This window comes from Roseococcus microcysteis (assembly GCF_014764365.1).
GTDB lineage: Bacteria > Pseudomonadota > Alphaproteobacteria > Acetobacterales > Acetobacteraceae > Roseococcus > Roseococcus microcysteis.
The window spans coordinates 3,783,592-3,837,965 of record NZ_CP061718.1 but is presented as its reverse complement, the minus strand read 5'-3'; the positions used below and the strand labels follow the sequence as shown (position 1 = coordinate 3,837,965).

At 71.3% G+C, this 54,374-nt stretch carries 58 protein-coding genes, 1 tRNA gene and 1 pseudogene (1 of these 60 running past the window's edge); 13 read left to right on the top strand and 47 right to left on the bottom strand.

What is annotated here, in order from left to right; translation table 11 throughout:
- Positions 1–7: 7 nt before the first annotated feature.
- A complete protein-coding gene (locus ICW72_RS18590; protein WP_191084028.1) occupies positions 8–367 on the top strand; it encodes a hypothetical protein in 360 nt (119 codons plus the stop codon).
- 48 nt (positions 368–415) lie between these two features.
- Here the strand turns inward: ICW72_RS18590 and ICW72_RS18585 are convergent, their stop codons facing one another.
- The 24 genes from ICW72_RS18585 to ICW72_RS18470 form a co-directional block, all read right to left on the bottom strand.
- Positions 416–1,183 (bottom strand): heme ABC transporter ATP-binding protein, encoded by a 768-nt coding sequence (locus ICW72_RS18585; protein ID WP_191084027.1) that lies wholly within the window; start codon positions 1,181–1,183, stop codon positions 416–418.
- Complete coding sequence (locus ICW72_RS18580) at positions 1,180–2,247, bottom strand: FecCD family ABC transporter permease (RefSeq protein ID WP_191084026.1); 1,068 nt, start codon at positions 2,245–2,247, stop codon at positions 1,180–1,182. The genes ICW72_RS18585 and ICW72_RS18580 overlap by 4 nt, the downstream gene beginning before the upstream one ends.
- Positions 2,244–3,128, bottom strand: a complete 885-nt coding sequence (locus ICW72_RS18575) for a heme/hemin ABC transporter substrate-binding protein (RefSeq protein ID WP_191084025.1) — start codon at positions 3,126–3,128, stop codon at positions 2,244–2,246. Before ICW72_RS18575 ends, ICW72_RS18580 begins: the two co-directional genes overlap by 4 nt.
- Positions 3,125–4,162, bottom strand: coding sequence for a hemin-degrading factor (locus ICW72_RS18570; protein WP_191084024.1), 1,038 nt, complete (start codon positions 4,160–4,162; stop codon positions 3,125–3,127). The genes ICW72_RS18575 and ICW72_RS18570 overlap by 4 nt, the downstream gene beginning before the upstream one ends.
- Before the next feature lie 15 nt (positions 4,163–4,177).
- Positions 4,178–6,163, bottom strand: a complete 1,986-nt coding sequence (locus ICW72_RS18565; protein WP_191084023.1) for a TonB-dependent hemoglobin/transferrin/lactoferrin family receptor — start codon at positions 6,161–6,163, stop codon at positions 4,178–4,180.
- Positions 6,164–6,330: 167 nt separating this feature from the next.
- Positions 6,331–6,477, bottom strand: a complete 147-nt coding sequence (hemP, locus tag ICW72_RS18560) for a hemin uptake protein HemP (protein ID WP_191084022.1) — start codon at positions 6,475–6,477, stop codon at positions 6,331–6,333.
- 65 nt (positions 6,478–6,542) lie between these two features.
- Positions 6,543–7,523 carry an energy transducer TonB gene (locus ICW72_RS18555; protein WP_191084021.1) on the bottom strand — a complete coding sequence of 327 codons (981 nt, stop codon included), beginning with the start codon at positions 7,521–7,523 and terminating at the stop codon, positions 6,543–6,545.
- Positions 7,523–7,942 carry an ExbD/TolR family protein gene (locus ICW72_RS18550; protein WP_191084020.1) on the bottom strand — a complete coding sequence of 140 codons (420 nt, stop codon included), beginning with the start codon at positions 7,940–7,942 and terminating at the stop codon, positions 7,523–7,525. Before ICW72_RS18550 ends, ICW72_RS18555 begins: the two co-directional genes overlap by 1 nt.
- A 10-nt stretch (positions 7,943–7,952) precedes the next feature.
- A complete protein-coding gene (locus ICW72_RS18545) occupies positions 7,953–8,288 on the bottom strand; it encodes a MotA/TolQ/ExbB proton channel family protein (protein ID WP_191084019.1) in 336 nt (111 codons plus the stop codon).
- Between the two features lie 385 nt (positions 8,289–8,673).
- On the bottom strand, positions 8,674–10,320 hold the full coding sequence (locus ICW72_RS18540) for a complex I subunit 5 family protein (protein WP_191084018.1): 1,647 nt from the start codon (positions 10,318–10,320) through the stop codon (positions 8,674–8,676).
- A complete protein-coding gene (locus ICW72_RS18535; RefSeq protein WP_191084017.1) occupies positions 10,317–11,780 on the bottom strand; it encodes a complex I subunit 5 family protein in 1,464 nt (487 codons plus the stop codon). Before ICW72_RS18535 ends, ICW72_RS18540 begins: the two co-directional genes overlap by 4 nt.
- Positions 11,777–13,258: a complex I subunit 5 family protein gene (locus ICW72_RS18530; protein ID WP_191084016.1), complete on the bottom strand. Its 1,482-nt coding sequence runs from the start codon at positions 13,256–13,258 to the stop codon at positions 11,777–11,779. Before ICW72_RS18530 ends, ICW72_RS18535 begins: the two co-directional genes overlap by 4 nt.
- On the bottom strand, positions 13,255–13,572 hold the full coding sequence (locus tag ICW72_RS18525; RefSeq protein ID WP_191084015.1) for an NADH-quinone oxidoreductase subunit K: 318 nt from the start codon (positions 13,570–13,572) through the stop codon (positions 13,255–13,257). Before ICW72_RS18525 ends, ICW72_RS18530 begins: the two co-directional genes overlap by 4 nt.
- On the bottom strand, positions 13,569–14,489 hold the full coding sequence (locus tag ICW72_RS18520; RefSeq protein WP_191084014.1) for a hydrogenase subunit MbhD domain-containing protein: 921 nt from the start codon (positions 14,487–14,489) through the stop codon (positions 13,569–13,571). Before ICW72_RS18520 ends, ICW72_RS18525 begins: the two co-directional genes overlap by 4 nt.
- Positions 14,486–14,788, bottom strand: coding sequence for a monovalent cation/H(+) antiporter subunit G (locus tag ICW72_RS18515; protein WP_191084013.1), 303 nt, complete (start codon positions 14,786–14,788; stop codon positions 14,486–14,488). Before ICW72_RS18515 ends, ICW72_RS18520 begins: the two co-directional genes overlap by 4 nt.
- Positions 14,778–15,074, bottom strand: coding sequence for a monovalent cation/H+ antiporter complex subunit F (locus ICW72_RS18510; RefSeq protein ID WP_191084012.1), 297 nt, complete (start codon positions 15,072–15,074; stop codon positions 14,778–14,780). The genes ICW72_RS18515 and ICW72_RS18510 overlap by 11 nt, the downstream gene beginning before the upstream one ends.
- Positions 15,071–15,565, bottom strand: coding sequence for a Na+/H+ antiporter subunit E (locus tag ICW72_RS18505; protein ID WP_191084011.1), 495 nt, complete (start codon positions 15,563–15,565; stop codon positions 15,071–15,073). The genes ICW72_RS18510 and ICW72_RS18505 overlap by 4 nt, the downstream gene beginning before the upstream one ends.
- A gap of 65 nt (positions 15,566–15,630) precedes the next feature.
- A tRNA-Met gene (locus ICW72_RS18500) sits at positions 15,631–15,707 on the bottom strand.
- Between the two features lie 16 nt (positions 15,708–15,723).
- On the bottom strand, positions 15,724–16,806 hold the full coding sequence (gene mnmA, locus ICW72_RS18495) for a tRNA 2-thiouridine(34) synthase MnmA (protein WP_191084010.1): 1,083 nt from the start codon (positions 16,804–16,806) through the stop codon (positions 15,724–15,726).
- A 10-nt stretch (positions 16,807–16,816) separates the two neighbouring features.
- Complete coding sequence (gene tenA / locus ICW72_RS18490) at positions 16,817–17,509, bottom strand: thiaminase II (protein ID WP_191084009.1); 693 nt, start codon at positions 17,507–17,509, stop codon at positions 16,817–16,819.
- Position 17,510: 1 nt separating this feature from the next.
- On the bottom strand, positions 17,511–17,840 hold the full coding sequence (locus tag ICW72_RS18485; protein WP_191084008.1) for a ferredoxin family 2Fe-2S iron-sulfur cluster binding protein: 330 nt from the start codon (positions 17,838–17,840) through the stop codon (positions 17,511–17,513).
- A 9-nt stretch (positions 17,841–17,849) separates the two neighbouring features.
- Complete coding sequence (locus ICW72_RS18480; protein ID WP_191084007.1) at positions 17,850–19,022, bottom strand: cysteine desulfurase family protein; 1,173 nt, start codon at positions 19,020–19,022, stop codon at positions 17,850–17,852.
- A 5-nt stretch (positions 19,023–19,027) separates the two neighbouring features.
- A complete protein-coding gene (locus ICW72_RS18475) occupies positions 19,028–20,119 on the bottom strand; it encodes a cysteine desulfurase family protein (protein WP_191084006.1) in 1,092 nt (363 codons plus the stop codon).
- Between the two features lie 22 nt (positions 20,120–20,141).
- Positions 20,142–20,639, bottom strand: coding sequence for an Rrf2 family transcriptional regulator (locus tag ICW72_RS18470; RefSeq protein WP_191084005.1), 498 nt, complete (start codon positions 20,637–20,639; stop codon positions 20,142–20,144).
- A 484-nt stretch (positions 20,640–21,123) separates the two neighbouring features.
- Between ICW72_RS18470 and ICW72_RS18465 the strand changes: the two genes are divergently transcribed.
- Positions 21,124–21,792: an alpha/beta hydrolase gene (locus tag ICW72_RS18465; RefSeq protein WP_184385491.1), complete on the top strand. Its 669-nt coding sequence runs from the start codon at positions 21,124–21,126 to the stop codon at positions 21,790–21,792.
- A gap of 128 nt (positions 21,793–21,920) precedes the next feature.
- On the top strand, positions 21,921–24,002 hold the full coding sequence (locus tag ICW72_RS20835; protein WP_223880680.1) for a methyl-accepting chemotaxis protein: 2,082 nt from the start codon (positions 21,921–21,923) through the stop codon (positions 24,000–24,002).
- A 58-nt stretch (positions 24,003–24,060) separates the two neighbouring features.
- On the opposite strand, the gene ICW72_RS18455 is transcribed toward ICW72_RS20835, so the two are convergent.
- The 3 genes from ICW72_RS18455 to ICW72_RS18445 are packed head-to-tail and all read right to left on the bottom strand — an operon-like array spanning position 24,061 to position 27,055.
- Positions 24,061–25,221, bottom strand: a complete 1,161-nt coding sequence (locus tag ICW72_RS18455; RefSeq protein ID WP_191084004.1) for an alpha-hydroxy acid oxidase — start codon at positions 25,219–25,221, stop codon at positions 24,061–24,063.
- Positions 25,222–25,267: 46 nt separating this feature from the next.
- Entirely contained in the window at positions 25,268–26,152 is an 885-nt protein-coding gene (locus tag ICW72_RS18450) for a polysaccharide deacetylase family protein (RefSeq protein ID WP_191084003.1), read from the bottom strand.
- A gap of 3 nt (positions 26,153–26,155) precedes the next feature.
- Entirely contained in the window at positions 26,156–27,055 is a 900-nt protein-coding gene (locus tag ICW72_RS18445; RefSeq protein WP_191084002.1) for a polysaccharide deacetylase family protein, read from the bottom strand.
- Positions 27,056–27,172: 117 nt separating this feature from the next.
- Between ICW72_RS18445 and ICW72_RS18440 the strand changes: the two genes are divergently transcribed.
- Together ICW72_RS18440 and ICW72_RS18435 are read left to right on the top strand one after the other, a co-directional pair.
- Positions 27,173–28,435: an alpha/beta fold hydrolase gene (locus ICW72_RS18440; protein WP_191084001.1), complete on the top strand. Its 1,263-nt coding sequence runs from the start codon at positions 27,173–27,175 to the stop codon at positions 28,433–28,435.
- A 74-nt stretch (positions 28,436–28,509) separates the two neighbouring features.
- Entirely contained in the window at positions 28,510–29,046 is a 537-nt protein-coding gene (locus ICW72_RS18435) for a hypothetical protein (protein WP_191084000.1), read from the top strand.
- Here the strand turns inward: ICW72_RS18435 and ICW72_RS18430 are convergent.
- Positions 29,020–29,445: a hypothetical protein gene (locus tag ICW72_RS18430; RefSeq protein WP_191083999.1), complete on the bottom strand. Its 426-nt coding sequence runs from the start codon at positions 29,443–29,445 to the stop codon at positions 29,020–29,022. The genes ICW72_RS18435 and ICW72_RS18430 overlap by 27 nt on opposite strands.
- Before the next feature lie 247 nt (positions 29,446–29,692).
- On the opposite strand from ICW72_RS18430, the gene ICW72_RS18425 reads away from it, so the two are divergent.
- The gene (locus tag ICW72_RS18425) at positions 29,693–30,148 is read left to right on the top strand and encodes a MaoC family dehydratase (RefSeq protein WP_191083998.1); all 456 of its coding nucleotides are present in this window, start codon (positions 29,693–29,695) and stop codon (positions 30,146–30,148) included.
- Between the two features lie 41 nt (positions 30,149–30,189).
- On the opposite strand, the gene ICW72_RS18420 is transcribed toward ICW72_RS18425, so the two are convergent.
- The 9 genes from ICW72_RS18420 to ICW72_RS18380 form a co-directional block, all read right to left on the bottom strand.
- Positions 30,190–31,113, bottom strand: a complete 924-nt coding sequence (locus tag ICW72_RS18420; RefSeq protein WP_191083997.1) for a manganese catalase family protein — start codon at positions 31,111–31,113, stop codon at positions 30,190–30,192.
- A gap of 178 nt (positions 31,114–31,291) precedes the next feature.
- Positions 31,292–32,242, bottom strand: coding sequence for a tripartite tricarboxylate transporter substrate binding protein (locus ICW72_RS18415; protein WP_191083996.1), 951 nt, complete (start codon positions 32,240–32,242; stop codon positions 31,292–31,294).
- Between the two features lie 65 nt (positions 32,243–32,307).
- The gene (locus tag ICW72_RS18410) at positions 32,308–33,645 is read right to left on the bottom strand and encodes an LLM class flavin-dependent oxidoreductase (protein ID WP_191083995.1); all 1,338 of its coding nucleotides are present in this window, start codon (positions 33,643–33,645) and stop codon (positions 32,308–32,310) included.
- 24 nt (positions 33,646–33,669) lie between these two features.
- On the bottom strand, positions 33,670–34,515 hold the full coding sequence (locus ICW72_RS18405) for a CheR family methyltransferase (protein WP_191083994.1): 846 nt from the start codon (positions 34,513–34,515) through the stop codon (positions 33,670–33,672).
- The gene (locus tag ICW72_RS18400) at positions 34,512–35,603 is read right to left on the bottom strand and encodes a protein-glutamate methylesterase/protein-glutamine glutaminase (RefSeq protein ID WP_223880679.1); all 1,092 of its coding nucleotides are present in this window, start codon (positions 35,601–35,603) and stop codon (positions 34,512–34,514) included. The genes ICW72_RS18405 and ICW72_RS18400 overlap by 4 nt, the downstream gene beginning before the upstream one ends.
- Positions 35,600–35,977 carry a response regulator gene (locus tag ICW72_RS18395; RefSeq protein WP_191083993.1) on the bottom strand — a complete coding sequence of 126 codons (378 nt, stop codon included), beginning with the start codon at positions 35,975–35,977 and terminating at the stop codon, positions 35,600–35,602. The genes ICW72_RS18400 and ICW72_RS18395 overlap by 4 nt, the downstream gene beginning before the upstream one ends.
- Entirely contained in the window at positions 35,974–36,390 is a 417-nt protein-coding gene (locus tag ICW72_RS18390; RefSeq protein WP_223880678.1) for a chemotaxis protein CheW, read from the bottom strand. The genes ICW72_RS18395 and ICW72_RS18390 overlap by 4 nt, the downstream gene beginning before the upstream one ends.
- 97 nt (positions 36,391–36,487) lie before the next feature.
- Positions 36,488–39,055, bottom strand: coding sequence for a hybrid sensor histidine kinase/response regulator (locus ICW72_RS18385; protein WP_191083991.1), 2,568 nt, complete (start codon positions 39,053–39,055; stop codon positions 36,488–36,490).
- Between the two features lie 119 nt (positions 39,056–39,174).
- Entirely contained in the window at positions 39,175–39,798 is a 624-nt protein-coding gene (locus tag ICW72_RS18380; RefSeq protein WP_191083990.1) for a histidine phosphotransferase family protein, read from the bottom strand.
- A 306-nt stretch (positions 39,799–40,104) separates the two neighbouring features.
- Here ICW72_RS18380 and ICW72_RS18375 point away from each other — a divergent pair, with 306 nt between their 5' ends.
- The 7 genes from ICW72_RS18375 to ICW72_RS18345 all read left to right on the top strand — a co-directional run bounded on the left by ICW72_RS18375 (position 40,105) and on the right by ICW72_RS18345 (position 44,883).
- Positions 40,105–40,272, top strand: a complete 168-nt coding sequence (locus ICW72_RS18375) for a DUF3553 domain-containing protein (protein WP_223880677.1) — start codon at positions 40,105–40,107, stop codon at positions 40,270–40,272.
- Entirely contained in the window at positions 40,272–41,015 is a 744-nt protein-coding gene (locus ICW72_RS18370) for a sulfite exporter TauE/SafE family protein (RefSeq protein WP_191083989.1), read from the top strand. The genes ICW72_RS18375 and ICW72_RS18370 overlap by 1 nt, the downstream gene beginning before the upstream one ends.
- A gap of 142 nt (positions 41,016–41,157) precedes the next feature.
- Positions 41,158–42,150 carry a GTP 3',8-cyclase MoaA gene (gene moaA, locus ICW72_RS18365; protein WP_191083988.1) on the top strand — a complete coding sequence of 331 codons (993 nt, stop codon included), beginning with the start codon at positions 41,158–41,160 and terminating at the stop codon, positions 42,148–42,150.
- Positions 42,150–42,464: a hypothetical protein gene (locus ICW72_RS18360; protein WP_191083987.1), complete on the top strand. Its 315-nt coding sequence runs from the start codon at positions 42,150–42,152 to the stop codon at positions 42,462–42,464. The genes moaA and ICW72_RS18360 overlap by 1 nt, the downstream gene beginning before the upstream one ends.
- A gap of 51 nt (positions 42,465–42,515) precedes the next feature.
- Positions 42,516–43,343: a carbon-nitrogen hydrolase family protein gene (locus ICW72_RS18355; RefSeq protein WP_191083986.1), complete on the top strand. Its 828-nt coding sequence runs from the start codon at positions 42,516–42,518 to the stop codon at positions 43,341–43,343.
- Complete coding sequence (locus tag ICW72_RS18350; protein ID WP_191083985.1) at positions 43,340–44,095, top strand: NAD kinase; 756 nt, start codon at positions 43,340–43,342, stop codon at positions 44,093–44,095. Before ICW72_RS18355 ends, ICW72_RS18350 begins: the two co-directional genes overlap by 4 nt.
- A gap of 59 nt (positions 44,096–44,154) precedes the next feature.
- Entirely contained in the window at positions 44,155–44,883 is a 729-nt protein-coding gene (locus tag ICW72_RS18345) for an arginyltransferase (RefSeq protein WP_223880676.1), read from the top strand.
- Here the strand turns inward: ICW72_RS18345 and parC are convergent.
- The 10 genes and pseudogenes from parC to ICW72_RS18295 all read right to left on the bottom strand — a co-directional run.
- Positions 44,880–47,156 carry a DNA topoisomerase IV subunit A gene (gene parC, locus ICW72_RS18340; RefSeq protein WP_191083983.1) on the bottom strand — a complete coding sequence of 759 codons (2,277 nt, stop codon included), beginning with the start codon at positions 47,154–47,156 and terminating at the stop codon, positions 44,880–44,882. The two genes, ICW72_RS18345 and parC, sit on opposite strands and share 4 nt — an antisense overlap.
- Positions 47,146–47,919 (bottom strand): DNA repair protein RecO, encoded by a 774-nt coding sequence (gene recO, locus ICW72_RS18335; protein WP_191086333.1) that lies wholly within the window; start codon positions 47,917–47,919, stop codon positions 47,146–47,148. Before recO ends, parC begins: the two co-directional genes overlap by 11 nt.
- A 2-nt stretch (positions 47,920–47,921) precedes the next feature.
- On the bottom strand, positions 47,922–48,827 hold the full coding sequence (gene era, locus ICW72_RS18330) for a GTPase Era (protein WP_191083982.1): 906 nt from the start codon (positions 48,825–48,827) through the stop codon (positions 47,922–47,924).
- Positions 48,824–49,501 (bottom strand): ribonuclease III, encoded by a 678-nt coding sequence (gene rnc, locus ICW72_RS18325; RefSeq protein ID WP_191083981.1) that lies wholly within the window; start codon positions 49,499–49,501, stop codon positions 48,824–48,826. The genes era and rnc overlap by 4 nt, the downstream gene beginning before the upstream one ends.
- Positions 49,498–50,256 carry a signal peptidase I gene (lepB, locus tag ICW72_RS18320; protein WP_223880675.1) on the bottom strand — a complete coding sequence of 253 codons (759 nt, stop codon included), beginning with the start codon at positions 50,254–50,256 and terminating at the stop codon, positions 49,498–49,500. Before lepB ends, rnc begins: the two co-directional genes overlap by 4 nt.
- A gap of 62 nt (positions 50,257–50,318) precedes the next feature.
- Positions 50,319–50,746: pseudogene (gene acpS, locus ICW72_RS18315) on the bottom strand (holo-ACP synthase).
- Between the two features lie 160 nt (positions 50,747–50,906).
- Positions 50,907–53,189, bottom strand: a complete 2,283-nt coding sequence (locus tag ICW72_RS18310; RefSeq protein WP_191083980.1) for a RelA/SpoT family protein — start codon at positions 53,187–53,189, stop codon at positions 50,907–50,909.
- A 24-nt stretch (positions 53,190–53,213) separates the two neighbouring features.
- The gene (gene rpoZ / locus ICW72_RS18305) at positions 53,214–53,609 is read right to left on the bottom strand and encodes a DNA-directed RNA polymerase subunit omega (RefSeq protein WP_191083979.1); all 396 of its coding nucleotides are present in this window, start codon (positions 53,607–53,609) and stop codon (positions 53,214–53,216) included.
- 90 nt (positions 53,610–53,699) lie between these two features.
- On the bottom strand, positions 53,700–54,197 hold the full coding sequence (gene folK, locus ICW72_RS18300) for a 2-amino-4-hydroxy-6-hydroxymethyldihydropteridine diphosphokinase (RefSeq protein ID WP_191083978.1): 498 nt from the start codon (positions 54,195–54,197) through the stop codon (positions 53,700–53,702).
- A protein-coding gene (locus ICW72_RS18295) for a glutathione peroxidase (RefSeq protein ID WP_191083977.1) crosses the window boundary here: on the bottom strand, positions 54,194–54,374 show its 3' end. It continues 368 nt past the right edge of the window; only the last 181 of its 549 coding nucleotides appear in the window; its start codon lies beyond the right edge, outside the window; it ends in the stop codon at positions 54,194–54,196. Before ICW72_RS18295 ends, folK begins: the two co-directional genes overlap by 4 nt.

Genomic DNA, 54,374 nt, shown 5'->3' with positions numbered 1-54,374 from the left:
ATTCCTGATGCGTCATCTTTTCCGGCCGGCCCTCCTGGCTCTCACATTGGGCGGGGCCTTCCTCTCCCTCGCTGCGCCCGCCACGGCGCAGAGCTACCCGCGCGTGACGGGAACCGGGGAGGACTTCATGATCGACTATGGCCCGATGGCCCGCGGCAATGTGGTCGGCGGCGGCCGCGTGATGGTTTCGCAGCCTTCCGGCGGCATGGACTTCACCATCCTGCACCTGGACGCCATATTCTCGCAGCAGCCGCGCCCCGGCCTCGTTCCGCTCAGTATCGGCACCGGCGAGGGCATCATGGTGATCTACGTGCCCGCCATGATGATCGAGCAGATGCGCCGCGCGCTCGGTGCCATGGCGCGCTGAGGTGGAGGAGGGCCGCCGCGCCCATTCGCGCGAGGCGGGCGCTTGCGCTCAGGCCGGCACCAGCAGCACATCACCCCCCTGCGGGTCGGGCACGCGGCGCATGGCGAAGCCATAGGCGCGGTGCACCAGTTCGGGCGTCAGCATCTCCTCCGGCCGGCCCTCGGCCACGCGGCGCCCGCCCGCCATCAACAGCAGCCGGCCGCAATGGCGCGCGGCGAGGTTGAGGTCATGCAGCACGGCCACCACCGTCGCCCCCGCCCGGGCGCGCGCCGCCGCCACCGCCATGATGGCGTGCTGGTGCGGCAGGTCGAGCGCCGAGGTGGGCTCATCGAGGAACAGCACGCTGTCGGCCGGTGGCACGCCATCCAGTTGCGCCAGCACGCGGGCCAGCTGCACGCGCTGCTGCTCGCCGCCCGAGAGGGTAGCGTGGTTGCGGCCGTGCAGATGCGCGACACCCGCCTCGCGCATCGCGGCGCGGACACTGTCCTGCGGGCCCGCTCGCCCGGCATGGGGCAGCCGGCCGAGCGCCACCACCTCCTCCGCGCGCAGCGGAAAGCCGAGGGTGGAATGCTGCGGCAGCACGGCGCGGCGGCGCGCGAGATCCCCCGCGCGCCAGTGGCCGAGCGGCCTGCCATCCAGGAAGGCGCGGCCGGAATCGGGCGCCATCTCGCCCGCCAGCACGCGCAGCAAGGTGGACTTGCCCGCCCCATTGGGCCCCAGGATGCCGAAGACGCCGCCCGGGGCGATGGACAGCGCGGGCAGGTCCAGGATGCGCCGCCCGCCCCGCGTGACGATGAGATTGTCCGCGCGGATCATCGCCCGTCCAATGCGAAGCGCTGCCGCAGCAGCAGGGCCAGGAAGAAGGGGCCGCCCAGCAGGGCCGTCAGCAGGCCGATGGGCAGTTCGGCCGGCGCCACCAGCACGCGCGCCGCGGCATCGGCCAGCGGCAGCAGCGCGGCGCCGATCAGCGCCGAGGCCGGCAGCACCCAGCGATGATCCGCCCCGCGCATCAGCCGCGCGAGATGCGGCGCCACGATGCCCACGAAGCCGATCATGCCGCTCGCCGCCACCGCCGCGCCCACGGCCAGCGCCACCAGCAGCACGGCGCCCCATTTGAGGCGCTCGATCGGGATGCCCAGTGTCTGCGCCTCGCGCTCGCCCAGAATGAGCGCGTTCAGGCCGCGCACCAGGAAGGGGGCGGCGATGATCAGCGGCAGCGCGGCCAGCAGCGTGGCCCCCAGCACGGCCGGCGTGGCGCCCGCGACCGAGCCCATGGTCCAGAACAGGATGTCGCGCAGCTGCATGTCATCGGCCGCGAAGATCAGCGCCGAGGTGGCAGCCCCCGCCAGCGCGTTGAAGATGATGCCGGCCAGCAGCATGGAGGCGATCATCACCCGCCCCTCATGCTGCGCCACCCGCATGACCAGCAGCGTGACCAGCAGGGCGCCCAGGAAGGCCGCGCCCGCCGTCGCATAGGGGCGCAGCGGCACGGGCAGCAGCGTGAGCCCCACCACGATCATGAACACCGCCCCCAGCGCCCCACCGGCCGAGACGCCGAGCAGCCCGGGGTCGGCCAGCGGGTTGCGGAACAGCCCCTGCATGATGGCGCCCGCCAGCCCCAGCACACCGCCCGCCAGCATGGCCAGCAGGGTGCGCGGCACGCGCAGCGTCCAGATGATGGCGCCCTCGGGCCCCGGCGCGGAGGTGGCGAGGCCCAGCGGCGCCAGCAATTCGCGCAGCACGCCATCGGGCGGGATGCGGATGGCGCCGATGCCCAGCGCCACCAGCAGGCCGCACAGCGCGGCACCCGCCAGCAGCAGCAGCGCCATGCCATGGCCCATGGCCCGCGCGCGCGGCACGGAGAGCGCGGCCTCGCTCATGCCGCCCCGCGCAGCCAGGGCCGCTCGGGCAGCGCCGCGAGGTCGGGGCGCGCATGCAGGGCCGCGGCCAGGTCGCGCGCCGCATGGGCTGTGCGCGGGCCGAAGCCCAGCATGTAGAGGCTGTCGAAGGTGACGAGCCGCCCCGCCCGCGCGGCCGGCAGCAAGGAGAGCTGCGGCTGGGCCAGGAAGGAGGCGACGCCGCCACTGCCGTCCACGGTGTGCGAAGGCGCCACCACCCAGTCGGGCGAGGCGGCCAGCGCGGCCTCGGCCGTCACGGCGCGATAGCCCTCATAGGATTGGATGGCCGAGCGCGCGCCCGCGAGGCGCAGCATCGCCTCGGCCGAGGTGCCACGGCCCGAGGCCATGGGCGCCCCCGCCCCGGCCGCCAGCAGGAAGAGCGCGCTGGGCGGCGTGGCGGGACGCGGCAGGCTGGCGGCGAGGGCCGCGAAATCCTCGGTGAGCGCCGCGTTCAACGCTTGGCCGCGTGCCTCGCGGCCCAGGGCCTCGGCCACCACCGTCACGGCCTGCATCAACGTCTCGGGAGATTCGATGCGTGGGGCGCGGATGATGTTCACCCCCGCCGCGCGCAGTTGCGCGATCGCGGGCGGTGGCCCGGCCTCATGCGCCAGCAGCAGCAGGCCGGGCTGGAGGGAGAGCACGCCCTCCGCCGAGAGCGCACGCAGATAGCCGATCTGCGGCAATTGCCGCAGGTCGTTGGGAAAGAGGCTCGTGCTGTCCGCGCCCACGATCGCGCCCCGGGCACCCAGCGCGCAGACGATCTCGGCGATGCCGCCGCCGGCCACGACCAGGCGCGGCATGCCCTGGGCCAGCGCCGGCGTGGCGAGGCCCAGCGGCAGGGCGAAAAGGGCGCGGCGCCTCACGCGGCGATGCCTTCGGCCAGCTCGCGCCAGCCCAGATCCTCGGGCTGGCCGGGCTTGCGCTTGCCGAACACCATCAGCACCACCTCGCCATCGGCGTCGAAGCCCTCGATGGAGGTGACGACGCCATCCTCGGTCGGCTTGCGAACCAGCCAGGCCTCGGCGAGGCCTGTGGTGCGCAGGTGCAGGTTGAAGCTGGGGTCGAGCACGTTGAACCACTCGCCCATCGGCACCAGCCGCTTCACCTCGCCGGTGTGGATCTGGATGCAGCCATGGTTGCCCACGAAGATCATGATGGGCAGCGCGCTGGCGCCCGCGGCGGTCAGCGTGCGCTCGATGGCCGAGGATGGCAGGCGCCGCGCCCAGTGGGGGCCGGCCAGGCGCAGCGCCTGCTGCCGCGCCACGTCGAAGCGGCGCAGCATGGGGAAGAAGTCGTGCGTGTCGCGCAGCCCGGCCCAGGCCTCGCGCAGCCCGGTGGTGTCGATCTCCGTATCGGGGCGGGGCGTGGGGCGCGGGGCGCGGGGCACGGTGCGGATGGCCGCCGGCGCCTCGTCGCGCAGCGTGTCGGCCAGGCGGTCCAGCGCGCCTTCGGGCGTGGCTTCGGTGGCGAAGACCTTGTGCACCGCCTCGCCCGCCGCGTCGAAGACCTGCACGCTGCCGCGCGGGCTGCCCGGGTTGCCGCCGGGCACATGCAGCGCATGCACCCAGTTGCGGAGGAAGAGGCGCAGATCAATGTCCTCGCCGAGCACCAGCCCCATGGGGCCGCTCACCGAGACCTGCTCGTAGCGGCCATGGCGCTCATGCACGCAATGGTCGTTGCGCGTCAGCGCCATCACCTCGCCCGCTTCGTGCAGCGCCTCCAGCAGGGCCAGCCAGTCGGGGCGCAGGCGGGTGGCGCCGGGCAGGCTCGCCACCAGCTCGGCCTCGCTCACCGCGAGGCGTTGCGCGGCGTCGCGCACGCGCAGCCGGGGTTCCTCCTCGCGCAGGCGGGCCCAGCGCGTGGCGAGGTCGTGGTCGTGTTCGAGTATCGCGGACATGAAGGCCTCTTTGGCTCAGAAGTTGGCGGAGAGGCGGAACTGCACGTTCCGGCCGACGTCGTAGAAGGAAGAACGCTCGCTGCTGCTGTCCCAGGCGAGGCGGCGGTGGCGCACGTCGAAGAGGTTCGACACGCCCACATCCAGGCGCAGCCCCGCGAGCGGGCCCTCGGGCGGGGCGTAGGTCACGAAGAGGTCGGTCAGCGCATAGGCGGGCGTGGCCTGCGGGCGGATGCCGGTCTGCTGGTCCACGGGCTTGCGGCCCTGCTCGGCCACCAACTGCACGCGGCCGCCCAGCGTCACGCCCTGCTCCTGGAAGCGGCGGCCCAGCGACATGGAGAGCTTGTGCGCCGGGATGAGGGCGAGCGGCCCCCCTTCCGTGCGGTTCTCGCCCCGGATGATGGAGGCGCCCAGGCCCGCGAACCAGGGCCCGCTCTCATACTGGCCTTCCAGTTCCAGCCCCTGGATGCGCGCGCGGGTCACGTTGCGCTGCTCGGTGGTGGTGGCGAAGACCAGCGTCTCGATGAAGTCGTCGAGGTTGTTGTGGAAGGCCGAGGCGCGGATGCGGATGCTGTCGCCCGCGGTGATGGTGTCGCGGAAGCGGAAGTTCACGCCGGCTTCGAGGTTGCGCGAGGTCTCGGGCCGCAGGTTCGGGTTCGGCACGAAGTTGTTGAAGCGCGGGAAGGGGAAGAAGCTGATGGGGAAGTGGACGCCCGAATTGTAGAGCTGGCTCAGCCCCGGGGCGCGATAGGCCTCGGCATAGGAGATGTAGGGCTGCATCCAGTCCGTCACGCGGTAGGCGAAGGAGACGCGCGGCGAGAGACGGTCATTGGTCACGCTGCGCTGGCCGTCGGCGCTTTGCTCGTAGCGGTCATAGCGCAGCCCGCCGGTCAGCGTGGCGCGGCCGAGCGTGATCTCGTCCTGGACGAAGAAGCCGATCACGTCCTGGCTGGCATTCGGGTATTGCGCGCGGGCGGCGCCGTTGCGGCGGCCTTCCTGCGTGTCGCGATAGCCGTCGAAGCCCAGCGTCAGCGCGTGGCGTTCCGCACCGAACACCGAGAAGCGCGAGGTGTTCTGCACCGACATGCCCCAGGTCTCGAGGTCCGTCAGGTCGCGGCGGTTGTCGGTCAGGCGCCGCTCATTGATGTCCACCGTGTTGCGGTAGACCTGGGCGCGCAGGTCAATCCAGGGGTTGTCCGGCGGCGCCCAGTCGAAGTTCAACGCGAATTGCTGCGCGCGCAGGCGACGGTCCGTGATGTCGGCGGTGCCCAGGGTGTTCGCGGCGGAGGGGATGATCTGGTCCTCCTCGCGGTGCATGAAGCTGGCGCCGAAGCGCATGCCGGGCATGGGGTTCCAGCCGAGGCGCGCGAGGAAGGTCTGCGTCGTCGGGTCGGTGTAGGGAATGGTCTGCCCCGCGCCGTCCACGATGTTGTTGCCGGCGTTGCGCGCATAGGCGACCAGGCCGTCCACCTGGCCGGTGCGGAAGGCCGCGGCGGCGGCGCTGCGCCAGCGCCCGCCATTGGTGTCGTAGCCCTGGCTGAGGAAGAAGCCCGTGGCGCGGCCGGGGCGGATGATGTCCTCCGCCTCGATCGTCCGCAGCGCGACGACGCCGCCGATGGCGCCCGAGCCATAGAGCATGGAGGCCGGGCCGCGCAGCACGTCCACCTGGCGCAGCAACTCCGGCTCGAAGAAGAAGCGGCCGCGGTGGCCGGAGCTGAAGTTCTGCCGCACGCCATCCAGCGTGGTGATCACGCGGTCACCGCCCAGGCCGCGGATCTGCGGCTGCTGCACGCCGGGGCGGGGAATGCCATCCGCCTCGACACCCGGCAGGTCGCCCAGGATGTTCTGCAGCTGGGTGGGCTGGCGGCGGCGCAATTCCTCGCGCGGCACGACGCTGATGGGGGCGGCCACGTCACCCGCCACCTGCGGCGTGCGGGTGGCGGTGGTGGTGACCGCGTCCAGCGGCGTCAGCACAAGCGCAGGCGCGGGCGCGTCCTGGGCCATGGCGGGAAGAACCAGGAAGGCGGGAGTGGCCAGAAGCCACAGGCGAAACAGACCCGACACGATGCGTCCTCTCTCGAAGCCCCAAGGGGCTGCTGATGTGAGGCGCTGGCTGGCTGGCTCGCTTGGCCCGGGGGCCCAGTGGCGTGCGCGCTGGCGCTGTAAAGCGGTTACTTGGTCAGGATGAGCTTGCCGGCGCGGGTGTGGCGCAGCCGGTAGATTTCCTGGCCGTGGATGATTTCCACCTCCACCTGGCCGCGCAGCAGGCTCTGGCTGTCAATGCGCGGGGCGGGCGGAGGCGGGGATTCGTTGGGCATGGCGTGGCTATATCGCGATTGCGAATCGTTCGCAATATAGGGATGCGGGTGCCGGGGACGTTCGTTCATCGCAGGCTGAACCGGATGGGGGCGGCGAACATGGCTTCCTCCGCCGGCCAGCTGCCGGGCAAGGGTGGCAGGGGCGAGACGCGCGCGAGCAACGCCACGGCCTCGTTGTCGAAGGCGCCCACGCCGCTGCTGCGCAGGATGCGGACGCCGCGCACCGCGCCGTCGCGCGCCACGCTGAACTGGACGATCACCTCGCCCTCCAGCCCGCGCTCGCGCGCCAGCATGGGATAGCGCAGGTGGCGCCGCAGCGCGGCGGAGAGGCCGGCGCGGTAATGGTCCGGCAGCAGGGCGCCGGGGGCGGCGCGCGGCGTGGGGCTGGCGCCGCCCTGGGGGTTGGGGCTGCCGGGCGCGCCGAGCGCGGGGTCACCGGCGGGCGCGGCGGCCCTGGCCGGGCCGGTGGGTGCGGTCGCGGCGGCGGGGCGCGCGGGGGCCGGACGGGCCGCCGCCTGGCGCGGCGGCGCGGGGCGCGGCGTGGCGGCGACGGGCGGGGGCGTCGGGCGCGGGGCGGCGACCGGCGGCGGCGGTGGTGCGGGCGGGGGCGGCTCCGCGATGACCTCGGGCTCGGGGACCGGCTCGGGCGGCGGTGCCTCGGCCAGGGTGGGGGCGGGTTCGGGAATGGCCTCCGGCTCCGGGACGGGCTCGGGCGAGGGCAATTCGGCCACCACCGGCGGCGGCTCCGCGACGGGGGGTTCCTCGGCCAGGACCGGCGGCGAGGGGTCCATCACGGGGGCCGTCTCGGGCTGCATCTCGGCCAGCAGCGGGGCGTCATCCTCGGCCACGGGCGTGGCTTCGGCGGTCAGGGCGGTGCCACCCACCTGCCCACCCCCCTGCCCCATCTCGGCGAAGACCACCCCAAAGCCCGGCGGCGCACCGCCCAGCTTCGGCTGCGGCCACAGCGCCATCAGCACCGCGCCATGCAGCGCGAGCGCGAAGCCCCAGGCGGCGGGGTGGGTGGCGGGGGCGGCGTGCGCGGCCATCAGCGGGGCATCTCGGCCAGCAGGGAGACGCGGCTGAACCCCGCGCGCGACAGGGCGCCCAGCACCGTCATCGCCTCGCCGTAGGAAAGGCTGCGGTCGGCGCGCAGCAGCACGGGGCGGTCCGGCGCCTCGGCGGCGATCGGGGCCAGGGTGGAGACCACCTGACCCGTGCCCATCGCCTGTTCGCCCACGCGCACCACGCCATCGGCCGTCAGCGTCACCACCAGGGGCTCGCGCGGTTCCGCGAGGCGGGGCGCGTCGGTGCGCGGCAGGTTCACGGGCACGCCCGCCACCATCATGGGGGCCGCCACCATGAAGACGATCAGCAGCACGAGCATCACGTCCACGAAGGGCGTGACGTTGATCTCGGACAGCGGCGCGAGCGCGTCCTCCTCGGGGCCGCCGCCGGTGGGGGTCATGGCCACGGGGCTACTCCGCCGCCCGCGGCAGGCGCGCGGCGAGGCGCGCGATGCCGGCATTGGCGCGCGCCCGCGTCTCGGCGGCCAGCGCCGCGAGGCGGTTATAGGCCAGCACGGCGGGAATGGCGGCAAACAGGCCCAGCGCCGTGGCAAACAGCGCCTCCGCGATGCCGGGGGCGACGGTGGCGAGGCTGCTTTCGCCGCTGCGGGCGATGGCGGTGAAGGCGTTCATGATGCCCCAGACCGTGCCAAACAACCCGATGAAGGGACCGGCCGAGGCCACGCTGGCCAGCAGTGGCAGGCCCGATTGCGCGGGGCGCATGGTGTCCGCGAGCGCGAGACGCATGGCGTCGGCCAGGCGCGCGCGACGGTCGGCGGCGCTCTCGCCCGGCCATTCGGGGCTGGTGGCGGCGGCGCCCAGAATGGCGTCGGGCAGGCGCCCATAGGGAACGCGGCCCCCTCGGCCGCGTGGCGATCCAGCAGCGCGGCCTCATGCGCCAGGCGGCGCAGGCGCATCCAGCGGTCGATCGCCACGGCCCAGACGGCCAGCGACGCCACCAACAGCAGGATCATGACGGAACGCACCACCCAGTCGGCCATGAGGAAAAGGCCGAGCGGGCTCAGGTCATGCAGGTTGTCCGGGCTGGGCATATTGCAAACTAGTCGCAATTGCAGGACGCCCGCAAGGGGGTTGCGGCTGCGAGTCAGTTGCAAATTCGCCAGGAAGCGACCTACCCCGCCAGCGACCAGGCCAGGGCGAGAACCAGCACCGCCGCCAGCAGCCCGCCCCGCCGCCAGGGCAGCAGCGCGGCCTCCAGCGCGGCCAGCACCACACGCCCCCGCCTCGCGCCGGGAATGGCGAGGTGCGGTGCGGCGGGCTCCGGAATGCGGCGCAACGCGTGCACGGCCACGCCCGCGGCGGCGCCGAGCGGCACGATCAGGTCCCCCTCCGGCAGGGTGGGCACATGCGGGCGCAGCCACAGGAAGGGCGCGGCCAGCAAAGCGGCCAGCAGCAGCGGCCAGGTCGCGTCCCACAGTGAGGCGAGGCCCAGCGCATAGCCCGGGGTCAGGGTGGAGAAGCCCGCCAGCAGCAACCAGGGCAGCGCCAGCGCCACCAGGATCAGCCCCGCCCAGGGCGCCCAGAGCAGGGGTTCGGGCCGCGCCTCCTCCGCCTCGGCGCGGCCTTGCGCGGCGAGCCACAGCGCGCGCGCCAGCAGCAGCGCGGTGCCGGTGGCCGAGAGCGCCACCGCCCATTCCAGCCAGCCTGCGAACCCCGGCTTGATCGCGGCCTTGACCAGCGCGCCGCCCAGCAGCGGCGCCCCCGCGATGGACAGCGCAGGCAACGCCGCCAACGCCAGAACCCAGGGCAGCGCCCGCCGCCCCGTGGCCGCCAACACGCCCACGCCCAGGAACAGCGCCGCCTTGGCGAAGCCGTGATGGGCGGCGTAGAGCGCGGCCTCGGTGGTCGTCCCGACCCCCAGCGTGGCCAGCACCAGCCCCATCTGGCTGATGGTGGAATAGGCCAGCACCGCCTTGGCGTTGCGCTGCAACAGCCCGGCTAGTACGCCGCCATAGGCGCCGATCAGCCCCAGCAGGAGGAGGCCCGTGGCCCAGAACCCCGTATCCTCCGGCAGAAAGCGAATGAGCCCGATGATGCCCGCCTTCACGATCGCCCCCGACAGCGCGGCCGAGGCCGGTGTGGGTGCGGCCGGGTGCGCCAGCGGCAGCCACATGTGCAGCGGCACCATGCCCGCCTTCAGCCCGAAGCCCAGGATGAGGCAGGTGAGCGCCAGGGGCGCCTCGGACAGCGAAGCCGCGACCGCCGCGATGGACAGCGAATCCGCCGCCGCCACGCCCAGCAGCAGGCCCACCAGCAGCAACGCCTCGCCCAGCAGCGCCAGCACGAGATAGACCCGCCCGGCCGCCAGGGCCTTCGCGCTGCCGTCATGCACCACCAGCCAATAGGCCGCGAGCGAGACGGCCGCGAAGGCCACGTAGAAGGTGGCGACATCCGCCGCCAGCATCACGCCGAGATTGCCCGAGAGCGTCAGGCACCAGAAGCCGGCGAAGACGGCGGGCTTCCGGGGCTCGCGGAAATAGCCCAGCGCGAAGATGCCGGCGGCGAGCCAGATCAGCGCCACCATCCCCAGCAGCAGACGCCCCGGGGCGTCCAGCACCAATTCCGTCCCCAGCAGCAGCGCGGGGGCGGTGGAGCTGCCTTCCGGCCAAGCGATGGCCAGCAACAGCGCCGGCAATGGCGCCGCCGGCAGCACCCAGAGCGCGCGCATGCGCCAGGCCGGCCAGGCGGCGGCCAGCCCCAGCAGCAGCGGCCAGGCAAGCGCCACGAAGGGCAGCAGCGGCCCGATGACGAGGTTCATGGCAGATACCCCGCCGCGATCAGGCTGGCCCAGGCCAGCGGGCTGATGGCCGCCCCCGCGAACAGCCCGGCCGCCAGCGAGGCCGCCGCCGTCGCCACCGCGGGCACCAGCATGCCCGGGCTGCGCTCATCGGCCGCCGGCGCGTCCACCGACGCCACGCCGAACCAGATGCGGTAGAGCATGGGCAGGAAATAGCCCGCGTTCAGCAGCGCCGAGGCCGCCAGCACGCCCACCACCCAGGGCTCGCCCGCCTGCAGCCCGCCCAGGCCCAGGTAGAATTTCGACACGAAGCCCGCCACGGGCGGAATGCCGATCATCCCCATGGCGCCGATGGTGAAGCAGATGGAGGTCAGCGGCATGCGCCGGCCGATGCCGTCCAGCTGGTCGATGCGCGTGATCCCCGCGCGCTCGTCATAGAGGCCGGCGCAGAAGAACAGCGTGATCTTCATCAGCCCCTGATGCACCAGGTGCACCAGCCCGCCGATCACCGCATAGGGCCCGGCCAGCGCCGCACCCAGGACGATGTAGGACACCTGGCTGACGGTGGAGAAGGCGAGGCGCTTCTTCACCTCCGTCTGCTGCAGGGCGCGCAGCGAGCCCCAGAGGATGGTGAAGGCGGCCAGCAGCGCGAGCGGCAGGCCCACCCCCAGCTCCGCCGTCAGCGCGATGCCGTAGACGTCATAGATCAGCCGCACGATGCCGAAGGCGCCCGCCTTCACCACCGCCACCGCATGCAACAGCGCGCTGACGGGCGCCGGGGCGGCCATGGCCTCGGGCAGCCAGCCATGCAAGGGGAACAGCGCGGCCTTCACGCCCACCCCCAACGCGAAGAGGGCGAAAATGGCCATGAGGCTGGCATCGGAGAGCACGCGCAGGTCACCGGGCTCGGCGAAGATGACCGGGCCCGTCGCGCTCTCCAGCCAGATGATCGCGACCAGCAGCGCGGCACTCCCGGGCAGGGAATAGGCAAGGTAGAGCCGCCCCGCCTTCACCGATTTCGCATTCTCCTTGTGGACGACCAGCGGCCAGGTGGTCAGCGTCAGCAGCTCGAAGAAGATGAAGAAGGTGATGAGCGTGCCCGCGAGGGCGAGGCCCGTCGTCGCCGCCACACACAGGCTGAAGAAGCCGAAGAAGCGCGAGAGGTTCGGCCCTTCGCCCAGATAGGCGATGGCGTAGATGGTCGTCATCAGCCAAAGGAAGGCCGAGAGGCTGACGAAGAGCAGCGTCAGCGCATCCACGCGCAGCAGCAGATAGAGGCCGGGGGCGAGGTCCAGCCGCGCCTCATGGGTCACGCCATTCGCCACCTCCACCATGAGGAAGACGACGAGCAGGATCTTCACCGCCGCCCCGCCCAGGTTCAGCCAGGCACGGGCGCGCCAGGCGCGCTCGGGCAGCCAGAAGATCAGCAGGGCGGGCACCAGCGAGGTGGCCAGGATCAGGACGGGCAGCACCGCGGTCATGGCAGCAGCCCCTCCGCCGCGGCCCCCGGCCGCCCGATCTGGAGGAAGGCGAAGGGCCCGGCGGAGAACAGCCCCAGCAGCACGGCGGCCAGCGCCAGCAGCAGCGGCAGCACCTGCTCCCAGCGAGGCACGGGGGTGAGGCTGGCCGCGGCGCCCTCCTTGCTGAACATGAGATTCAGCGGCCGGAAGAGGTAGATCGCAGCCAGCAGCCCGCCCGCCACCAGCACCAGCCCCCAGCCCCATTGCCCCGAGGCGAAGGCGGAGGTCAGCAGGAGATACTTCGCCGTGAATCCGCCCGAGAGCGGCAGCCCCATCAGCGAGATGGCGGAAAGCCCGAAGGCGAAGCAGGCGATGGGCATGGCGCGCGCGAGGCCGCGCAGCCCCTCCAGCCGGTCATGCCCCACGGCGCGCAGGAACAGCCCGGCCGCGAGGAACATGGAGGCCTTGGCCAGCATATGGGCGAAGGCGTGGAAGCTGGCGGCCGTCCAGGCCCCGGCGGACCAGGGCTGCGCCGCCCCCGCGCCGCCCGCCAGCGGAAACACCAGGAACAGGTAGCCGAGCTGCGCCACCGTCGAATAGGCGATGATGAGCTTCAGCCGATCCTGCCCGATGGCCAGCAGCGAGCCATGAATCACCGCCACCGCCCCCAAGCCCCCCAGCACCGCGAGCAGCAGCGGCGAGGCCAGTTCCGGCGCCAGGTCGAACCACAGCCGCAGCAGGATGACGAAGGAGGCCTTGGGCACCAGCGCGGAGAGCATGGCGCTCGCCGGTGCAGGCGCCCCCGCATGGGCGGGCGGCAGCCAGGCGTGAAAGGGGAACAGCGCCGTCTTGATGGCGAGGCCCATGGTCATCAGCGCCAGCGCCGCCGCCATGGGCCAGCCGGGCTCGACTTGAGACAGGAGTCCGATATCGAGCGTGGCATGCGCCGCATAGGCCAGCGCCGCCCCCAGCAGGAACAGCACGGAGCCGAGCAGCGCGAAGACCATGTAGCGCAGCGCCGCCGTGACCGCGTCGGCCTTGCCCCCGATGGCCACCAGCGCAATGGCCGAGAGCGTGAGCAGTTCCAGCGCCACGAAGAGGTTGAACAGGTCGCGTGAAAGGAAGGCCGTGTTCAGCCCGGCGAAGAGCAGCAGCGCCAGCGGCCAGAAGGCGAAGCCCGCGCGGCTTTCCTGGCCCTGGTCCTCGAAGCTGGGCTGGGCGGCGACCAGCACCACCGCCATCACCATGGCGGAGACGACCAGGAAACCGGCCCCCAACCCATCGGCGCGCAGCACGATGCCGAGCGGCGCCTCCCACCCGCCCAGCGCGATGGTGATCGGACCCAGGGCCGCGACCTCGAAGGCCAGCCAGACGGAAAGCCCCAGCACCAGGAAACCCGTCGCCATGGCGAGGCCCGCGGCCTGGCGCGCGGCCGCCACCGCCAGCAGCGCGGCCAGCAGCGGCAGCGCCACGGGCAGGCTCAGCAGCAGGGTGGTCATGGGGGCCTGCCCTCATCCTCGGGCAGGGCGGCGCGGCGGGTGGCGCGGGCGAGCTGCACCAGCAGCGCGATCGCAAGCGCGGACCCCGCGAGCTTGACCACGATGCCCGTGATGATCAGCGCATGCGGCACCGCATCCGCGCCGAGGATGGGGCTGCGCCAGGCGGCCGCGCCGAACATCAGGAAGACCCCCGAGCCCAGCACGTTGAAGGAGAGCAGCCGCCGCAGCAGATGCGCATGCGCCAGGAAGCCATAGAGCCCGATGCCCACCAGCGCCGCACCCGCCAGCCCGAACAGGGTCGCCGACGGGATCATGCCGCGCGCTCCGGAGGGCCGAGCACGAGCAAGGCCAGCGCGCTGGCGATGGAGAGGGTGAGGCCCACCTCGATGGTCAGCACCAGCGCCGCCGCCCAGTCAGGCCGCAGGCCGAGGAAGCTGCCGCCCAAGGCACCCGCCATGCCCACCGCGAGGAACAGCACCGGCCCCGCCACCAGGGCGATGCGCAGCACGAGGCTCGTCACGCGCGGCGCCCGCGTCACGCCGGCCATGGCGGCCAGCAGCCAGACCGCCGCCAGCACCGTGCCACCCTGAAAGGCGCCGCCCGGCTGCTTGGTGCCCGCCCAGACCAGATAGACGCCCACCAGCAGCCCCAGCGGCGGCAGCAGCCGGCCGAAGCCCGCCAGCACGCCATCGGGCCGAACCCGCTGCACGAGGCCGGGCCGCCCGCCCCAGGCGGCATCGGGCGCCAGCGCCCAGACGCCCACCAGCACGGCCAGCAGCACGATGCTCTCCAGCAGCGTGTCGAAGGCGCGGAAGTTCAGCAGCACGGAGGTGACGGGATTGGTCGAACCCGAACCGGGCAGCGCGGCCGCCACCGGCACCTGCAGCCCGGGCGCATCCGGCAGGGAGAGGAAGGCCCAGCCCAGCATCACGGAAATGCCCGCGCAGGCCAGCGCCAGTGGGATGGCCGGGCGGCGCGGCGGCGCCCCGGCCCCCGCGCGGGTGAGATGCCCCACCGCGCCCAGCAGCAGCACGCCGGTCAGCCCCGCGCCGATGGCGGCCTCGGCCAACGCCACGTCGATCGCGTCCAGCCGCAGCCAGGCGATAGCCACGAAGACCCCATAGGCCACGAAGAACACCACGCCCGCGAAAAGCCCCCGCGCCCCCACGGCGGCGAGTGCGGCCGCGACCAGCAGCGCCACCAGCACCAGGTCGAGGGCGGTGGAGATCATGGCGCGTCCTCCTCGCCCGAGGCGCCGTCCTCCAGCGCCGAACGCGCGACCAACTGCGCCGCCGTGCCCGCCGCCAGGATGGCCAGCGCCCAGATGAGGGCGAGCTTGAGGATGTCCGCCACCCCCTCGGCCTGGAAGGCGAGGCCGAGCGCAATGAGGCCAAGGCCCAGATTGTCCGCCTTGGTCAGCGCGTGCAGGCGGCTGTGCGTGTCGGGAAAACGCAGCAGCCCGACCGAGCCCGCGAAGAAGCCGGCGACGCCCAGCAGGACCAGCACCCCGGTCAGGATGTCAGCGACCATCTTGCGGCTCCTCGGCCTCAGGGTCGCCCGCGCCCTCGGGGGTCCGCGCCTTGACGAAGGCCACGGCGGCGAAGGCGGCAAGCAGCGCCAGCACCAGTGCCGCGTCCAGCATGGCCCAGTGCCCGCCCGCCGCCGCCAGCAGCATCACCACCGCCACGCCGCCCGTGCCCACCAGCTGCGCGGCCATCATGCGGTCGGCCATGCTGGGGCCGCGCCAGACGCGCCAGAACCCCGCGGCGAGGCTGATCAGCACCAGCGCCGCCGCGGCGAGGAGGAGGTCGTTCATCGCGGGGGTGCCTCGGCGGGCGGAATGGCGCGGGCCAGCGCCGCCTCGTCATCGGCCACGGCGCGCAGGACAGGCTGGGAGGTGTCCAGGCAATGCACCAGCAACTGCCCCCGCCGCGTGCCCGCGACCAAGGTGCCCGGCATCAGGCTGAAGCCGCCGCCCAGCACGGCCCGCCCGCCACCTCCAAGACGACAAGGCGCCTCCACCCAACCGGGCTTCAGCGGCAGGCGCGGATGGAAGGCCCGCCGTGCCACATCCACGCCCCCCACCAGGGAGCGCCAGAGGAAGGGCGGCAGCATGAGGGCAAGGCGCCAGGCGCGCAGAGCGGAAACCGGCGGCAGCAGGCGCAGGCTGAGCCAGGTGGCCGCCCCCACGGCCAGAAGCCCGGGCAGCAGGGCCGCCGGGTCCGGCCCCACAAGGACGAACCACAGCAGGCCGAGGAGCAGGCCACGCCGGCCCGCGATCCAGGATGTGCGAAGCCCCTCCCGCATGAAGGGCAAATGGGGAGTTGGTTACAAGAAATCCAGGCCCGGCGGGCAGTTTGCGGGATGAGGAATGGTAGTGGTGGGCGGACTTGAACCGCCGACCCCGGCATTATGAGTGCCGTGCTCTAACCAGCTGAGCTACACCACCACGCGTGCGGCGCGGTTTAGGGCGCGGGCGCCGCGGGGTCAACTCCACTCCGGATAAACCCGCCCGCGATCACGCGCTCGCCGTCATACAGCACCGCCGCCTGGCCGGGGGCGGCGATGGCGGGGGCTTCGGGCGTCAGCGTCAGCGTGGCGCCATCCCACTCCGCGGTGACGGGCGCGGGCTGCTCACGGCCGCGCAGCTTCGCACGCGCCTGGAAGGGGCCGGCGGGCGGTTCGATCAGCCAGTTCACCTCGGCCACCCGCACCTGCGGCACCGGCACCTGACCGCGATGCGCCACCACCAGCCGCCGGCGCGGCGCATCAATGCGCGCCACGAAAAGGCGTTCGGGCGCCGAGACGCCCAACCCCCTGCCCTGCCCCACCGTGTAATGCGCCAGGCCCCGGTGCTGGCCCAGCACCCGGCCGTCCAGATCCACGATCTCGCCCGGCTCCAGCGCCTCGGGGCGAAGCTTGCCCACGATGTCGGCATGGCTGCCCTCGGGCACGAAGCAGATGTCCTGGCTGTCCGGCTTTTCCGCGACCGGCACGCCCAGGCGCGCGGCATGGGCGCGGACCTCGGCCTTGGAGGGCATGTGCCCCAGGGGAAACAGCACGCGGTCGAGCTGCGCCTGGGTGGTATGCGCCAGGAAATAGCTCTGGTCGCGCACGGGGTCGGCGGCGCGGTGCAGCTCCGCCCCGTACGGCCCGTCCAGGCGCTGCGCGTAATGGCCGGTGGCCAGCATGTCGCAGCCCAGATCCTCGGCCAGCTCGGTCAGATCCTGGAACTTCACGGTCTGGTTGCAGCGGATGCAGGGGATGGGCGTCTCGCCGCGCGCATAGGCGCCGGCGAAATCCTCGATCACGGCCTGGCGGAAGCGCTGCTCGCGGTCCAGCACATAGTGCGGGATGCCCAGGCGCTGCGCGACCTCGCGCGCGTCATGGATGTCCTGGCCGGCGCAGCAGGCGCCCTTCTTCTTCACCGCGGCGCCATGGTCGTAGAGCTGGAGCGTGGCGCCCACCACCTCATGCCCCTGCTCATGCAGGAGGGCGGCGACGACGGAGGAATCCACGCCGCCCGACATGGCGACAAGCACTCTCACCCCTTGGCCCTCATCCCGCGTCGAGCCCCTGCTGCCAGAAGCGCTGCTCGAGCCGCGCGGCCTCGGCGAAATCGGCGGCCAGCCGGGCGAAGCGGGCCTCGCCGCCATGACTCTCGCCAAGGGCATCAATGCGGGCGGCGGCGGCGCGGGCCATGGCCTGGTAGCCCTCATCCGCATAGGTGTCGATCCAGGACTGGTAGGCGTTGCCCTCCACCTTCCGGGCCGGGTCCGCCAGGATGCGCAGCGCCACCTCGCCATAGCCCACCGTGCAGGGGGCGAGGGCGATTTCCAGGTCCAGGATGTCGCCAGAGAGGCCCCGGTCCAGCACCCAGCGGGTGTAGCTGACGGTCTCGGTGGTCTCGGGCATCTTGACCACCTCGGCCTCGGACAAGCCCCATTCGGCGCAATACTTCAGGTGCAGCTTGGTCTCGTCCAGGATGGCCAGCACGGCGGCGGCCTTCTCGCGCATGGCCGAAAGGCTCTCGCCCTTGACCACCGCCAGCGCCTTGGCGCGCGCGAAATGGATGAGGAAGAGGTAGTCCTGGATGAGGTAATGCCGGAAGGACAGCAGCGGCAGCGTGCCGTCCGAGACGCGCTGGACAAAGGGGTGCCACGTATAGCCCGTCCAGTCCTTGCCGGCGGCGTCGCGCAGGCGGCGGAACAGCCCGCCCGGCGCGCCGAATTCCTGGTGGGCCTCGGTCATCTCAGCCGCCCGCGTTGCGGCTGCCGGAGGGCAGCTTCACCACCAGCCCGTCCAGCGCCTCGGTCATGATGATCTGGCAGCCCAGGCGGCTCGTTTCCTGCAGATCGAAGGCGAGGTCGAGCATGTCCTCCTCATCCTCGGTCGGCTTGTCGAGCTTGGTGAACCAGGACCCGTCCACGATGACGTGGCAGGTGGAGCAGGCGAGGCTGCCTTCGCAGGCGCCCTCGATGTCCACGCCATGGCGATGGGCGATTTCGAGCACGGACAGGCCCAGCGGGGCCTCGACCTCGCGTCGCGCACCGTCGCGCTCGATGAAGGTCATCTTGGGCATGGGTCGAGGCTACTCCGCGGCGGCTTCGTGTTGGGACAGGCTTTTCCAGGCCGCGCCGATCATCGCCGCCGCCTGTTGCATCTCTTGCGGCGAGGTAAAGCGCCCCAGCCCAATCCGCAAGGTGCGCGCCGCTTCCTCGGGCCCGATGCCCATGGCGGTCAGCACATGGGAGGGGCTGATCTCGGCCGAGGTGCAGGCCGAGCCGGTGGAGAGCATGAGGTCCGGCAGCGCGCCCAGCAGGGCGGCGGCGGTGACGCCGGGGAAGGTCAGGTTAAGGTTGCCGGCCACGCGCGGCGCGGCCTCCGCGTTCACGCGCAGGCCGGGGATGGCGGCGCGCAGCCCCTCCAGCAGGATGGCGCGCTGGCCCGCGATGCGCCCGGCGTCGAGCAGCCCTTCCCCACCCGCGATGCGCGCGGCCTCGCCCAGCCCCACCACCAGCGGCGCCGGCAGCGTGCCGGAGCGCAGCCCCCGCTCCTGCCCGCCCCCGCTGAACAGGGGGGCGAGGCGGACGCGGGGGCGCCGCCGCACGTAAAGCGCGCCGATGCCCTTGGGCCCGTAGATCTTGTGGCCGGAGAGGGAGAGCAGGTCCGCCCTCACCTCTTCCACATCCAGCGCGATGCGCCCGGCCGCCTGGGCGGCGTCGGTGTGGAACAGCGCGCCATGTTCCTTCACCAGCGCGCCAATTTCGGCGAGCGGCTGGATCACCCCCGTCTCATTGTTCACCGCCATGACGGAAACCAGCAGGGTGGGCACCGCCAGGGCCTCGCGCAGGGCGTCCAGCTCCAGCAAGCCGTCGGGTAGCACCGGCAGGATGACCGGCTCGAACCCCTCCGCCGCCAGGTCACGGACGGATTCCAGGACGCATTTGTGCTCGGTGGCGAGGGTGATGATGCGGCGCGGCCCAGCCGTGCCCGCCTGCCGGGCGGCACCCTTGATGGCCAGGTTGTTCGCCTCGGTCGCACCCGAGGTCAGGATGATCTCGCGCGGGTCCGCCCCCAGCAGTTCGGCGACCTGTTCGCGGGCCTCCTCCACCGCCGCCTCGGCGGCGCGGCCCATGGCGTGTTCGGCGCTGTGGGGGTTGGCGAAATTCTCCTCCCACCAGGGGCGCATGGCGGCCAGCACCCGGGGGTCCAGGGGGGTCGTCGCGTGGTGGTCGAGGTAGATGGGGCGGTTCGGGCGCATGCCCTCTATGTGGCGCGGGCCCGCGCCCTTGACGAGAGCCGGTTCCGCATGGCGGCCCATGCCTCCAGGAAGCGCTGCGGCGCATCATCGGGCGCGTTCCAGGGCAGCGAGACGCGGATGCCGCAGCCGGCCAGCTCGCCGAAGCCCATCGCCTCCAGCACATGCGACCGCGCGACCTTGCCCGAGGAACAGGCGGCACCCGCCGAGACGCGCACCCCCGCGAGGTCGAGCGCGATGACCTGCGTCTCGGCCGGCGCGCCGGGCAGGATGATGAGGCTGGTATTGGGCAGGCGGGGCGCCCCTTGGCCCGCGATGACGGCCTCGGGGGCGATCTCGCGCAGCCCCGCCTCGATGGCATCGCGCAGCGCCGCAATGCGCGCCGCGTCATAGGGGGCGGCGATGGCCGCGCCGAAGCCCGCGATGGCAGGCAGCGCCTCGGTGCCGCCGCGCCGCCCCCGCTCCTGCCCACCACCCGCAATCAAGGGCGGCACATGCAGGCCAGGCGCCAGCACCAGCGCCCCGGCCCCGGGCGGCCCGCCCAGCTTGTGGGCCGAGAGGGCCAGGCTGTCGGCGCGGGGAACATCCTCCCGCGCCGCCTGCACCGCGTCCACATGCAGCAGGGCGCCATGTTCGGCACAGAGGGCGCGGATGGCCTCCAGCGGGTGGCGCACCCCCGTCTCATTGTTGGCGGCCATGGCGCAGACCAGGGCGGGCGGGCCATTGGCCAGGAGCACCGCCAGCGCGTCGAGGTCGAGCGTCCCGTTATGCCGGACCGGAATGGTCTCGGCGGCCGGGGCGGCCGCGCGGATGGCGGCGTGCTCGGTGGCGCCCACGAGCAACCGGCGCCCGGTGCCCAGGCCGTGCAACGCCATCGCATTGGCCTCGGTGCCGCCCGAGGTGAAGACAACCTCGGCGGGCGCGGCGCCGGCGTGGCGCGCCACCTCGGCCCGCGCGGCCTCGATCAGGGCGCGCGCCGCCCGCCCGCCGCCATGGACGGAGGAGGCATTGCCGCCCAGGTCCAGCGCGCGCAGCACCGCCGCCCGCGCCTCGGGGCGCAGGGGTTCGGTGGCGTTGGCGTCGAGATCGAGCGGCGTCATGGGGCGGCGATGTGCCGCGGGCTCAGGCGCCCGTCCAGGCCTTGGGCGCGGCCATGGCGCAGCCGGGTTCCTGCGCGCGGCCCGTGACTTCGCCGCGCACCACATCCTCCAGCGTGACGCCGGCCAGGAAGAGACGGATCTGCTCGCCCAGCTCGGCCCAGAGGTCGTGTGTGAGGCAGCGGCGGCCGGCCAGGCAGCCCGGCGCGCCCTCCTCGCAGCGGGTGGCGCGGATGGGTTCATCCACCGCGTCCACGATGGCGGAGATGGCAATCTCGCGCGCCGGGCGGGCCAGGCGATATCCGCCGCCCGGGCCACGCGCGGAAGCGACCAGCCCCGCGCGGCGGAGCGGCCCGAAGAGCTGTTCCAGATAGGCGAGCGACAGCATCTGCGCCGCGGCGATTTCCGCGAGGCTGACGGGTGGGCTGGGCCGACCCGACGCGGCCGGTGGCATCGCATCCTGCCGCGCCGCGAGTTCCACCATCGCCATCACGGCGTAGCGGCCGCGTGTGGAAAGGCGCATCGCCTTGCCCCTCTAACTTGGGGCCGACCACCGAGGCGGCCAGCCCGAACCCGGGTTACAGTTGCTCCGTCACCATCGGGGCATCCCATTATGCGATATTGGGATGCGCCCGTGTTGCAAAACCTTGAAGCTGGATTGCCATGCGCCGCGCGGACGTCAGCCATGCGCGAGAGACGGTGAATCCGTTATGAAACAAGGTTCGGGCTGCGTATAGTGCGCGACGCCGCGCCGGGCGGTGGTGCGGTTGCCGAATGATCTGAGACTTTATCAATCGCTTCAAGCCGTTGAAAAAACGATCTGGCTTGAGCATTTAGGTATTACGCTGCGGAGGGCCGGCCAGAACCGGACGCACCAGCCGCAGCCAAGCAATGTGTGCCCAGATCCCGGGCCGGCGCGGCGCAAGGCCGCCTGGCCGCCAGGACGGGCGTCGCTCGGTGTGGCGGCTTGCCGTCGCGCCCAAAACAGAGATGGACGCAAGGACACGATGCCTGAAGTCATGTTCGCAGGGCCCGATGGCCGCCTCGAAGGTCGCTACCACCACGCGAAGCGGCCCAACGCGCCCGTCGCCCTCCTGCTCCACCCCCACCCGCTGCATGGCGGGACCATGAACAACCGCGTGGTGCACAGCCTTTATGGCCGGTTCCAGGCCATGGGTTTCTCGGTGCTGCGCTTCAACTTCCGTGGCGTGGGCAAGTCGCAGGGCCGCTATGATGGTGGCATCGGCGAGATCAGCGACGCGGCCGCGGCGCTGGACTTCCTGCAGGCCGTGAACCCCAACGCCTCCATGCTCTGGGTCGCGGGCTATTCCTTCGGCGCCTATGTCGGCATGCAGCTGCTGATGCGCCGGCCGGAGATGGGCGGCTTCGTCTCCATCAGCGCGCCGGCCAGTCACTATGATTTCGGCTTCCTCGCCCCCTGCCCCTGCTCGGGCATGATCATCCATGGCGAGGAAGATGAACTGGTGCCGCTGAACAGCGTGCAGAAGCTGGTGGACAAGCTGAACACCCAGAAGGGTGTGGCGATCGACTTCCGCACCATCGGCGACGCCGGCCACGTCTTCACGCCGCCGCAGGTGGAGACGCTGTCCGACATGGCCGAGGACCATGTCCTCTCGGTGCTGAACCGCAGCCGGATGGCCCTCGCCGCCGACTGAGGCCCACCCCAGGCTCTCCTGAAAGGCCGCGTCCCGCCCGGGGCGCGGCCTTTTGCTTGGCCGCTTAACGGGCAGGTAAGCAGCCCTCCGCTACAGCCCCCGCACCACAAGCAGGGGAATGACGGATCATGCGGCGTACGCTCGAAGGCCTTTCCATTCGCACCCTTCTCGGGGGCGTGCTCGGCCTTCTGGGGTTGCTGACCATCGGGCTCGCCGCGGACCAGGCCTTGCGCGCCTGGGTCCGCCATGGCGAGGCCGGCCGCATCGTCCAGATGGCCGAGGCAGGGCGCGAGCTGTTCCGCGCCGCCGCCGCCATGCGGATCGAGCGTGGCGAGACGCTGACCGCGCTTTCCGGCCCCGCGCCCGACCCAGAGATGACCCGCATCCGCCCGCGCCGCGCCGAGACCGAGGCCGCGACGAGCGCCGCCATCGCGGCCCTGCGCGCCTCCGGCCTGACCGAGGAGGCCGCGCGGCTCGACCGCGGGGCCACCGCCGTGGCCGGGCTTCGCACCGCCGCCGAGGCCGCGCTGCGCCTGCCGCGCGAGGGCCGCCCCCAGGACCTGCTGGGCCGTTGGGCCGATGTCAGCATCGCCCTGGTGAATGACCTCCTGGCCATCACCGACGCCGTCGAGGACATGGCCATGCTGCGCGACCCGCGCGTGGACCAGCTCATCTCCATGCGGCGCGATGGCTGGCAGGTCCGCAGTTCCAGCGGCGATGTCACGCTCGCCATGTCCTCCGCCATGAATGCGGGCCGCGGCTGGACGCCCGAGGAAGCGCAGGCCGCGCTGCGCGCCGCGGGGCGCTCCGACGCCGCCTGGGCGCGGCTGCAGGCGGCGGTGGCCACCGCGCCCGCCGCCCTGCGCGACGCCATCAACGCCGCGACCCCGATGGCCGCCGGCGCCCTGGCGGAAACCCGCGCGCGCATGATGGCGCCGATGCTGCGGGGCGAGCGGCCCGAGGGCGACCTGGCCGCCTTCCGCAACCCGCAGGTGGCGGCCCTGGCCCAGCTGAACGGCGTTCCGGTCGCCGCCTTCGACGCCATGGTGGAACGCGCCCACGCCAACCGGGCCGCCGCCAGCCAGGCGCTGGCGATCTCGGGGGTGCTGATCCTCCTGGCCGGCCTGGTCGCGATCGGCGGGCTGCTGGCCACGCAGGGCCTGGTGCTGCGCCCCATGGCCCGTGCCACCGCCGCGATGGACCGTCTGGCCGGACGTGACCTCAACGTCGAGATCCCCGACCAGGATCGGCGCAACGAGATCGGCGCCATCGCCCGCGCCGTGCAGAACTTCAAGCAGGGCCTGATCGAGGGCGAGCGCCTGGCCGCGGCCCAGCAGGCGGACCAGGCGACGCGCCTTGCGCGGGCCGAGGCGCTTGGCGCCGCCACCTCCGGCTTCGAAGCCCGGGTGAGCGAGTTGATCTCCGCCCTCGCCGCCGCCGCGACCGAGCTGGAGGCCAATGCCGCCGCCATGTCCAGCACCGCGGAGCAGGGCGAGGCCCAGGCCGGCTCCATCGCCCGTGCCGCGGAGAGCAGCCAGGCGGGCATCGATTCCGTGGCCGCCGGCGCCGAGGACCTGGCCGGCTCCATCGCCGAGATCGCCCGCCAGATCAGCCAGTCGCGTTCCGTGGTCGAGCAGGCGGTGGCCGAGAGCCGCCGCACCGATGGCGTCGTGCAGGACCTCGCCGCGGGTGCGGCGCGCATCACGGAGGTGGTGACGCTGATCCGACAGATCGCCTCCCAGACCAACCTGCTGGCGCTGAACGCCACCATCGAGGCCGCCCGCGCCGGGGATGCCGGCAAGGGCTTCGCCGTGGTGGCGGGCGAGGTGAAGACGCTGGCCGAGCAGACCGCCCGCGCCACGGAGGAGATCAGCGCCCAGATCGGCCAGATCCAGGGCTCGACCCAGCACGCGGTCAGCGCCATCCGCGGCATCGCGGAGACGGTGGGCCAGGTGAACGAGATCACGGCCGCCATCGCTTCCTCGGTCGAGCGGCAGGAACAGGCGACGCGCGCCATCAGCGGCAATGTGCAGGAGGTGGCGACGAGCACCCGTTCGGTCAGCGACAGCATCGCCACCATCAACGAGCTGGCGCACGCCACGGGCCTCGCCGCCGAGCAGGTGCATGAGGCGGCCGGCGAATTGGCGCGCCATGCTTCCTCGACCCGCGCCGAGGTGGGCCGCTTCCTGACCGATGTGAAGGCGGCCTGACGGCCGCACCGAGCGGCCGATTCAACGGCCTGGGCGATCCGCCCAGGCCGATCGGACGCTACTTCACTCGCACCAGGCAGTGCGGGCCGATCTCCGCCAGGCTGTTGACCCCCAGCAGCGCCATGTTCCGGTCCAGCTCGCCCTTCACGAGCGCGATGGCCCGGTCCACCCCGGCGCGGCCCGCCACGGCGGCCGCGTGCAGCATGGGCCGGCCGATCAGCACGAAGTCGGCCCCCAGTGCCAGCGCCTTCAGGATGTCGGTGCCGCGGCGGATGCCGCCATCCACAATCAGCGGGAAATCCCCGACCGCCGCCCGCATGGCCGGCAGCAGGCGCAGCGGCGAGGTGGTGCCATCCAGCTGCCGCCCGCCATGGTTGGAGACGATGACGCCGTCGCAGCCTTCCTCGCGCGCGCGCACGGCGTCATCGGGGTGGATCACGCCCTTGATCATCAGCCGGCCCGTCCATCGGCGGCGGATCAGCGCGAGGTGTTCCCAGTTCAAATGGTCGCGGGCGGTGAAGTCACGCTCGACATTGCGGGCCAGGATGGGCGCGCCGCGTTCGGCGAAGCTGTTCTCGAAATGCGGCATGCCGAACTTCGCCCAGGTGCGCAGGAAGGTCATGAAGGACCATTCGGGGTGCGTCATCCCGTCCCACAGCAGGCGGAGCGAGGGCTTCAAGGGCGTGGAGAAGCCGTTGCGGACATTGTTCTCGCGGTTGGGCAGCACGGCCGTGTCCACCGTCAGCATCAGCGTGCCGAAGCCCGCCCGCGCCACACGGTCCACCAGCGCCTCCACGCGCCGCGAATCGCCGGGCAGATAGGCTTGGAACCAGGCATCGGGGTTGGCCGCGATCACCTCCTCCATCCGGATCAGCGAGGAGCCGGAGAGGATGGCCGGGACATTGGCCGCCCGCGCCGCCGCGGTCAGCACGATGTCGCCGCGATAGGCGGCCAGCGCGCTCATCCCCATGGGCGCCAGGCCGAAGGGCGCGGCCCATTCGCGGCCGAACAGCGTGGCCTTCGGGCTGCGCTTGGACACATCCACCAGCACGCGCGGTTGGAAGCCCCATTCGGAATAGGCGCGGGCATTGTCGTCGAGTGCGGCGTTGCGCTCGGTGGCGCCGGCCACATAGCCGAAGATGGGCCGCGGCAGATGGCGGCGGGACATCGCCTCGAAATCATCGAGGCACAGGGCGCGTTGCGCGCGGCGTTCGCTCATGGGGAGGATTTGTAGCGCAGGGGGCGGGATGCGCCAGATGGGCGGCTCAAGGCGCGTGCTCCGCGACCCAGTGGTGGGCGATATCGGCGCGGCGGCAGACCCAGATTTCCGGCCGCGTCGCCACCCAGTCCAGCAGCCGCGCGAGGCCCGCGGCACGCCCGGCATGACCGATGATGCGGTTGTGCAAACCCACGCTCAGCATGCGGCCACCAGGCTCGGACAGCATCATCTCGACCGCGCCCTTGATGTATTCGAAGAATTCCAGGCCCGAGGTCATGCCCTGGCGCGCGAAGCGCACATCATTGTGCGTCAGGTTGTAGGGCAGCACGAGGTGCGGCTTGCCATCCACCTCGCGCCAATAGGGCAGCTCGTCGTCATAGGCGTCGCTGTCATAGAGGTAGCCGTGCTCGATCAGCAGGCGGCGCGTGTTCTCGCTGGGCGCGTAGCGCGTGTACCAGCCGAGCGGCGGCGTGCCGATCTCGCGCGTGATGATGGCGGTGGCGTCGGCGATGCGCTGGCGCTCGGTGGCCTCGTCCATGCCGGCATGCATCTCCCATTTCCAGCCATGGGCCGCCACGTCCCAGCCGGCGGCCTTGATGGCGGTCACGCAGTGCGGCGTGCGCTCCAAGGCGCGGGCCACGGCGAAGACGGTGCAGGGCAGGTTCCGCTCGGTGAAGAGGCGGTGCAGGCGCCAGAAGCCCACGCGGCTGCCGAATTGGAACATGCTCTCGGCCGCGAGATCGCGGCCCTTCACGGCGGCGGTGCTGCCTTCCGTCAGCCCGGTTTCGGAACGCGGGTCGCCATCGGGGAAGCTCTCCTCGCCGCCCTCCTCGTGGTTGATGACGAAGTTGAGGGCCAGCCGCGCGCCGCCGGGCCAGCGCGGGTCGGGCGGGGTGGGGCCGTAATGCTCGAAGATGCGGGAGACAGGCATGGCTCAGCCCTCCGATCCGGGAATGGTGCCGGCCGGCAGCCCGGCCACGTAATCCGCGAGTTCGCCGGGCCGCGTCACCCACAGCTGGTCGCGATGCGCCAGCACATGCCGCAGCGCCTGGCGCAGGGGCCGCAACCGGTGCGGCTGGCCCAGGATGAAGGGGTGCAGCACCACGCTCATCACCAGGGGGCGGCGGGCCGATTGCTCCAGCATTTCGTCGAACTGGTCGCGGATCATCTCGGCGAAGTCGCGGCCCGTCTGCTGCCGCATGATCAGGGCGGGGCTGTCGTTCAACTCAACGGAATAGGGCACGGACAGGATGGGGCCGGCGCGCGTCGCCATCCAGAAGGGCTGGTCGTCGGCCGGCCAGTCCATGACATAGGTGAAGCCCGCCTCGCGCAGCAGATCGAGTGTCACCGCCGATTGCGCGATATAGGGGCCGAGCCAGCCACGCGGCGCGACACCGGCATGCTGCGCCAGCACGTCGCGGGATTCCAGGATGAGACGGCGCTCATCCTCCTCCCACATCCCGTCCTGGCGTTCGGAATTGCTGCGGCCATGACCGACGAACTCATCGCCGCGGGCGCGCAGCGCGGGCGCGATCTCGGGGCAGGCCTCAAGGGCCGCGCTGTTGATGTTGTGCGCGGCGGGGATGTCCAGCGCGTCCAGCGTGTCCAGCAGGTTCCACAGCCCCACGCGGTTGCCGTAGTCGCGCCAGGCATAGGCGCGCTGGTTCTGCACCGGGCTGCCGCCCGTCACGTCGGAGCCGATGCCGGCGCGATAGGCGAAATGCTCGATGTTGTTGACCACGAGCAGCGCGAGCCGCTTGCCGCCCGGCCATTCATAGGTGGGGCGTGTCGGAATGGCGCTGTGCGCGTAGCGGTTGTGGGCAGGGAGCTTCATGGGCGACCTCTTGTCGGGAACACTGTGTCGCGTCCCTCCCGCCCTGTGAACCGCCCCCGTTGCGCGCGCGCCGCGTCGGCTCAATGCTGCGAACCAACGAGACGGGAGGCGGGGTTCATGGCCCAGGGTTGGGATTGGTGCGCGGCCGAGGGCGCCACCGCGCGCTGGCAGGCGCTGCTGGACGCCGATGCGACACTGGCGCACCGCCTGCCCGGCGCGGAGGCGCGTTTCGCCCTGGTCCAGCCTGGCCGTGCCATCACCCTGACACTGGCCGGCGGGCGCATCACCCTGGCGGAAGGCGCCGAGGCCCCCACCCGCTTCACCGCCCCGGCCGCGGTGTGGGAAGAATTCATGAAGCCCCTGCCCGCGCGCCACCACCACAACCTCTTCGCGCTGCGGATGCGCGTGCCGGAATTCAGCGCCGAGGGCGATGACCTGGCCTGGGCGCAGCACGCGCACATCCTGCGCCGCGCGCTGGACCTCGGGCGCTGGGCATCCTGGGGCAAGCAGGGGCCGGCGCCGGCTTCGCTGCGGCCGCGCCTCGGCACGCCCACCCCCTGCCCGGACGCCCAGGGCCGCTACGTCACGGTGCGGGCGCGCGGGCGGGATTACGTTCTCTATGGCGAGACCCACGGCACGGGCCGGCCCATCCTGGGCCTGCACACGGCGGGGTCGGATGCGCGGCAATTCCACCGGCTGGCGGCGGAGCCCCGGCTGCGCGCGGCGGGCTACGCCATCACCGCCTTCGACATGCCGGGCCATGGACGCTCGCCCGCCCCCGGCCAGCCAGGGGAATGGGCGCTGGACACGGAGCTCTACGCCGAACTCATCCTGGCCTTCCGCGAGGCCTGGGGCTTCACCGAGAACCCCGTGCTGCTCGGCGCCTCCATGTCGGGCGAGATCTGCCTGGAGATCGCGCTGCGCGCCCCCACCCGCTTCGCCCGCATCATCTCCTGCGAGGGAGCGGACCACATCCCCGGTCGCCGCACCCCCTTCGCCGACCACCCGCGCGTGAACGCCGCCATCTTCATCCCCGAATGGGTGGAGGGGCTGATGGCACCGCATTCCCCCGCCGAATGCGCGGCCGAGGTGTGGTGGCAGTACAGCCAGGGCGGCTGCGGCACCTTCCCCGGCGACATCCTGTTCTATTCGGGCGGCTGGGACGCGCGGGACCGGGTGCATCGGATTGATACGACGCTCTGCCCGCTGGTGATGCTGACGGGGGAGTATGACTTCTCCTGCACCATGGAAATCTCGGCCGCCACCGCCGCGCGCATCCCCGGCGCGCGCTTCGAGGGGATGAGCGCGATGGGCCATTTTCCCTTCGCCGAGAACCCCGCCCGCTTCCTCGATTTCCTGCTGCCGGCGCTGGAGGGGTGATGGGTGCTTTACGCGGCTGGGGCTTCGCCATTATGGCCTTGGCGTCCCGCCACGCGGCGGGCGAGGAGAGGCGCATGCGCGTGACCGTCCGGATTGCCCCCCTGATGGGCGCCCTGCTGCTGGGTGCCGCCGGGCTTGCCGCCTGCGGGCGTGCCGACCCGCCGGCGCCGGCCGTGGTGGAGGAGATGGGCGGCGGGCTGCTGCGCCTGGCGACGACCGGCCCCAGCGCCTCGGCCGCCGTCGAGGCCGGGCTGAACCAGGCCACCGGATACTGCGCCGCCCAGAACCGGATGATCGCGGTGGAGGGCACGCAGATCGAACCGCGCGGCTACCAGCTGCGCTTCCGCTGCCTGGAGACCGGCACGCCCGGAACCGTCACCGCCGCCGTGTCGCCGCCTGCCGCGCCCGTCCTTCCCGTCTCGGCCGTGACGGGCGCGCCGCTGGCCTCGATGCCCGCGCCCGTGCCGGACAACCCGCCGGCGCGAAGCGGGCCCGCGCTGCCTGGTGCCATGCGCGCCCTGCCGCCCATCGCGGCGGGTACGCCCGCAACACCGCGGCCGGCGCCCGCCAGCGCCCAGCCGCCCTCAGGTTTCTGGCAGATCGGCCGGTAGCGAGGCGGGCTGGCCGGCCGCGAGCCGGTCGAAGGCATCGGCCAGGTCCTGAGCCACCTGACGCGCGCGGGGAAGGCCTTCGCCCAGGCCGTCCACCACTTCGGGCAGGGCGTCAATCTGATGCTGCAGGGCGCGCAGCCCGGCGCCGAGGCCATCCGGCGCGGCGAGGCCCGCGGCGTGCAGCCGCAGCCTCAAGGCCTGGGCGCGCAGCAGGAGCGAGGGCCCCTCACGCTGCAGCAAGGCCACGGAATCCGCCAGAACCGCGCGGGTTTCGGTGGCCTGCACCCCGTCAGGATTCACCTGGGACAGGGGCTGGAGCACCGCCTCCAGCGCCTTCAGGCTGCCCCCGAAGGAACGCAATGCGCGGGCGCAGCTTTCAGCCAGCGCCGGCAGGGACATGACCTGCGGTGATCCGCGCATCGGATTGGAAGGAGGGCGCGGCGCTTGGCCGGCGGAATCGAGAAGGGCAAGGCTCATGAGGCAGGAACTCCTCTCCATCGCATGCGGCGGGGGCCGCGCGAGGGCGCCTCTTGCGCCCCCTCTCCTGCGTAAGGTTGCGATGGTTAACGAAAGCTGAGCGCCCCGGGGTGCCGCAGGCCACGGGCCTGGGGCATCATCCTCCGACACATCAATGAGGGAGGGCGAAATGCTCGAAATCCAGAAGCCCGCGGACATGGCCGAGTGGGTCGGCAAGAAGCTGGGCACCAGCGAATGGATCACGGTGGACCAGGCCACCATCAACCTCTTCGCCGAGGCGACGGGCGACCACCAATGGATCCACCTCGACACCGAACGCGCCGCGCGCGAGATGCCGGGCGGCAAGACGATCGCGCACGGCTTCCTGACGCTGTCGCTGCTGCCGCGCCTTTCTCCGATGGTCTATCGCATCGTGAATCGCAGCCGCTCGATCAACTACGGCAGCAACAAGGTGCGCTTCACCGCCCCGGTGCCGGCCGGCAGCCGGGTGCGGCTGCACCTGACGCTGAAGGCCTGCGAGCCCATCCAGGGCGGCGTGCGCCTGACCATGGAGAATGAGATGGAGGTCGAGGGCAGCTCGCGCCCCGCCCTGGTGGCGGAGACGCTGAGCCAGGTCTACGACTGAAGCCTCCGAAGGGGGCGCGCTGACGCCCCCTTCGCGGAGTGTCAGCGGGCGGCCTTGGTGAGCTTCTCCGCGATCTCGAACATCTCCTCCGGCGCGTAGTCGGGGGTGAAGGCGGAGGGCACGCCCGTGAGCTGGTGGATCTTCCCGCCTTCCGGCATGCCCTCCACCACCATCAGCTCGCCCGGCGGGTCACCCGGCAGAGCCTGTTCGCCATTGCCCCAGATGCCCGACATCTCGCGGTAATCGGCCGGGCTGAAGGTGTAGAGGCGGCGGTGCGAGCCCTCGGCCAAGTATTTCTGGCATTCCGGGATGTTCGAGAGGTTGATGTTGGGCGTGGGCAGCATCTTCTCGATGTCCACGCCCGTGATCTGCTTGATGGCCAGCGCATAGGCATGGGCGTGGACCGAGCCGCGCACCAGCAGGTAGCCGCACACCTCCCGCCCCGTGGGGTCGGACAGCGTCTCATAGACCCGCAGCTTGTGCAGCCGCGCGCCGCATTCCAGGTGGAAATTGTGCAGCAGGTCGGTGATCACGTTGCCCGTGGTCGTCACCATGTCCGCGTTCCAGGACATGGAGTTGCTGTTCACGGGTGTGGCACCCCCGGCATGGGAGAAGAAGGAGGCCGCGCTGCGGATATCCTTCATCGCCTCGAAGGGCGCGCCGGAGATGTCACCGCCATCCTCCTGGTCAGCATCATGGTCGGGGCCGTTGTTGAGCATGGCGACGCCATTGCTCACCAGCTCGACATGGCCCAGCTCCTCGGCGGTGATGCTGGCCACCAGGCTGTAAAAGGGGCGCAGCTTGGATTTGCTGCGGAAATTGAAGCTCTGGAACATGTAGTTCCCGAGGGTGGACATCTCCCCATACTTCCCGCCCAGCAATTCCTGCAGGGCGGCGCCGGCATTGGGGTCGGCCTTCTTCGGCGCGGGGAGTTCGGTTTGCAGCTTGTCAACGCGGAGGAACATGGCGTGCGGCCTTTCGGTGGCGTTTCCAGGACGGCTGCATTTCCTGTCCCGCACGCACCTGGGGCATGCGTCGCGGACAAGAAATACATGCGGGGTTGAAGGCGGTTTTTCCGGCCTTCACTTGCCCTTGTCCTGAAACGGCCCGCCCAGCGCGCCGTTGCGTGAAGCGACTGTCAGGTCACATCTCAATATTCATCCGCCGGAGAACCGGGCCCCAGCGGTCGCTCTCCCGCGTCAGGAAATCGGCGAAGGCCTCGGGGGTGCTGGCCATCAGCGTCTGGCCCTCCGCCTCCAACCGCGATCCGAAGCCCTCCTGACGCATGGCGGTGACGGCCGCCTGGCTGAGCCGCGTCACCATGGCGGCCGGCGTGCGCGCCGGCACCAGCAGCCCGAACCAGGTGATGGCCACGGCATCGCGCGCGCGTTCGGAGACGGTGGGCACATCGGGCGTGATGGGCATGCGCGCATCGCCCGTCCAGCCCAGGATGCGGCCGCGCCCGTCGCGGTGCATGGGCAGGGCGGTGGAGCCGCCCACGACCAGCATGTCGAGCCGCCCCGCCAGGAAATCCGCCACCTGCGCGGCGTCACCACGGTAGGACACTTCCTGCATCTGGATGCCGAGCTGCTCCGTCACCAGCACCCAGGCGATGTTGTTGAAGCTGGAAGGCCCGTTGGTGCCATAGGTCACGCGGCCCGGATGGGCGCGGGCGCGTTCGATCAGCGCATCCAGCGTGGGCGGGCCATCGGGCCGCACCACGATGGCGAGCGGCAGGGTGGAGATCAGGCTGACCGGCGCGAAATCCTCGCGTTTGTAGGGAATGTTGCGGAGGATATGCGGGTTGATGGTGAGCGTGCTGCCCGAACTCACCAGCACCGTGTGCCCGTCGGGCTGGCTGCGCGCCACGTAATCGGCGCCGACCACGGTGGCCGCACCCGGCCGGTTCTCCACATTCACCGGCCCGCCCAGCAGCGGCGCCATGCGCTCCGCAAGGAGCCGGGCCGTGACGTCGGTGGAGCCACCCGGCGGGAAGGGCACGACAAGGGTGATGGGCCGGCTGGATTGCGCGGCGGCGGCGGCCGGCAGCAGAGCAGCGCCGGCCAAGGCGGCGCGGCGGGTGAACTGGCTCATGGACGTTTTCTCCCGTGGTTGTTGGCCACAGGCTGGCACGCGACGCCCGGTGCACGCCAGACGCTTCAGCGCCGCAGCAAAGCCGCCGGATGTGGAGGTGCGAGGCGCGGGCCGGCGCCGAACAGCTTTTCCCGGTAGGTGCCGGGGCCATAGGCGGTCTTGTAGGCGCCGCGCGATTGCAGCTCCGGCACCAGCAGTTCCACGACATCCTCGAGGCAGGCGGGCGTCACCGTGCGGGAGAGGTTGAATCCGTCCACGCCCGTGGCTTCCACATAGGCGATGAGCTCCTCCGCGATGCGCCCGGCGGCGCCAACCATGGGCCGCTGCCGGCTGCCCAGGATGAACTGGTCGAGCAAGGTGCGCTTGGTCGCCACGCCACCGCCCGCGCGGGCGAGGGCGGCGAGGTTGGACTGGATGGCGTTGCTCTCGGCGGTGATGGGTTCGTCCAGCCCATACTTGCCGAAATCCACGCCGAGCGAGGCGGAGGCGTGTGCCAGCGCCCCCTCCACGCTGGCATGGGCGCGCCAGTCGTCGAGCTTGGCCTGGGCTTCGGCGTCACTTCGGCCCAGCACCAGCGTGGCCCCCACGAAGACGCGGATGGGACGCGGCGTGGCAGCGCGCAAGGCCGCCACCTGCTGCGCCACCGCCGGCGCCGGCCCACCATTGAGGAACACGCATTCCGCATGCCGCGCGGCAAAGGCCTGGCCACGCGCGGAGGCGCCGGCCTGGTAGAGCACGGGCGTGCGCTGCGGCGAGGGCTCGACCAGATGCAGCGCGTCCAGCCGGTGCTGCCGGCCCTCGTGGCGGATGCGGCGCACGCGCGCGGGGTCGGCATAGATTCCGGCCGTGCGGTCGGCGCGCACCGCGTCATCGGCCCAGCTCTCCTCCCAGAGCCGATAGACCACCTCCATGTATTCCTCGGCCGCGTCATAGCGGTCGTCATGGGCGCCCTGGGCGGGCAGGCCCATGGCGCGGGCCGCGCTGTCGAGATAGCCGGTGACGATGTTCCACCCCACGCGGCCGCCGGTGATGTGGTCCAGGCTGCTCATCCGCCGGGCGAAGAGATAGGGCGCCTCGTAGGAGAGATTGGCGGTGATGCCAAAGCCCAGTTGCGTGGTGACGGCCGCCATGGCCGGCACCAGCACCGCGGGGTCCAGCAGGGGCACCTGGGCGGCGCTGCGAAGGGCCGCGTCCGGGCTGCCATCCAACACGTCATAGACGCCCAGCACATCGGCCAGGAACAGCCCGTCGAAGAGGCCACGTTCCAGCAGCCGGGCCATTCCCAGCCAGTGATCGAGGCGCTTGTAGTTCGCGGATTGGTCGGCCGGGTGGGTCCACATCCCATGCTGGAGGTGGCCCACACAGGCCATGTCGAAGGCGTTGAGGCGAATCTCTCGGGGCATGGGCGCCATGCTGCGCCCGGCCCCTCAGGCCCGCAACCGCCCCGGTTCCTGGCCCGTCGCGGGGCCATAGACCGCGCGCTCACCCGGCAGGGGAACCAGCGCGCGGGTGACGCCGATGGCGGTCTCCGCCGCCCCCAGATAGAGCGCGCCATCGGGCGTCATCAGCGCCGCGATCTGATCCAGCACGCGCGCCTTGGTGGGCACGTCGAAGTAGATGAGGACGTTGCGGCAAAAGATGATGTCAAAGCGCCCCAGGCCGCGCAGATCACCGAGCAGGTTCAACTTCTCGAACCGGCAGATGGCGGAAAGCTCCGGCTTGATGCGCCAGCGCCCTTCCTCCTGGGTGAAGCGCTTCATCAGCGTGCGGATGGGCAGGCCGCGCTGCACCTCGAACTGGGTGAAGACGCCCGCCCGCGCGCGGTCGAGCACGGCCGTGGTGATGTCCGTGCCCAGGATTTCGAAGGGCCGCGTCTTGAGGCCCGGGTCCGCCTCCGCCAGCTCCGCCAGCAGGATGGAGATGGAATAGGCCTCCTGCCCCGTGGAGCAGGCGGCGGACCAGATGCGGATCTTCTGCCCGGGCGGACGCGCGGCGTGCAGCTTGGGGATGAGGCCCCGCAGATGCTCGAAGGGCTTGCCGTCGCGGAAGAAGCTGCTTTCGTTCGTGGTCAGCAGCTCCGTCATGTCCTGGGCCAGCGCCTCGGTGCGCGGCTGCTTCAGCCGCTCGGCCAGGGCGTCGAGGCTGGGCAGGTTCTCGCGCTTGAGAAGCGGGGTCAGCCGCGTCTCCAGCATGTAGCCCTGGTCGGCGCCGATCACGCCGCCCGAACGCGCGCGGACGATGCCGGTGAGGAAGGTGAAGGTCGCGGGGGTCATGCGGTGCGTCCGATCAGCGTGGACAGCGCTTCGCCCAGCGCCTCCGGCGTTCCTTGTTCCGTGGCGAGGCCCGCGCGGGCGACGGCGCCCGGCATGCCCCAGACGACCGAGGAGGCCTCGTCCTGCGCCCAGACCGTCCCGCCCGCCTCGCTGAGTGCGCGGCAGCCAGCCAGGCCGTCATGGCCCATGCCGGTCAGGATCACGGCGTGCACCCGGCTGCCAAAGGCGGCGATGAGGCTTCGCAACGTGGGGTCCACCGCGGGGCGGCAGAAATTCTCGGGCGGGCCGTCCGAGAGCTGCGCCAGGAAGCGGTCGCCCTCCGCGCGCAGCAGCAAATGGCGGTCACCGGGCGCCACCAGGATTTCGCCCGGCAGCAGCGGCTGGCCCTCCTTCGCTTCGGACACGCGCGGCCCGCCCAGCCCGTCGAGGTGCTGCGCCAGCATGGCGGTGAAGCCCGCCGGCATGTGCTGCACGATGACGCAGGGAATGGCCAGCTTGCGCGGCAGGCGGCGCACCAGGGCAGCCAAGGCTTGCGGCCCGCCCGTGGAGCTGCCGATGCACAGCACCCGCGCCCCTGGCCCCAGCTTGCCGCGCGGCGCGGCGCGGAGGGTTGGCGCGGACCGTGGCGCGGAGGTGCTGACCGGCTTCTGGCGCAGCCTGCCCCAGCCCTTCACCTTCGCCAGCAGTTCCGCGCGGAAGGCGGGGTCCTGCAGGCCGCCGCCAGCGGCACCCGGCTTGGGCACATAGTCCGAGGCGCCCGCCTTCAGCGCCGCCATGGTGGCCGTGGCGCCGCGCTGCGTCAGCGCCGAGGCGACGATGACGATGGGCCGCGGCTCACGCTGGAGCAGCAGCGGCAGCGCCGTCATCCCGTCCATCTGCGGCATTTCGAGGTCGAGCAGGATGACCTCGGCGCGCTCATGCGGGGGCGCCTTGTCGAGCGCCTCCAGCGCCTGGCGGCCGTCGCCGACGCGGGCGACCACGCGCAGCCCGGGGTCGGTCTCCAGCACGCGGGCGAGCGCGCCGCGCGCGGTCGCGCTGTCATCGCACAGCATCACGCGCACCGGCGCGCCGGTCGGGGCGGTGCTCATGCCGGCAGCAGCCCTGCCTGGGTCAGCTTGTCCAGCAGGATCTCCTCGTCGAAGGGCTTCATCACATATTCCTGCGCGCCGGCCTCGATCCCCTCGATGATGCGTTCCATCGCGGCCTCGGTCGTGCACATGACCACCACGGGATCATCGGGGCCGAACTCGGCGCGCAGCGCCTTGAGGAAGCCGATGCCGTCCAGCACCGGCATGTTGCGGTCCAGCAGCACGGCGCGCGGCATCTCGGCACGGCACGCGTCCAGCGCCTTCTGCCCGTCCTCGGCCTCGCGCACGGTGAAGCCGTGCTTCTCGAGGATGCGGCGTGCGACCTTGCGGACGACCATGCTGTCATCCACCACGAGGCAGGTCCCGGCGCTCATGCGGAAAGCGCCAGCAGCTTGTCCACGTCGAAGATGACGAGGAGGCTGCCGCCCTGGCGATGCACGCCGAGCGAGACGTCGCGCCACAGATTGTCGAGCGTGGGCGGGTTGGCCGCACGGTCCTCGGAGGAAAGCGAGAGCACCTCGCCCACCTCGTCGGCCAGCAGGGAGTAGAGCTCACCGCCCACCTCCACCACCACGCTCATGGCGCCCTTGCCCGCCTCTCGGGCCGGCAGGCCCAGGCGTGCGCGAAGGTCCACCGCCGTCACGATGCGTCCGCGCAGGTTCAGGCTGCCAGCCACCTCGCGTGGCGCCAGCGGGATCGGGGTGATGACCTGCACCCCCAGCACATCACGCACGGAGAGCACGGGCACCCCGCATTGCTGGCCCGCCACGGCGAGGGTGAGAACCATGTGGGCGGCGTCCGCGCCCAATGCGGCGCGCGAGGGCGGGCCGCCTGTGTTCAAGGTCTGGGGCTGCTGCATGTCTGTGTCCCTTCAGAATGGCGGATCACGGTGCGACTGCGGGTTGCAGGCAGTCCTGCAAACTGGCCAGGAGGGCGTCGCGGTCATACTTGCCGATGTAGTCGCTGAACCCGGCGCCGCGGCCGCGGGCCACGTCCTCAGGCTCGCACCGGCCGGAGAGGGCGATCATGGGCAGATCCGCCCAGATGCCGCCTTCGCGCACGGCGCTGACCAGCCCAAAGCCGTCAAGCTCGGGCATCTCGATGTCGGAGACGATCACGTCGAACATCTCGTCCGCGTCGCGCAGCGCGAGCGCCTCGCGGCCATTGGACACCGTCGTCACCTCGTAGCCCCCGGCCGTGACGGCCGGCACCACCAGGTTCCGGAAGAAGGCGCTGTCCTCCACGATCAGCACGCGGGGGCGGACGATCTCGGCGCGGCGGTTGCCGAACCAATCCTCCTTGGCCTGCTGCAGCCAATGCGCGGTGTCCAGGATTTCCGTCACACGGCCATTGACCACGCAGGAGCCGAGGAAGCCCGGCCGTTGCCCGGCCTGGTCGATGTCCAGCACCGCGTCCACCACGTCGAGGATTTCGTCCACCATCAGGCCCAGCGCGCGGTCACCATCACCGAAGACCAGCACGGGCTGGTCGCCACCGCCGGCGGGCGGCGCGCCATAGCCCGCGATGGGCAGCAGCGGCATCAGGCTGCCGCGGTACTGCACCACCATGCTGTCGCCCGCCTGCTCGACGCGTTCGGCCGGCAGGTGTTCCAGCCGCGCGACCAGTGCGAGCGGCACGGCCTTGGGCGCGCCCTCGCCGGCGCGGAAGAGCAGCAGCGCCGTCTGGCGTGGACCGCGCGCCACGGCCGAGGTCTGGGTGGCCAGCGTCGCCGAATCCCCCGCGATCTCGGAGCCGAGGCCCGTCGCCCGCGCGATCCCGTTGGGGTCCAGGATCATGATGACGCTGCCATCGCCCAGGATGGTGTTGCCGGAGAACATGGTGATGTGGCGCAGGATGGGCGCCACCGGCTTCACCACGATCTCCTCCGTGTCGAAGACGCGGTCCACGACGATGCCGAAGAGCTGCGCGCCGACCTGCGTGACAACGACGAAGCTCTCGCTTTCATCCGCGGCGGGGGCGTCCTCGGACAGGCTGAGGATGCGGCGCAGCGGCACCAACGGCAGCAGCCGGTCGCGCAGGCGCAGCACCTGGGCGTCCTTGATGCGCTCCACCTTGGGGCCGTCGCCATCGCCCACGCGCACCAGCTCCAGCACGCCGTTCTGCGGGATGGCGAAGCGCTCGCCGCCCGCCTCCACGATGAGGGCGGCCACGATGGCGAGCGTCAGCGGGATCTTGATGATGAAGGTGCTGCCATGGCCCTCGCGTGAGCGCAGATCCACCGCGCCGCCGATGCGCTCGATGTTGGTCTTCACCACATCCATGCCCACGCCGCGGCCCGAGACGGAGGTGACGGCCGCCGCCGTCGAGAAGCCCGCGCGGAAGATGAAGCGGTGGATCTCGCGCTCGTTCATGGTGGCGAGCTCGGCCTCGGTGGTCAGGCCCTGGGCCAGCACCTTGGCCTTGATGCGCTCGGTGTTCAGGCCGCGCCCGTCATCGCCGATCTCGAGCACGATATGCCCGCCCTCATGGAAGGCGTTGAGCATGATGCGGCCCGTCTCGCTCTTGCCGGCGGCGCGGCGCTGCTCGGGGCTTTCCAGGCCGTGGTCCGCGCTGTTGCGGACCATGTGCGTCAGCGGGTCCTTGATGAGTTCGAGCACCTGGCGATCGAGCTCGGTCTCCGCGCCGCGCATGTCGAGCACGATGCGCTTGCCCAGTTCCTGACTGAGGTCGCGCACCAGGCGCGGCAGCTTCTGCCAGGCATTGCCGATGGGCTGCATGCGCGTCTTCATCACGCCGTCCTGCAGGTCCGACGTGATCTGCGACAGGCGCTGGAGCGGCACGGAGAAGGCCGCGTTCTCCTCGGAGCGGGCGAGCTGGAGAAGCTGGTTGCGCGTCAGCACCAGTTCGCTCACCAGCACCATCAGGTCCTCGAGCACGTCCACCGCGACTCGGATGGTCTGGGGCGCGCTGCTGCCCACCACCTCCGCCACCGGCTCGGCGGCGGCGCGGGGCTCGGGCGCGGGGGGCGCGGCCTCGATGGCGGGGGCCGCTTCGGCCAGGGCGGCCTGTGGCGCCGGGGCCTCGGGGGCGCGGGGCGTGGGCTCGGTCGGCAGCTGGCCAGCGGCCACGGCGTCCAGCTCCGCCTTCAGCGCGGTGTCATCGCCGCTGGGCTCCTGGCCCGAGGCCTCCAGACCCGCCACGATCTGCTTGATGCGGTCCACCGCGTTCAGGATCAGGGAGATGCCGGCGGGCGTGACGGTCAGCGTGCCGTCGCGCCACAGGCCCAGCACGTTTTCCGCGGCATGCGCGACCGATTCGAGCCGCGACAGGCCGAGGAACCCGCAGGTGCCCTTGATGGTGTGGACGGTGCGGAACACCTCCGACAGCAGCGGGCCGTTCGCAGGTTCGCGTTCGAGCTGCAGCAGCGCGCCGTCGAGGTTTTGCAACCCCTCATTGGTTTCTGTCAGGAAGTCGGCGAGCAAGTCATCCATGGGCAGCCCTTCTCCTCCGGCATCACGGGGAATTGAGCGGGCAGAATGCGCGGGCCGACCGAAGAAAAGGTTAAGCGGTGGCGGGATGCCGACCCGGTGCGCGCGGGCCGGTGAACCCTTCACATCTCGGGTTGCAACAACAGCATGGGCTCGCCCTCGCCGACCGGCATGGCCAGGGACAGGGCGTGGCGTTCCCGTGCCGCCAGCAGGAAGACCCAGGGGGCGAGCAGCCGGCGCGGCCCTTCCTCCAGCGCCGCCTCCACGCTGCCGCCGGCCAGCAGGTCGAGCAGCGTGGGCGACCATTCGGTCTGCCGGCCCTCCAGCCGCAGCGCGAGCGCGCCCGCCCCGGATTCGGTCACGTGGACCACGCCGCCACGCGGCAGCGCCTCCGCCGCCAGCAGCACGGCGGCGAGATAGAGGCGCGCGCGGCCCGGGGCGAAGGGGCCGCCCCGCAGCGGCAGGGCGAAGCGCACCCGGTGGGCCATGGGCGCGCCGCGCACCAGCCCGTCCAGCTCGGGCCAGCCCAATTCGTCGGCCAGGCCGAACATGGCGCCGAACAGGCGCATGCGTGCCCGCAGCTCGCCCGCCGTCTCCGTCACCACAGCATGCGCCGCGGGGTCCGCGGCCTGGGGCATCAGGGCCGAGATGCTGGCCATGGGCGAGCCCAGGTCATGGCAGATGCGCGCCGCCACCAGCTCCGCCAGGCGGATGGTGATGCGGCCCTCGGAGGATTGGTCCAGCATGTTCGAGTTCCACTTCGCTGCAAGATGGGGCGCCGTGATCGCGGCGGACCCATGGAATCCGGATGGCAGGGCAGCATGTCACCCCGCCAGTATCGGACGCGGAGCATCAACCTCCAACGACACGCGTCGAGAAGGCAGGCCGTTCGTCGCGCGGGCCTGCGCGTGTGCCGCGGGGCAGTCATTGGCGGGAAGCATAGAGGGGGGATGGTTGCCGCATCCTTTAGGCGGGATGGTGGAAAATGCGGGGGCAAGCTGTGACGCGCCGCGCCGCGGAGCAAGAATGTCGGGCGAAGAAGAGGGGTTGGGGTGAGCGAAATCGAGCCAGGCATGCGCGTGCGCCACCCCGAGCGTCCCGATTGGGGGGTGGGCCAGGTGCAATCGGTGGTGGGGGACCGCGTGACGGTGAATTTCGAACATGCGGGCAAGCTTCTGCTCAACCTCGCCCTGGTGCGGCTCGAACAGGTGCACGGCTGATGCAGTTGCTGCTGAACGAACTGGCGGCCTGGCAGACCTGGGCCGCCATCCTCGCCACCGCCATCGCGGGGCTCATGCGCGGCTATGCGGGCTTTGGCACGGCCATCATCCTCGCCCCCATCTATTCGGTGCTCTGGGGGCCGCTGGCCGGGGTGCCGGTGATGCTGCTGATGGAGCTGCTGGTCTCCTTGCAGCTCCTGCCGCGCGCCTTCCGCGACGCGGACAAGCGGGTCATCATCCCCATCGGCGGCGCGGCCGCGCTGGCCACACCGCTCGGCGCCTATGTGCTGCTAGCGGCGGACCCCGAGATCCTGCGCCGCGCCATCGGCGGGTTGGTGCTGGTCTTCGGCTTCCTGATGCTGTCGGGCTGGCGCTACCACGGAGCGCGCCCCTTCGGGCTGAACGTGGCGGTGGGCACGGCGGCCGGATTGCTGAAGGGCGCCACGGGCATGAGCGGCCCGCCCGTCATCCTCTACCTCCTGGCCGGCCCCGAGGAGGCCAAGCGCCACCGCGCCAACCTCATCCTCTTCTTCGGGCTGATCGCGGTGATCTCGGTCGTGGTGCCGCTCTTCGCGGGGTTGATCGACGGGCCGGTGCTGCTGCGCTTCCTCATCATGCTGCCGGTGCTGATGGTCTTCGTGCGGGTGGGGGCGGCGCTGTTCGGGGTGGTGCCGGTGCGCTTCTACAAACCCTTCGCCCTGGCGCTGCTGACGACGGCGGGCAGCATCGCGCTGTTCGCCTGACATCTGATCGCCTTTGGGGGAATCGCCAGAGGCGTGAATCCGCCGCGCGGCGCCGCCGCGGTGCCGCGGGGGTTGCGCCGAGGCGGGCGGCGGCCCCAAATACCGGGGCCAGCCGCCCGACATCCGGAACACCCCGCCCGCCATGATCGACCCCTTCGGCCGCAGCATCAGCTACCTTCGCGTCTCGGTGACCGACCGGTGCGACCTGCGCTGCGTCTACTGCATGGCCGAGGACATGACCTTCCTGCCCAAGTCCGAGGTGCTGACGCTGGAGGAGCTGGACCGGCTCTGCGGCACCTTCATAGGCCTGGGCGTGCGCAAGCTCCGCCTGACCGGGGGCGAGCCCCTGGTGCGGCGCAACGTGATGAGCCTGGTGCGCAGCCTGGGGGCGCGCATCGGCGCGGGGGGCTTGGAGGAGCTGACGCTCACCACCAATGGCACCCAGCTCACGAAACACGCCGAGGGGCTGGCCGCGGCGGGCGTGCGGCGCATCAACGTTTCGCTCGACACGCTGGACGCCGCCGCCTTCAAGGCGGCCACGCGCTGGGGTGAGCTCGACAAGGTCCTGGACGGCATCTTCGCCGCCAAATCCGCCGGACTGCACGTCAAGATCAACGCCGTGGCGCTGCGCGGCGTGAACGAGGACGAGTTCGACCGGATGCTCGCCTGGTGCGGCGAGCATGGCTTCGACCTCTGCCTGATCGAGACCATGCCGCTGGGTGAGATCAATGAGGACCGCACCGACCAGTTCCTGCCGCTCAGCCTCGTCCGCGCCCGGCTGCGCCAGCGCTGGACGCTGAACGAGACGGATTACAGCACCGGCGGCCCCGCCCGCTATTTCGACGTGGCGGAGACGGGCACGCGCCTCGGCTTCATCACGCCGATGACGCACAATTTCTGCGAGAGCTGCAACCGCGTGCGGCTGACCTGCACCGGCACCCTCTACATGTGCCTGGGCCAGGAGGACGCCGCCGATTTGCGCGCGCCGCTCCGCGACCCCGGCCTCGGCGAGGAGGGGCTGCGCCAGGTCATCCGTGATGCCATCGCCCGCAAGCCCAAGGGACATGACTTCGTGATAGACCGCCGCCGCCGCGCCCCCGCCGTCGCGCGCCACATGAGCGTGACGGGGGGCTGATGCTGGAGGTCTGGGCGCAACGCCTCACCATTCCCGGCCTGCCCGAATGGAGCGGGCTGGCCGTGCTGCTGGTGCTGATCCTGCTCGTGCTGTGCGTGCTGGTCATGCCCTTCTCGGTCTTCGGGGTGAAGGGGCGGCTCGATTCCATCGAGGCGCAGCTCGATGACCTGCGCGCCGACATCCGGGCGCTGGCCGCGCGCGGCCTTCCCTTGGTGGCGCGGGACGAGGCACCCCCGCCCAGCGTGGCGGCCGCCCCGCCCGAAGCCCACCCGCGCCGGGCCGAGCCGCGGATCAATTGGCCGCAGGGGCGCTGAAACCGCGCCTGCCCTTTTGCGGCGCGGCCCCGACTGTGGCTTGATGCGCCCATGCGCGTCTCCGTCCTCCAGATGAACCAGGGCTCCGACAAGCCCGCCAATATCGCCCAGGCCCGCCGCCTCATCGAGGGCGCGGTGGAGGCGGACCGTCCACAGATGGTCAGCCTGCCCGAGACCTGGACCAACCTCGGCGGTGGGCGTGAGGCCCGCGCCGCCGCTGCGGAGGTGTTGCCCGAGCCCGGCGGCACGGGCGGCACCGCCTATGAATTCCTGCGCGAGGTGGCGCGCGGCGCGGGCATCCATGTCCATGGCGGCTCGATCATCGAGCAGGGCGAGGGCAGGTTCTTCAACACCACCCTGGTCTTCGACCCCACGGGCCGCGAGATCGCGCGCTACCGCAAGATCCATCTCTTCGACATCACGGGCCCGGACGGCACGGGCTATCGTGAAAGCGCCCTCTATGGCGGGGGCGAGAGCCTGGTCACCTTCGAGGCCGGCGGCGTCACCTTCGGCTGCACCATCTGCTATGACATGCGCTTCCCGGAGCAGTATCTCGCCCTGCGGCGACGCGGGGCCGAGGCCATCCTGGTCCCCTCCAACTTCACGCTGATGACCGGCAAGGACCATTGGGAGGTGCTGCTGCGCGCGCGCGCCATCGAGAGCCAGTGCTGGATCATCGCCGCCGCCTCCCATGGCAGCTACGAGGAACGCGGCGCCATGCGCCAGGTCTATGGCCATTCCCTGGTGGCCGACCCCTGGGGGCATGTGGTGGCCAAATGCTCCGACGGCATCGGCTGGGCCACGGCGCGGCTGGACCGGGCCCTGACCGCCCGCGTGCGGCGTGACATGCCCGTGCTCGAACACCGGCGCCTCGCGTGAGCATCGCCTTCCTGGCCGCGCAGACCGAGGCGGCGCAGGAGGCCCGCGAACGCCTGGTCGCGCGCTATGGCGACGCACCGCCCGAGACGGCGGACTACATCGTGGCGCTGGGCGGCGATGGCATGATGCTGGAGACGCAGCACCGCTTCCTCGGCCGCAACCGGCCCATCTACGGCATGAACCGCGGCAGCGTGGGCTTCATGATGAACGCCTATACCGAGGAGGATGTGCCGGAGCGCCTGGCCGCCGCCCAGGCCGCCCTGCTCCATCCCTTGCGGATGCGGGCGCACGGGCGGGACCGCACCCATGCCTCGCTGGCCATCAACGAGGTCTCGCTGCTGCGGGAGACGCGCCAGGCGGCCAAGCTGCGCATCCTGGTGGATGGCAAGGAACGCCTGCCGGAGCTGATCTGCGATGGCATCCTGGTCAGCACGCCGGCCGGTTCCACCGCCTATAATCTTTCCGCCCACGGCCCCATCGTGCCGCTCGATGCCAACCTGCTGCCGCTCACCCCCATCTCGGCCTTCCGCCCGCGGCGCTGGCGGGGCGCGCTGCTGCCCTCCACGGCGCGGGTGGTCTTCGAGGTGCTGGAGGCCGACAAGCGCCCCGTCTCCGCCACCGCCGACTACACCGAGGTGCGCGACGTGCGCCGGGTCGAGGTGCGGGAGGACCGGGGCGTCTCCATGACCATGCTCTTCGACCCGGCGCACAGCCTGAGCGAGCGCATCATCGCCGAACAGTTCACCGTCTGATGCCTGAGCGCGTCACTCCGGCTATTGAAGAAATCGGCGCGCGCGGCGACATCAAGGGCGTGCACAGCCGGACCCGCCGCCCCCAGTTCTTCTACACGACGACCCCCCTGCCCTGCCCCTATCTGCCGGGCCGGACGGAGCGGAAGATCGTGACCGAGCTCTCGGGCAATGAGAGCGAGGCGCTGCACGACCGCCTCTCCCGCGCGGGGTTCCGGCGCAGCCACAACATCGCCTATTCGCCCGTCTGCCCGGGCTGCGCGGCCTGCATCCCCATCCGCGTGCGCGCCCAGGATTTCGAGCCCAACCGGACCCAGCGCAAGCTCTGGGCGCGCAATGCCGACCTGGACGTGCGGGTGACGCCGGCCCGCGCCACGGCCGAGCAATTCGCGCTGTTCCAGGCCTATCAGCAGCAGCGCCACACCGGCGGCGACATGGCGGCCATGGGCTTCTACGACTACCGCGCCATGGTGGAGGACACGCCCATCACCACGGGCCTCGTGGAGTTCCGCAACGCCGAGGGCAAGCTGCTGGGCGCCTGCCTGACCGACTGGCTGAGCGACGGGCTTTCCGCCGTCTATTCCTTCTACGCCCCGGAGGAGGAGCGCCGCAGCCTCGGCGCCTATGCCGTCATGTGGCTGCTGGCCGAGGCGCGGCGCAGCGCCCTGCCCTACGTCTATCTGGGCTATTGGGTGCCGGAGAGCCGGAAGATGGCCTACAAATCCAGCTACCGCCCCGCCGAGGTGCTGCTGCGCGGGCAGTGGCGGCCGCTGGAGGACAGCGAGGCTTAACCCCCGAACCGGTTGTTCTTCGGGAACCCGTTGGGCGGCATCTTGCCCGCCCCCGCACGGTTGCCGCGCCAGGGGGTGATGTCGGCCTCCACCCGCACTCGTTCGCCCAGGCGCCAGGTGAGGCCCTCGGCGGCTGGGAACAGCTTGGCGTCGGCCAGTTCCGCGTCCTTGTAGGATTGCAGCTGCACGCCGCGGCCGCGCGTCATCACGGGAATCTGGTCGGCCGGGAAGATCAGCAGCTTCCGGTTCGTGCCGATGGCCGCCACCATGTCGCCTGCGGCCGGCTTGCACAGCAGGGCCTGCGCCTTGCCTTCCAGCACCATCACCTGCTTGCCGGTGCGCTTCTCGGCCAGGAGTTCCGCCCCTTCCACGAAGAAGCCCTTGCCGTCGGTGGCGGCCAGCAGGAAGCGCTGGCCCTCGGCGGCCACGAACATCGCGATGGGCTCGTCCTCATTGGGCAGTTCCACGATGAGGCGCAGCGGCTGGCCATCGCCCCGCCCGCGCGGCAGGGTCTCGGCCTTGAGCGTGTAGGCCTTGCCATTGGTGGCGAAGACCACGATGCGGTCGGTGCTCTGCGCGTGCAGGCGGAAACGCAAGGCGTCGCCTTCCTTGAAGCGCAGCTCGGCATCCTCGGCCAGGTGGCCCTTCAGGGCGCGGATCCAGCCCTTCTCGGAGAGGATGATGGTCAGCGGCTCGCGCTCGATGAAGGCGGTCTCGTCCACCACCACGGCGGCCTGGGCGCCATCCACGCGGGTGCGGCGGGCGCCAAGGGCGTTCTGCCGTTCCGCGGCCTCGCGCCCCTTGCCCTCGGGGATTTCGGTCGCGCCGAACTTCTTTCGCGTATCCTCGATCTCGCGCGCGATGGCGGACCAGCGCTTGGCCTCGCTGCCCATCAGGGCCTGCAGGCCCTTCTGCTCCTTGGACAGTTTGTCGTGCTCGCGGCGGATTTCCATCTCCTCCAGGCGCCGCAGGCTGCGCAGGCGCATGTTGAGAATGGCCTCGGCCTGCACCTCGCTCAGCCCGAAGGCGGCCATGAGCTTGGGCCGCGGCTCCTCCTCCGTGCGGATGATGCGGATGACCTCGTCGAGGTTCAGATAAACGATGAGGTAGCCGTCCAGCACCTCCAGCCGCCGCGCGATTTCACCCAGGCGATGCGCGGTGCGGCGTTGCAGCACCACATGCCGATGGTCCAGCCAGGCGCGCAGGACCTCGCGCAGGCCCATCACGCGCGGCGTGCGGCTCGCGTCCAGCACGTTCATGTTGAGGCTGAACCGGGATTCGAGCTGGGTGGCGCGGAACAGCGTCTCCATCAGCACCGCCGGGTCCACGGCGCGCGTCTTGGGCTCGATGACGATGCGGACCAGGTCGGTACTTTCGTCGCGAATGTCGCCGAGCAGGGGAAGTTTCTTCTCGTCCAGCAGCAGCGCGATCTGCTCGATCAGCTTGGATTTCTGCACCTGATAGGGAATTTCGGTGATGACCAGGTTCCAGGCGCCGGCCTTGCCGCGCTCCACCTCCCATTTGGCGCGCAGGCGGAAGCCGCCGCGGCCGGTCTCATAGGCGTCGAGGATGCTCTCGCGGCTTTCCACCAGCACGCCGCCGGTGGGGAAATCGGGGCCGGGCACATGGGCCATCAGCTCGGCCGTGGTCGCCTTGGGGTTCTCGATCAGGTGCAGGGCGGCGGCGCAGAGCTCGCCCGCATTGTGCGGCGGGATGGAGGTGGCCATGCCCACCGCGATGCCGCTCGCGCCATTGGCCAGCAGGTTCGGGAAGGCGGCGGGCAGCACCGCGGGCTCCCGGTCCTCGCCATCATAGGTGGCGCGGAAATCCACCGTGTCCTCGTCGATCTGGGACAGCAGCGCCTGGGCCACCTCGGTCAGCCGCGCCTCGGTGTAGCGCATGGCCGCCGCGTTATCGCCGTCGATATTGCCGAAATTGCCCTGGCCCTCGACCAGCGGGTAGCGGGCGGCGAATTCCTGCGCCTGGCGCACCAGCGCCTCATAGATCGAACTGTCGCCGTGCGGGTGATACTTGCCCATCACATCGCCCACGATGCGCGCGCATTTCTTGAAGCCCGAGGCGGGGTCGAGCTTGAGCTGGTGCATGGCCCAGAGCAGCCGGCGGTGCACGGGCTTCAGCCCGTCCCGCACATCAGGCAGCGACCGCGCCATGATGGTGGACATGGCATAGGCCAGGTAGCGCTCGCTCAGCGCCACCTGCAGGCTGGTTTCACGGATGGCGCCGCCCTCGGGCGTGATCACGTCATCGGGCATCTGGGGAACCTTGGTGCGTCGGGGGGTGTGTCAGGGAAAGCCGGTCCGCGAGCCGCGCCTCCAGTGCCTGCCGCGCCGGGGGCAGCGGGCGGTGCTGGAGGCCGAAGGCGTCGCGCGCCAGGAAGAAGCCGGTCAGGCGGAGTCCCGCAAGCCAATCCTGTGGCGTGGAGGCGGCATCGGGTTCGCGCAGGAAGGCGGGCAGGCGCAGCAGGCGGTCGGCATAGGGGGCGCCGGCCTCGGCGCTGACCGCCCGGCCGGAGCGGGGGGAGACCCATTCCAGCCCCACCCGCGCGCCGGTGGCGGCGCAGCTTTCCAGGTCCAGCCCATAGCCGAGATCGGCCAGCAGCAGCGCCTCCCACCGCACCACCAGCGGCAGGGCGGTGTCCGTGCCGCGCGCCAGCCCCGCGATGACCGAAACCAGCCCATGGAAGACGGCGGGATGCGCCTCGCGCTCAGGCAAGGCGCCCTCGGCCACCGCGCAGGCGGCGGCGAGGGTGGCCAGCGACAGGGCGTCCTCCATGGCCAGCGCCGCGGCGGCATGGACCATCTCGCCCGAGAGCGCGCCCAGCTGGTCCGCCAGCCGAGCCACCCAGCGCGCCTCGATCAAATTGCCGGTCTGCCAGAGCGCCGCCTGCCCGCGCGAGGCACCGCCGCGCACCAGGCCAGGATGACGCCCCTGCGCCTCGGTCAGCACGGTGGCCACCACGCCGCCCTCGCCATAGGGACGGGCGGACAGCACCACGGCGGGCGCTGCCCACTCCACGCTCATCCCTCATCCTCCAGGCCCAGCGCCCGGATGCGGCCGCGCTCCTCATCCCAGCCCGGCCGGTCCTTCACATTCAGGAAGAGGTGGATGGGCCGTTCGAGCAGCTGGGTCAGTTCCATCCGCGCGCGCTTGCCGATCTCGCGGATGCGCGCGCCGCCATCGCCGATGAGAATGGCTTTCTGCGTGGCGCGGGTCACGTAGATGGTGCACTCCACCCGGGCGCCGCCATCGGGGCGTTCGAGCCATTGCTCGGTCTCGACGGTGGCGTGGTGGGGCACTTCCTCATGGGTCTGGCGCAGGATCTGCTCGCGCACCACCTCGGCGGCCAGCATCCGGTTGGGCAGGTCAGACAGCTCGTCCTCGGGGAAGTGCCAGGGGCCCTCGGGCATGGCCTCGGCGAGCTTGGCCTTCAGGCGATCCAGGCCCTGGGACTTCTCCGCGCTGATCATGAAGGTCTCGGCGAAGGGCAGCAGGGTGTGCAGTTCGGCGGAGAGCGGCAACAGCTTCTCGCGCGGGATCAGGTCCACCTTGTTCAGCGCGAGCCAGACGGGCCGCGACTGCTGCGCCAGCTTCTCCAGGATGGCGCGCACCGCCTCCGTCAGGCCGGATTTCGCATCCACCACCATCAGGGCGAAGTCCGCATCCTTGGCACCGCCCCAGGCGGCGGAGACCATGGCGCGGTCCAGCCGCCGGCGGGGCGCGAAGATGCCCGGCGTGTCCACCAGCACGATCTGCGCCGGGCCTTCCATGACGACGGCGCGGATGCGGAAACGCGTGGTCTGCGGCTTGGGCGAGACGATCGTGACCTTGGTGCCCGCCAGCGCGTTCACCAAAGTGGATTTTCCGGCGTTGGGCGCGCCGAGGATGGCGACGAAGCCGCAGCGGGTGGGAGCGTCGGTGGTCATGCCTTCACCACCCCGAGCCAGGCCTCGGCCGCCGCCTGTTCGGCCGCGCGCTTGTTGGGGCCTGTGCCCTCGGCCTCACGGCCCGCGGCCGCGACGCGCGCATGGAACATGGTGTTCTCGCCCTCGCCACCGATGGAAGTCGTTACATAATCCGGCAAGCCGAGCCCTCGCTTCAACGTCCATTCCTGCAGCCGCGTCTTGGGCGAGCGTGGCGGCCGGGCCTGGCCCTGCACGGCTTCCGCCCATTCGCGCCGCACCAGATCCCGCGCGGCACCCAGCCCCGCTTCGAGGAAGAGCGCCGCCAGCAGCGCCTCCAGCGCATCACCCAGCACGGTGGCGCTTTGCCGCAGGGGCGCGTGGCGGTGCGAGGCCGCGATGCGCAGCGCCGCCGGCACGCCCAGCCGCTCCGCGATGGGCGCCAGCGTATCGCGCGCCACCAGCACGGCGATGCGCTTGCCCAGATCGCCCTCGCGCTCGGTGGGGTAGAGTTCGCACAGCCATTCGGCCATGCACAGACCCAGCACGCGGTCGCCCAGGAATTCCAGGCGCTCATTGCTGGGCGCCCCCCGGTTCTCGCCGGCATGGGAGGAATGGGTCAGGGCGCGTTCCAGCAGGGCGCGGTCCTGGAACACATGGCCCAGGCGCGCCTCCAGCGCGGCGATGGCGTCCGTCATCGCACCGCGGAGAAGATGCGGGCGTAGCGGATGGCGAAGGGCCAGCCCCACACCTCCCACCAGCGCGCGCTGCCATCCACCGAGAAGAAGATGAATTCCGCGCGACCCACCAGGTTGTCGAGCGGGATCACGCCCACCGCGCCGGGCACGCGGCTGTCCAGGCTGTTGTCGCGGTTGTCGCCCATGGCGAAGACATGGCCGGCCGGCACCACGAATTCGGGCGTGTTGTCGAGCGGCCCGTCATCGGATTGCTCGACGATCAGGTGGTTGTTCCCACCGGGCAGGAACTCGCGGAACAGGCGCACCGTCATGCGCGGGCCATCGCCCTCGGCCACGAAATCGCCCAGCGGCTCACGCCGCGCCGGCTCGCCATTCACGTGCAGGATGCCGCGGATGACCTGGATGCGGTCACCGGGCAGGCCCACGATGCGCTTGATGTAGTCCTGGCGCGTGTCACGGGGCAGCTTGAACACCGCCACATCACCGCGCTCGGGCATGCGGGCCCAGATGCGGCCCTCGAAGATGTTCGGGCTGAAGGGGATGGAGTGCCGCGAATAACCGTAGGAATACTTGGAGACGAAGAGATAATCGCCCACCAGCAATGTCGGGATCATGGAGCCCGAGGGAATGTTGAACGGCTCGAAGGCCACGGTCCGGATGCCGATGGCGATCAGCGCCGCGTAGAGGATGGTCTTGATGCTCTCAAGCCAGCCGCCCGATTTCTTTTTCGCCATCGAGGATGCGCTTTTCACCATGGGTCCGTTCGTTCAGGGGCGGGCGTGCCACCCGCGGGATCAAGCCCGGCCTTCAGGGTGTGTCAAGCAATCTGCGGTGCGCCGGGCGGGATGGGCACGGCCGTGATGATGACCTGCGCCTGGGCGTAGGGGTATTCGTCGGTCATCGTCAGCACGATCTCGGCGCGATGGCCGGGGGGCGTGATGGCGGCCAGCCGCCGCGCGGCCCCCCGGTCAGGCGCAGGGTGGGCTGGCCGGAGGGCAGGTTCACCACCCCCAGATCCTTCATGAAGACGCCCTGGCTGAAGCCGGTGCCCAGCGCCTTGCTCGCCGCCTCCTTGGCCGCGAAGCGCTTGGCATAGGTGCCGGCGCGGATTCGCTCCGCCCGGCGTTCGGCCTTGGCGCGTTCGATGTCGGTGAAGACGCGGGCGAGGAATTTCTCGCCATGGCGCGCCAGGACGGTTTCGATGCGCCGGATGTCGCAGAGGTCCGAGCCGAGGCCGATGATCATTTTTCGCCCTCAAGCGCCGGGCGCGGCATTCTGCCGCTTGGCTTACGCGCCGCCGAGGTCGCGCCGAGCGTGATGTTGCACTGGGCGCGCCGTCCGCTGTGCGGCCGGTGGCTGGACAGGGATCTCCCAACACCTTGGTGCAGCAAGGGCGGTGGCTCCATCAACCGCGCGCCCGATCAACCCTGACGACACCCTCGCAGGCCCGCAGCACGCCCATGACCTCGGCCAGGTGGCGTGTGTCGCGGACCTCCACGTCGAGGAAGAGGTCGCACTCGTCATCCTCGCGCCGGCCGAGCCGCATATTGGTCAGCCCGGCCTTCTGCCGGATCACGGAATTGGCCACGTTGGAGAGAAGCTGCGGCCCGTTGATGGCCGAGACGGTCAGCCGCGCCACATAGGCCGCGCCGCCCAGCCCCGATTGCTCCCACTCGACGTCGAGCAGGCGTTCCGGAGTGGCCGCGAAATTCTCCAGCATGTGGCAGTCATTGCGATGGACGGTGACGCCCTTGCCGGTGGTGACCACGCCCACGATGCGGTCGCCCGGCACCGGGTGGCAGCAATGGGCGAAGTTCAGCTGCATGCCGGCCACGATGCCGGTGATGGGCGCCAGTGGCACGGCGACGCGCCGCTTGTCCCCCACCCCGCTGCGGCCGGTCGGCATGCCGAGCCGCCCGCGCGGCGACACCAGCGCGATGGGCTCCACCGGGCGCGGGCCGCCGCCGCGCAGCTCCGGATAGGCGGCATGGACCACGTCGCGCGCCGTGAGGCTGCCGGAGGCGACGGCGTGGAACATCTCCTCCACGCCCGACTGGCGCAGCGTCTTGGCCGCGGGCTCCAGCGCCTTCTCGGTGAACTCCAGGCCGTTGGCGCGGAAGGCCTTCACGATGGCGGTGCGGCCTTCCTCGCGCGCGCGGGCCTTTTCCTCGGCCACGGCGTAGCGGCGGATGCGCGCCTGCGCCTTGCCCGACTTCACGAACTTCATCCAGGCCGGGTTGGGCTTGCCGCCCTTGGCCGTGATGATCTCGACCTGGTCGCCATTGTCGAGCTTGTGGTCGAGCTTGACGATGCGCCCGTTCACCTTGGCGCCCACGCAGGTGTCACCCACCTGGGAATGGACGTGGTAGGCGAAGTCCACCGGCGTGGCACCCTGCGGCAGCTCGATCAGGTCGCCCTTGGGCGAGAAGCAGAACACCAGGTCGCGGTGGAGTTCGAGCTTCGTCGCCTCCATCGCGTCATTGGCCTCGGGCTCCGTCTCCAGGATGTCAATCAGGTGGCGGACCCAGGGGTAGCTGCGCGCGGGGGAGGCCGTCTCGCCCTGCTTGTACACCCAGTGCGCGGCGACACCGTATTCGGCGACGCGGTGCATCTCGCGCGTGCGGATCTGCACCTCGATCTTGGCCTCCGCGCGGCGGCCGGGCAGCAGCACGCCCGTGTGCAACGACTGGTAGCCATTGGTCTTGGGCGTGGAGATGTAGTCCTTGAAGCGCCCCGCGATCACCTTGAAGGCGTCATGGATGGCGCCCAGCGCCAGGTAGCAATGCGCGCGCTCGGGCACGATGATGCGGAAGGCCATGACATCCGAGAGTCCCTCGAAGGTCACGTTCTTGGCCTGCATCTTGCGCCAGATGGAATAGGGCGATTTCTCTCGGCCCGAGACCTCCTCCACCGGCACCTCGTGCAGGCCCAGCACCTCGTGCAGTTCCTGCTCGATCTCGGTGATCATGTCGCCCGAGCGGCCGCGCAGCCAGGTCAGGCGCTGCGCGATGCTGGCCCAGCCATCGGGGTTCAGTTCGCGGAAGGCCAGCGTCTCCAGCTCGGTCTTGAGCTGCTCCATGCCGATGCGCTCGGCGAGCGGCGCGTAGATGTCGAGCGTCTCGCGCGCCGTGCGCTGCCGCTTCTCGGGCTTGGGCACGAAGGCCAGGGTCCGCATGTTGTGCAGCCGGTCCGCGAGCTTGACCAGCAACACCCGCAGGTCCTCGGACAACGCCAGCAGCAGCTTGCGCAGGTTCTCGGCCTGCTTGGTGCGCTCGCTCTGCACCTCGATGCGGCTGAGCTTGGTGACGCCATCCACCAGCCGCGCGATCTCGGGGCCGAATTGCCGCTCGATATCCGAAAGGCTGTGCTCGGTGTCCTCCACCACATCGTGCAGCAGGGCGGTGGCGATGGTGGCCGTGTCCATCCGGAAACCCGCCAGGATTTCCGCCACCGCGATGGGATGGATGATGTAGGGCTCGCCATTTTGCCGCGCCTGTGGGGCATGGGCCTCGGCGGCGAGGCGCCCCGCGCGGCGCAGCAGCTCTCCGTCCAGCCTCGGGTCGGCGGCGCTGGCGCGGGTGCAGAATTCGAGAACGGCGTCGAGGCCGGGGGGTCCGGCGTCCCCGCGGGAGACGCCGTCAGGCGCGCGCGCCGCCTCGGGCTGTCCCGGGGTGGCGCGCGAGGTCATGTCGGGGCGGGGGCCGGTGGCGGCTCAGTCCCGCCCGCCGCCCAGCTCGGCCGCGAGCTGGGCTTCGAGGTCGTCGGGGCTGAACTCCTCGGCGCCCATGTCGGCGGGGAGTTCCTCGTTCACGTCCATGACGCCGAAGATGTTCTCGTTGGTGTCGATGAGGTCCATCACCTCGTCCTCGACGGGCTCCGGCTCCGGCGCGCGGCTCAGGGACTTGATGAGGTCCTGTTCCAGCCCGTCCAGCGGCACGGTCTGGTCCGCGATCTCGCGCAGCGCCACGACCGGGTTCTTGTCATTGTCGCGGTCCACCGTCAGGGTCTCGCCCCGGCTGATGTTGCGCGCGCGCTGGGCCGCAAGGAGCACGAGCTCGAAGCGGTTCGGAACCTGGACGATGCAGTCTTCGACGGTGACGCGTGCCATGAAATACCTCGGCCAAGGATGTGCGGGCGCAGACGTGCTGCACCACGGCGAAACCTTCAGATAAGCGAAGGCCCCTCCCGGTGCAAGCGATCAGGCCGCCATGGGGCTGATCTCCTGCGGGGGCAGGGTTGCGATCAGCGCCGCCACCCCCTCCCCCGTCACCGGATGGGTCCAGCCCGGCGCCACCTCCGCCAGCGGAAGCAGCACGAAGGCACGGCCCGCCATGCGGGGGTGCGGCAGGGTCAGGCGGGGCGTGTCCAGCACCTGGCCATCATGGTCCAGCAGGTCCAGGTCCAGCGTGCGCGGGGCGTTGGGGAAAGGCCGTTGCCGGCCGAAGCGCGCCTCGATGGCCTGGAGATGGGCCAGCAGCGCCTCGGGTTCCATCGCGCCCTCCAGCCGCGCCACCCCGTTCACGAACCAGGGGGCGCCGGGCATGGGGGGGACCGGCGCGCTCTCCCACCAGCGCGAGAGGGAAGCGAGGCGCAGCCCCGGCAACTCGCCCAGCAATTGGGCGGCCGCCTCGCAGGTGGCGCGGGGCGCGCCGCCATCGGGGGCCGGCAGGCTGGCCCCGAGACCGACCAGGATCACGCGGTGGCCGAGAGCTTCGTGTGGAGCAGGCGCAGCACCTCAGGCGCGTCGGGCGGGATATGAGGGGTGAAACCCGCCACCTGCATCCCGTCCCGCGCCACCAGATATTTGTGAAAGTTCCAGCGCACCGGCCCGGCGCGGCGCGCGGCCCAGGCGAAGAAGGGGTGCGCCCCCGGG

Coding starts and splice junctions, on each gene's coding strand:
- ICW72_RS18590 (WP_191084028.1), top strand. CDS start 8: ATGCGTCATCTTTTCCGGCCGGCCCTCCTGGCTCTCACATTGGGCGGG.
- ICW72_RS18585 (WP_191084027.1), bottom strand. CDS start 1,183: ATGATCCGCGCGGACAATCTCATCGTCACGCGGGGCGGGCGGCGCATC.
- ICW72_RS18580 (WP_191084026.1), bottom strand. CDS start 2,247: ATGAGCGAGGCCGCGCTCTCCGTGCCGCGCGCGCGGGCCATGGGCCAT.
- ICW72_RS18570 (WP_191084024.1), bottom strand. CDS start 4,162: ATGTCCGCGATACTCGAACACGACCACGACCTCGCCACGCGCTGGGCC.
- ICW72_RS18565 (WP_191084023.1), bottom strand. CDS start 6,163: ATGGCCCAGGACGCGCCCGCGCCTGCGCTTGTGCTGACGCCGCTGGAC.
- hemP (WP_191084022.1), bottom strand. CDS start 6,477: ATGCCCAACGAATCCCCGCCTCCGCCCGCCCCGCGCATTGACAGCCAG.
- ICW72_RS18555 (WP_191084021.1), bottom strand. CDS start 7,523: ATGGCCGCGCACGCCGCCCCCGCCACCCACCCCGCCGCCTGGGGCTTC.
- ICW72_RS18550 (WP_191084020.1), bottom strand. CDS start 7,942: ATGACCCCCACCGGCGGCGGCCCCGAGGAGGACGCGCTCGCGCCGCTG.
- ICW72_RS18545 (WP_191084019.1), bottom strand. CDS start 8,288: ATGCGTCTCGCGCTCGCGGACACCATGCGCCCCGCGCAATCGGGCCTG.
- ICW72_RS18540 (WP_191084018.1), bottom strand. CDS start 10,320: ATGAACCTCGTCATCGGGCCGCTGCTGCCCTTCGTGGCGCTTGCCTGG.
- ICW72_RS18535 (WP_191084017.1), bottom strand. CDS start 11,780: ATGACCGCGGTGCTGCCCGTCCTGATCCTGGCCACCTCGCTGGTGCCC.
- ICW72_RS18530 (WP_191084016.1), bottom strand. CDS start 13,258: ATGACCACCCTGCTGCTGAGCCTGCCCGTGGCGCTGCCGCTGCTGGCC.
- ICW72_RS18525 (WP_191084015.1), bottom strand. CDS start 13,572: ATGATCCCGTCGGCGACCCTGTTCGGGCTGGCGGGTGCGGCGCTGGTG.
- ICW72_RS18520 (WP_191084014.1), bottom strand. CDS start 14,489: ATGATCTCCACCGCCCTCGACCTGGTGCTGGTGGCGCTGCTGGTCGCG.
- ICW72_RS18515 (WP_191084013.1), bottom strand. CDS start 14,788: ATGGTCGCTGACATCCTGACCGGGGTGCTGGTCCTGCTGGGCGTCGCC.
- ICW72_RS18510 (WP_191084012.1), bottom strand. CDS start 15,074: ATGAACGACCTCCTCCTCGCCGCGGCGGCGCTGGTGCTGATCAGCCTC.
- ICW72_RS18505 (WP_191084011.1), bottom strand. CDS start 15,565: ATGCGGGAGGGGCTTCGCACATCCTGGATCGCGGGCCGGCGTGGCCTG.
- tenA (WP_191084009.1), bottom strand. CDS start 17,509: ATGACCGAGGCCCACCAGGAATTCGGCGCGCCGGGCGGGCTGTTCCGC.
- ICW72_RS18485 (WP_191084008.1), bottom strand. CDS start 17,840: ATGCCCAAGATGACCTTCATCGAGCGCGACGGTGCGCGACGCGAGGTC.
- ICW72_RS18480 (WP_191084007.1), bottom strand. CDS start 19,022: ATGCGCCCGAACCGCCCCATCTACCTCGACCACCACGCGACGACCCCC.
- ICW72_RS18475 (WP_191084006.1), bottom strand. CDS start 20,119: ATGACGCCGCTCGATCTCGACGCCAACGCCACCGAACCCCTGCGCCCC.
- ICW72_RS18470 (WP_191084005.1), bottom strand. CDS start 20,639: ATGCGCCTTTCCACACGCGGCCGCTACGCCGTGATGGCGATGGTGGAA.
- ICW72_RS18465 (WP_184385491.1), top strand. CDS start 21,124: ATGCCTGAAGTCATGTTCGCAGGGCCCGATGGCCGCCTCGAAGGTCGC.
- ICW72_RS20835 (WP_223880680.1), top strand. CDS start 21,921: ATGCGGCGTACGCTCGAAGGCCTTTCCATTCGCACCCTTCTCGGGGGC.
- ICW72_RS18455 (WP_191084004.1), bottom strand. CDS start 25,221: ATGAGCGAACGCCGCGCGCAACGCGCCCTGTGCCTCGATGATTTCGAG.
- ICW72_RS18450 (WP_191084003.1), bottom strand. CDS start 26,152: ATGCCTGTCTCCCGCATCTTCGAGCATTACGGCCCCACCCCGCCCGAC.
- ICW72_RS18445 (WP_191084002.1), bottom strand. CDS start 27,055: ATGAAGCTCCCTGCCCACAACCGCTACGCGCACAGCGCCATTCCGACA.
- ICW72_RS18440 (WP_191084001.1), top strand. CDS start 27,173: ATGGCCCAGGGTTGGGATTGGTGCGCGGCCGAGGGCGCCACCGCGCGC.
- ICW72_RS18435 (WP_191084000.1), top strand. CDS start 28,510: ATGCGCGTGACCGTCCGGATTGCCCCCCTGATGGGCGCCCTGCTGCTG.
- ICW72_RS18430 (WP_191083999.1), bottom strand. CDS start 29,445: ATGTCCCTGCCGGCGCTGGCTGAAAGCTGCGCCCGCGCATTGCGTTCC.
- ICW72_RS18425 (WP_191083998.1), top strand. CDS start 29,693: ATGCTCGAAATCCAGAAGCCCGCGGACATGGCCGAGTGGGTCGGCAAG.
- ICW72_RS18420 (WP_191083997.1), bottom strand. CDS start 31,113: ATGTTCCTCCGCGTTGACAAGCTGCAAACCGAACTCCCCGCGCCGAAG.
- ICW72_RS18415 (WP_191083996.1), bottom strand. CDS start 32,242: ATGAGCCAGTTCACCCGCCGCGCCGCCTTGGCCGGCGCTGCTCTGCTG.
- ICW72_RS18410 (WP_191083995.1), bottom strand. CDS start 33,645: ATGCCCCGAGAGATTCGCCTCAACGCCTTCGACATGGCCTGTGTGGGC.
- ICW72_RS18405 (WP_191083994.1), bottom strand. CDS start 34,515: ATGACCCCCGCGACCTTCACCTTCCTCACCGGCATCGTCCGCGCGCGT.
- ICW72_RS18400 (WP_223880679.1), bottom strand. CDS start 35,603: ATGAGCACCGCCCCGACCGGCGCGCCGGTGCGCGTGATGCTGTGCGAT.
- ICW72_RS18395 (WP_191083993.1), bottom strand. CDS start 35,977: ATGAGCGCCGGGACCTGCCTCGTGGTGGATGACAGCATGGTCGTCCGC.
- ICW72_RS18390 (WP_223880678.1), bottom strand. CDS start 36,390: ATGGTTCTCACCCTCGCCGTGGCGGGCCAGCAATGCGGGGTGCCCGTG.
- ICW72_RS18385 (WP_191083991.1), bottom strand. CDS start 39,055: ATGGATGACTTGCTCGCCGACTTCCTGACAGAAACCAATGAGGGGTTG.
- ICW72_RS18380 (WP_191083990.1), bottom strand. CDS start 39,798: ATGCTGGACCAATCCTCCGAGGGCCGCATCACCATCCGCCTGGCGGAG.
- ICW72_RS18370 (WP_191083989.1), top strand. CDS start 40,272: ATGCAGTTGCTGCTGAACGAACTGGCGGCCTGGCAGACCTGGGCCGCC.
- moaA (WP_191083988.1), top strand. CDS start 41,158: ATGATCGACCCCTTCGGCCGCAGCATCAGCTACCTTCGCGTCTCGGTG.
- ICW72_RS18360 (WP_191083987.1), top strand. CDS start 42,150: ATGCTGGAGGTCTGGGCGCAACGCCTCACCATTCCCGGCCTGCCCGAA.
- ICW72_RS18355 (WP_191083986.1), top strand. CDS start 42,516: ATGCGCGTCTCCGTCCTCCAGATGAACCAGGGCTCCGACAAGCCCGCC.
- parC (WP_191083983.1), bottom strand. CDS start 47,156: ATGCCCGATGACGTGATCACGCCCGAGGGCGGCGCCATCCGTGAAACC.
- era (WP_191083982.1), bottom strand. CDS start 48,827: ATGACCACCGACGCTCCCACCCGCTGCGGCTTCGTCGCCATCCTCGGC.
- rnc (WP_191083981.1), bottom strand. CDS start 49,501: ATGACGGACGCCATCGCCGCGCTGGAGGCGCGCCTGGGCCATGTGTTC.
- lepB (WP_223880675.1), bottom strand. CDS start 50,256: ATGGTGAAAAGCGCATCCTCGATGGCGAAAAAGAAATCGGGCGGCTGG.
- ICW72_RS18310 (WP_191083980.1), bottom strand. CDS start 53,189: ATGACCTCGCGCGCCACCCCGGGACAGCCCGAGGCGGCGCGCGCGCCT.
- rpoZ (WP_191083979.1), bottom strand. CDS start 53,609: ATGGCACGCGTCACCGTCGAAGACTGCATCGTCCAGGTTCCGAACCGC.